The 53456-nt window shown below is 70.2% G+C and carries 58 protein-coding genes (1 of these 58 running past the window's edge); 26 read left to right on the top strand and 32 right to left on the bottom strand.

Going from position 1 to position 53456, the window contains the following annotated elements; translation table 11 throughout:
• A protein-coding gene (gene osmF / locus ACXJKQ_RS17020; RefSeq protein WP_457106914.1) for a glycine betaine ABC transporter substrate-binding protein OsmF crosses the window boundary here: on the bottom strand, window positions 1–915 show its 5' portion. It extends 6 nt beyond the left edge of the window; only the first 915 of its 921 coding nucleotides appear in the window; it begins with the start codon at window positions 913–915; its stop codon lies off the left edge, out of view.
• 226 nt (window positions 916–1141) lie between these two features.
• Between osmF and ACXJKQ_RS17015 the strand changes: the two genes are divergently transcribed.
• Entirely contained in the window at window positions 1142–1357 is a 216-nt protein-coding gene (locus tag ACXJKQ_RS17015) for a hypothetical protein (RefSeq protein WP_457106913.1), read from the top strand.
• A gap of 16 nt (window positions 1358–1373) precedes the next feature.
• Here ACXJKQ_RS17015 and ACXJKQ_RS17010 read toward each other — a convergent pair whose 3' ends face one another.
• The 5 genes from ACXJKQ_RS17010 to ACXJKQ_RS16990 all read right to left on the bottom strand — a co-directional run bounded on the left by ACXJKQ_RS17010 (window position 1374) and on the right by ACXJKQ_RS16990 (window position 5270).
• Entirely contained in the window at window positions 1374–2849 is a 1476-nt protein-coding gene (locus tag ACXJKQ_RS17010; RefSeq protein WP_457106912.1) for a protein adenylyltransferase SelO, read from the bottom strand.
• A gap of 166 nt (window positions 2850–3015) precedes the next feature.
• On the bottom strand, window positions 3016–3276 hold the full coding sequence (locus ACXJKQ_RS17005; RefSeq protein ID WP_457106911.1) for a hypothetical protein: 261 nt from the start codon (window positions 3274–3276) through the stop codon (window positions 3016–3018).
• Between the two features lie 197 nt (window positions 3277–3473).
• Window positions 3474–4007: a MucR family transcriptional regulator gene (locus ACXJKQ_RS17000; RefSeq protein WP_457106910.1), complete on the bottom strand. Its 534-nt coding sequence runs from the start codon at window positions 4005–4007 to the stop codon at window positions 3474–3476.
• A 358-nt stretch (window positions 4008–4365) separates the two neighbouring features.
• Window positions 4366–4668, bottom strand: a complete 303-nt coding sequence (locus ACXJKQ_RS16995; RefSeq protein ID WP_457106909.1) for a hypothetical protein — start codon at window positions 4666–4668, stop codon at window positions 4366–4368.
• Window positions 4669–4889: 221 nt separating this feature from the next.
• On the bottom strand, window positions 4890–5270 hold the full coding sequence (locus ACXJKQ_RS16990) for a hypothetical protein (RefSeq protein WP_457106908.1): 381 nt from the start codon (window positions 5268–5270) through the stop codon (window positions 4890–4892).
• 96 nt (window positions 5271–5366) lie between these two features.
• Between ACXJKQ_RS16990 and ACXJKQ_RS16985 the strand changes: the two genes are divergently transcribed.
• The 3 genes from ACXJKQ_RS16985 to ACXJKQ_RS16975 all read left to right on the top strand — a co-directional run bounded on the left by ACXJKQ_RS16985 (window position 5367) and on the right by ACXJKQ_RS16975 (window position 6916).
• The gene (locus ACXJKQ_RS16985; protein WP_457106907.1) at window positions 5367–6125 is read left to right on the top strand and encodes a CDP-diacylglycerol diphosphatase; all 759 of its coding nucleotides are present in this window, start codon (window positions 5367–5369) and stop codon (window positions 6123–6125) included.
• A gap of 79 nt (window positions 6126–6204) precedes the next feature.
• Window positions 6205–6540 carry a hypothetical protein gene (locus ACXJKQ_RS16980; RefSeq protein WP_457106906.1) on the top strand — a complete coding sequence of 112 codons (336 nt, stop codon included), beginning with the start codon at window positions 6205–6207 and terminating at the stop codon, window positions 6538–6540.
• 130 nt (window positions 6541–6670) lie between these two features.
• Window positions 6671–6916, top strand: coding sequence for a hypothetical protein (locus ACXJKQ_RS16975; RefSeq protein ID WP_457106905.1), 246 nt, complete (start codon window positions 6671–6673; stop codon window positions 6914–6916).
• Between the two features lie 17 nt (window positions 6917–6933).
• Here the strand turns inward: ACXJKQ_RS16975 and ACXJKQ_RS16970 are convergent, their stop codons facing one another.
• A complete protein-coding gene (locus tag ACXJKQ_RS16970) occupies window positions 6934–7122 on the bottom strand; it encodes a hypothetical protein (protein WP_457106904.1) in 189 nt (62 codons plus the stop codon).
• Window positions 7123–7291: 169 nt separating this feature from the next.
• Window positions 7292–7555 carry a hypothetical protein gene (locus tag ACXJKQ_RS16965; RefSeq protein WP_457106903.1) on the bottom strand — a complete coding sequence of 88 codons (264 nt, stop codon included), beginning with the start codon at window positions 7553–7555 and terminating at the stop codon, window positions 7292–7294.
• Between the two features lie 234 nt (window positions 7556–7789).
• Here ACXJKQ_RS16965 and ACXJKQ_RS16960 point away from each other — a divergent pair, with 234 nt between their 5' ends.
• From ACXJKQ_RS16960 to ACXJKQ_RS16945, 4 genes are all read left to right on the top strand, one after another.
• Window positions 7790–8176, top strand: coding sequence for a hypothetical protein (locus ACXJKQ_RS16960; RefSeq protein ID WP_457106902.1), 387 nt, complete (start codon window positions 7790–7792; stop codon window positions 8174–8176).
• Between the two features lie 15 nt (window positions 8177–8191).
• The gene (locus tag ACXJKQ_RS16955) at window positions 8192–8395 is read left to right on the top strand and encodes a hypothetical protein (RefSeq protein WP_457106901.1); all 204 of its coding nucleotides are present in this window, start codon (window positions 8192–8194) and stop codon (window positions 8393–8395) included.
• Between the two features lie 65 nt (window positions 8396–8460).
• On the top strand, window positions 8461–8724 hold the full coding sequence (locus ACXJKQ_RS16950) for a hypothetical protein (protein ID WP_457106900.1): 264 nt from the start codon (window positions 8461–8463) through the stop codon (window positions 8722–8724).
• A gap of 259 nt (window positions 8725–8983) precedes the next feature.
• Window positions 8984–9223 (top strand): hypothetical protein, encoded by a 240-nt coding sequence (locus ACXJKQ_RS16945; RefSeq protein WP_457106899.1) that lies wholly within the window; start codon window positions 8984–8986, stop codon window positions 9221–9223.
• 11 nt (window positions 9224–9234) lie between these two features.
• Here ACXJKQ_RS16945 and ACXJKQ_RS16940 read toward each other — a convergent pair whose 3' ends face one another.
• Window positions 9235–9975, bottom strand: coding sequence for a DUF4336 domain-containing protein (locus ACXJKQ_RS16940; protein ID WP_457106898.1), 741 nt, complete (start codon window positions 9973–9975; stop codon window positions 9235–9237).
• A 125-nt stretch (window positions 9976–10100) separates the two neighbouring features.
• A complete protein-coding gene (locus tag ACXJKQ_RS16935) occupies window positions 10101–10325 on the bottom strand; it encodes a hypothetical protein (RefSeq protein ID WP_457106897.1) in 225 nt (74 codons plus the stop codon).
• Between the two features lie 310 nt (window positions 10326–10635).
• On the opposite strand from ACXJKQ_RS16935, the gene ACXJKQ_RS16930 reads away from it, so the two are divergent.
• The gene (locus ACXJKQ_RS16930; protein WP_457106896.1) at window positions 10636–11364 is read left to right on the top strand and encodes an SDR family oxidoreductase; all 729 of its coding nucleotides are present in this window, start codon (window positions 10636–10638) and stop codon (window positions 11362–11364) included.
• Between the two features lie 43 nt (window positions 11365–11407).
• Here ACXJKQ_RS16930 and ACXJKQ_RS16925 read toward each other — a convergent pair whose 3' ends face one another.
• The 3 genes from ACXJKQ_RS16925 to ACXJKQ_RS16915 form a co-directional block, all read right to left on the bottom strand.
• On the bottom strand, window positions 11408–12169 hold the full coding sequence (locus tag ACXJKQ_RS16925; protein ID WP_457106895.1) for an amino acid ABC transporter ATP-binding protein: 762 nt from the start codon (window positions 12167–12169) through the stop codon (window positions 11408–11410).
• Window positions 12166–12846: an amino acid ABC transporter permease gene (locus tag ACXJKQ_RS16920; protein WP_457106894.1), complete on the bottom strand. Its 681-nt coding sequence runs from the start codon at window positions 12844–12846 to the stop codon at window positions 12166–12168. Before ACXJKQ_RS16920 ends, ACXJKQ_RS16925 begins: the two co-directional genes overlap by 4 nt.
• 123 nt (window positions 12847–12969) lie before the next feature.
• Window positions 12970–13743 (bottom strand): amino acid ABC transporter substrate-binding protein, encoded by a 774-nt coding sequence (locus ACXJKQ_RS16915; protein ID WP_457106893.1) that lies wholly within the window; start codon window positions 13741–13743, stop codon window positions 12970–12972.
• 266 nt (window positions 13744–14009) lie between these two features.
• On the opposite strand from ACXJKQ_RS16915, the gene ACXJKQ_RS16910 reads away from it, so the two are divergent.
• Entirely contained in the window at window positions 14010–14936 is a 927-nt protein-coding gene (locus ACXJKQ_RS16910; protein WP_457106892.1) for a dihydrodipicolinate synthase family protein, read from the top strand.
• 42 nt (window positions 14937–14978) lie between these two features.
• Here the strand turns inward: ACXJKQ_RS16910 and ACXJKQ_RS16905 are convergent, their stop codons facing one another.
• Window positions 14979–16193 (bottom strand): pyridoxal phosphate-dependent aminotransferase, encoded by a 1215-nt coding sequence (locus ACXJKQ_RS16905; protein WP_457106891.1) that lies wholly within the window; start codon window positions 16191–16193, stop codon window positions 14979–14981.
• A 257-nt stretch (window positions 16194–16450) separates the two neighbouring features.
• On the opposite strand from ACXJKQ_RS16905, the gene ACXJKQ_RS16900 reads away from it, so the two are divergent.
• The 4 genes from ACXJKQ_RS16900 to ACXJKQ_RS16885 are packed head-to-tail and all read left to right on the top strand — an operon-like array spanning window position 16451 to window position 19633.
• The gene (locus ACXJKQ_RS16900; RefSeq protein WP_457106890.1) at window positions 16451–17869 is read left to right on the top strand and encodes a cytochrome ubiquinol oxidase subunit I; all 1419 of its coding nucleotides are present in this window, start codon (window positions 16451–16453) and stop codon (window positions 17867–17869) included.
• 7 nt (window positions 17870–17876) lie between these two features.
• Window positions 17877–18884, top strand: a complete 1008-nt coding sequence (gene cydB / locus ACXJKQ_RS16895; protein ID WP_457106889.1) for a cytochrome d ubiquinol oxidase subunit II — start codon at window positions 17877–17879, stop codon at window positions 18882–18884.
• Window positions 18884–19006: a DUF2474 family protein gene (locus ACXJKQ_RS16890; protein WP_331294531.1), complete on the top strand. Its 123-nt coding sequence runs from the start codon at window positions 18884–18886 to the stop codon at window positions 19004–19006. The genes cydB and ACXJKQ_RS16890 overlap by 1 nt, the downstream gene beginning before the upstream one ends.
• A 48-nt stretch (window positions 19007–19054) precedes the next feature.
• Window positions 19055–19633 (top strand): GbsR/MarR family transcriptional regulator, encoded by a 579-nt coding sequence (locus ACXJKQ_RS16885; protein WP_457106888.1) that lies wholly within the window; start codon window positions 19055–19057, stop codon window positions 19631–19633.
• A gap of 49 nt (window positions 19634–19682) precedes the next feature.
• Here the strand turns inward: ACXJKQ_RS16885 and ACXJKQ_RS16880 are convergent, their stop codons facing one another.
• Both ACXJKQ_RS16880 and ACXJKQ_RS16875 read right to left on the bottom strand, forming a co-directional pair.
• Window positions 19683–20378, bottom strand: a complete 696-nt coding sequence (locus ACXJKQ_RS16880; protein ID WP_457106887.1) for a GntR family transcriptional regulator — start codon at window positions 20376–20378, stop codon at window positions 19683–19685.
• Between the two features lie 286 nt (window positions 20379–20664).
• Window positions 20665–21603 carry a LysR family transcriptional regulator gene (locus tag ACXJKQ_RS16875; protein WP_457106886.1) on the bottom strand — a complete coding sequence of 313 codons (939 nt, stop codon included), beginning with the start codon at window positions 21601–21603 and terminating at the stop codon, window positions 20665–20667.
• Window positions 21604–21723: 120 nt separating this feature from the next.
• On the opposite strand from ACXJKQ_RS16875, the gene ACXJKQ_RS16870 reads away from it, so the two are divergent.
• The 4 genes from ACXJKQ_RS16870 to ACXJKQ_RS16855 all read left to right on the top strand — a co-directional run bounded on the left by ACXJKQ_RS16870 (window position 21724) and on the right by ACXJKQ_RS16855 (window position 25037).
• Window positions 21724–22647 carry a ring-cleaving dioxygenase gene (locus ACXJKQ_RS16870; protein ID WP_457106885.1) on the top strand — a complete coding sequence of 308 codons (924 nt, stop codon included), beginning with the start codon at window positions 21724–21726 and terminating at the stop codon, window positions 22645–22647.
• Between the two features lie 71 nt (window positions 22648–22718).
• Window positions 22719–23351 (top strand): alpha/beta hydrolase, encoded by a 633-nt coding sequence (locus ACXJKQ_RS16865; RefSeq protein WP_457106884.1) that lies wholly within the window; start codon window positions 22719–22721, stop codon window positions 23349–23351.
• Window positions 23352–23383: 32 nt separating this feature from the next.
• Window positions 23384–23794, top strand: coding sequence for a DoxX family protein (locus tag ACXJKQ_RS16860; RefSeq protein WP_457106883.1), 411 nt, complete (start codon window positions 23384–23386; stop codon window positions 23792–23794).
• 265 nt (window positions 23795–24059) lie between these two features.
• Window positions 24060–25037, top strand: a complete 978-nt coding sequence (locus tag ACXJKQ_RS16855) for a Gfo/Idh/MocA family protein (RefSeq protein WP_457106882.1) — start codon at window positions 24060–24062, stop codon at window positions 25035–25037.
• 6 nt (window positions 25038–25043) lie between these two features.
• Here ACXJKQ_RS16855 and ACXJKQ_RS16850 read toward each other — a convergent pair whose 3' ends face one another.
• From ACXJKQ_RS16850 to argJ, 3 genes are read right to left on the bottom strand one after another with little or no spacing between them, the layout of a single operon-like run.
• Window positions 25044–25472, bottom strand: coding sequence for a (deoxy)nucleoside triphosphate pyrophosphohydrolase (locus ACXJKQ_RS16850; RefSeq protein WP_457106881.1), 429 nt, complete (start codon window positions 25470–25472; stop codon window positions 25044–25046).
• Entirely contained in the window at window positions 25469–26185 is a 717-nt protein-coding gene (locus tag ACXJKQ_RS16845) for an SIMPL domain-containing protein (protein WP_457106880.1), read from the bottom strand. The genes ACXJKQ_RS16850 and ACXJKQ_RS16845 overlap by 4 nt, the downstream gene beginning before the upstream one ends.
• Window positions 26182–27432 (bottom strand): bifunctional glutamate N-acetyltransferase/amino-acid acetyltransferase ArgJ, encoded by a 1251-nt coding sequence (argJ, locus tag ACXJKQ_RS16840; protein WP_457106879.1) that lies wholly within the window; start codon window positions 27430–27432, stop codon window positions 26182–26184. Before argJ ends, ACXJKQ_RS16845 begins: the two co-directional genes overlap by 4 nt.
• Window positions 27433–27662: 230 nt before the next feature.
• On the opposite strand from argJ, the gene ACXJKQ_RS16835 reads away from it, so the two are divergent.
• Both ACXJKQ_RS16835 and ACXJKQ_RS16830 read left to right on the top strand, forming a co-directional pair.
• Window positions 27663–28097, top strand: coding sequence for a histidine kinase (locus ACXJKQ_RS16835; RefSeq protein ID WP_457106878.1), 435 nt, complete (start codon window positions 27663–27665; stop codon window positions 28095–28097).
• A 489-nt stretch (window positions 28098–28586) separates the two neighbouring features.
• Complete coding sequence (locus tag ACXJKQ_RS16830; RefSeq protein WP_457106877.1) at window positions 28587–30650, top strand: methyl-accepting chemotaxis protein; 2064 nt, start codon at window positions 28587–28589, stop codon at window positions 30648–30650.
• Between the two features lie 68 nt (window positions 30651–30718).
• Here the strand turns inward: ACXJKQ_RS16830 and ACXJKQ_RS16825 are convergent, their stop codons facing one another.
• The 9 genes from ACXJKQ_RS16825 to ACXJKQ_RS16785 all read right to left on the bottom strand — a co-directional run bounded on the left by ACXJKQ_RS16825 (window position 30719) and on the right by ACXJKQ_RS16785 (window position 40097).
• Window positions 30719–31540, bottom strand: coding sequence for a TetR/AcrR family transcriptional regulator (locus tag ACXJKQ_RS16825; RefSeq protein ID WP_457106876.1), 822 nt, complete (start codon window positions 31538–31540; stop codon window positions 30719–30721).
• Window positions 31541–31644: 104 nt separating this feature from the next.
• Window positions 31645–32448, bottom strand: a complete 804-nt coding sequence (gene proC / locus ACXJKQ_RS16820; protein WP_457106920.1) for a pyrroline-5-carboxylate reductase — start codon at window positions 32446–32448, stop codon at window positions 31645–31647.
• A gap of 14 nt (window positions 32449–32462) precedes the next feature.
• Complete coding sequence (locus ACXJKQ_RS16815; protein ID WP_457106875.1) at window positions 32463–32972, bottom strand: YbjN domain-containing protein; 510 nt, start codon at window positions 32970–32972, stop codon at window positions 32463–32465.
• Window positions 32973–33262: 290 nt separating this feature from the next.
• On the bottom strand, window positions 33263–33547 hold the full coding sequence (locus ACXJKQ_RS16810) for an accessory factor UbiK family protein (protein WP_457106874.1): 285 nt from the start codon (window positions 33545–33547) through the stop codon (window positions 33263–33265).
• A gap of 141 nt (window positions 33548–33688) precedes the next feature.
• On the bottom strand, window positions 33689–33925 hold the full coding sequence (locus ACXJKQ_RS16805; RefSeq protein WP_457106873.1) for a hypothetical protein: 237 nt from the start codon (window positions 33923–33925) through the stop codon (window positions 33689–33691).
• A gap of 133 nt (window positions 33926–34058) precedes the next feature.
• Window positions 34059–34775 carry a PhoH family protein gene (locus ACXJKQ_RS16800; protein WP_012321860.1) on the bottom strand — a complete coding sequence of 239 codons (717 nt, stop codon included), beginning with the start codon at window positions 34773–34775 and terminating at the stop codon, window positions 34059–34061.
• A 418-nt stretch (window positions 34776–35193) separates the two neighbouring features.
• Window positions 35194–37569, bottom strand: coding sequence for an ATP-dependent helicase (locus ACXJKQ_RS16795; protein ID WP_457106872.1), 2376 nt, complete (start codon window positions 37567–37569; stop codon window positions 35194–35196).
• Window positions 37570–37961: 392 nt separating this feature from the next.
• A complete protein-coding gene (locus ACXJKQ_RS16790) occupies window positions 37962–38186 on the bottom strand; it encodes a hypothetical protein (RefSeq protein WP_457106871.1) in 225 nt (74 codons plus the stop codon).
• 450 nt (window positions 38187–38636) lie between these two features.
• Window positions 38637–40097 carry a methyl-accepting chemotaxis protein gene (locus tag ACXJKQ_RS16785; protein ID WP_457106870.1) on the bottom strand — a complete coding sequence of 487 codons (1461 nt, stop codon included), beginning with the start codon at window positions 40095–40097 and terminating at the stop codon, window positions 38637–38639.
• 610 nt (window positions 40098–40707) lie between these two features.
• Here ACXJKQ_RS16785 and ACXJKQ_RS16780 point away from each other — a divergent pair.
• Window positions 40708–44133 (top strand): AsmA protein, encoded by a 3426-nt coding sequence (locus ACXJKQ_RS16780; protein WP_457106869.1) that lies wholly within the window; start codon window positions 40708–40710, stop codon window positions 44131–44133.
• 114 nt (window positions 44134–44247) lie between these two features.
• Here ACXJKQ_RS16780 and ACXJKQ_RS16775 read toward each other — a convergent pair whose 3' ends face one another.
• A complete protein-coding gene (locus ACXJKQ_RS16775; RefSeq protein WP_457106868.1) occupies window positions 44248–46383 on the bottom strand; it encodes a S9 family peptidase in 2136 nt (711 codons plus the stop codon).
• A gap of 218 nt (window positions 46384–46601) precedes the next feature.
• On the opposite strand from ACXJKQ_RS16775, the gene ACXJKQ_RS16770 reads away from it, so the two are divergent.
• Window positions 46602–46811: a hypothetical protein gene (locus ACXJKQ_RS16770; protein ID WP_457106867.1), complete on the top strand. Its 210-nt coding sequence runs from the start codon at window positions 46602–46604 to the stop codon at window positions 46809–46811.
• 108 nt (window positions 46812–46919) lie between these two features.
• Window positions 46920–47774, top strand: a complete 855-nt coding sequence (locus ACXJKQ_RS16765; RefSeq protein ID WP_457106866.1) for a DUF6456 domain-containing protein — start codon at window positions 46920–46922, stop codon at window positions 47772–47774.
• Window positions 47775–47956: 182 nt separating this feature from the next.
• On the opposite strand, the gene ACXJKQ_RS16760 is transcribed toward ACXJKQ_RS16765, so the two are convergent.
• Window positions 47957–48385, bottom strand: a complete 429-nt coding sequence (locus tag ACXJKQ_RS16760; RefSeq protein WP_457106865.1) for a SufE family protein — start codon at window positions 48383–48385, stop codon at window positions 47957–47959.
• A gap of 141 nt (window positions 48386–48526) precedes the next feature.
• Window positions 48527–49624 carry a sensor histidine kinase gene (locus ACXJKQ_RS16755; RefSeq protein ID WP_457106864.1) on the bottom strand — a complete coding sequence of 366 codons (1098 nt, stop codon included), beginning with the start codon at window positions 49622–49624 and terminating at the stop codon, window positions 48527–48529.
• A gap of 316 nt (window positions 49625–49940) precedes the next feature.
• Between ACXJKQ_RS16755 and ACXJKQ_RS16750 the strand changes: the two genes are divergently transcribed.
• From ACXJKQ_RS16750 to ACXJKQ_RS16740, 3 genes are all read left to right on the top strand, one after another.
• The gene (locus ACXJKQ_RS16750) at window positions 49941–50342 is read left to right on the top strand and encodes a DUF3761 domain-containing protein (protein WP_457106863.1); all 402 of its coding nucleotides are present in this window, start codon (window positions 49941–49943) and stop codon (window positions 50340–50342) included.
• Window positions 50343–50463: 121 nt separating this feature from the next.
• Window positions 50464–51123, top strand: a complete 660-nt coding sequence (locus tag ACXJKQ_RS16745; protein WP_457106862.1) for a hypothetical protein — start codon at window positions 50464–50466, stop codon at window positions 51121–51123.
• Window positions 51089–52396, top strand: coding sequence for a DNA-packaging protein (locus tag ACXJKQ_RS16740; protein WP_457106861.1), 1308 nt, complete (start codon window positions 51089–51091; stop codon window positions 52394–52396). Before ACXJKQ_RS16745 ends, ACXJKQ_RS16740 begins: the two co-directional genes overlap by 35 nt.
• Window positions 52397–52813: 417 nt before the next feature.
• Here ACXJKQ_RS16740 and ACXJKQ_RS16735 read toward each other — a convergent pair.
• Window positions 52814–53456: hypothetical protein (locus tag ACXJKQ_RS16735; RefSeq protein WP_457106860.1), on the bottom strand; the 643-nt coding region annotated here is incomplete at its 5' end.

The following is a 53456-nucleotide window of genomic DNA, read 5'->3' as shown; positions in this document are numbered from 1 at the left end:
CACGAAGCCGTTCCGGCTGAGGAAATCCGCTGCGACGGCGGAGGCCGGTTCGCCGCCGATCTGAACGCGGCCGTTGAGGTCTCGGAGCGTGGCCAGATCGAGCCTGCGGAAGATCGGGTCCAGCACGGTGGCGATCTCGGGATGGGCCTTGAGGACGGCCCCGCGGACGACCGGCGCCGGCTGATAGACGGGTTGGACGCCCTTGTCGTCCGCCATCACCGTGAGGCGCGCGACGGCGAGACCACCGTCGGTACCGAACACCATGGCCGCGTTGGTTCCGGAGGTGCCGCGCGCCGCCGCGGCGATCGTGGCGGCGGTATCCCCACCCGCCAGGATGATGAGCTGCTCCGGCCTGAGGGCGAAGCCGTAGGTCCTGCCGAAGGCCGGGAGCGCGGCCGGGGCGGTCACGAATTCCGACGAGGCGGCGAGCTTGATCGCGCCGCCGCCGGCCACGTAGCGGCCAAAATCGCTCATCGTCTTCAGGTCGGCAGCCTGCGCGACGTCCTGGCGCACCGCGATCGCCCAGGTGTTGTTGGCCGAGGCCGGCGTCAGCCAGATGAGGTCGTTGGCCGCGCGGTCCAGGCTCCGGGCCGTCTGGTAGGCGGCGTCCGGGTCCTTCCAGACCGGCAGATCCGCTTTCCCGAAGAAGAACGCCGCGTTGCCGGTATATTCCGGGTAGATGTCGACCTGACCCTCGATCAGGGCTTGGCGCACGATCGACGTGGCGCCGAGCTGGATCCTGTCGACAGTCGGGAGGCCCTTGGACTTCAAAGCCTGCAGGATGATGTTCCCGAGGACCCCGCCCTCCGTGTCGAGCTTGGAGGCGACGACGATCCCGGCCGCCCGTGCGTCGGGCAGGGCGACGAGCAGCGCGAGGGCCGTGGCCGCGAACCGCGCGAGGTTCCGCTTCACCATGGCCTTCGGGTCCCTCGTCCGCCTCGCCGGGCGCCGGCGCGTCATCATCCCGGATCGGCGTGGGCGACGACCTGGGATGGTCCAGCTGGAACATCGCGGATAATGATCAATCAAATCAATGACATTCGGTTAAGATTGCTTAACCTTTACACAAGGCTTCCATGAACATTCCTGGAGTTGAAGATATAATTTTGCGTAGACTGTTTTGGTCGAAAGGAGGGGAGATATGTCGTATTCGATTCTCGTCCGCGATCTTGCCCGCGTGGATGGCGGCGCCCCGCAGCTTCTGGCCTACGACATCCATGATCGGTCGGCAGCGGAAACCCTCGTCTCTGTGATCGCCCACTCGTACCGAAATCACGGGTTCAATCCAGAAACCCGTGTCCACTGGTTTCTGCACCACGGAAACGTGCACGAGATCTTCACGTGGCCGAAGCAGTGACCGGCTGCGCCTCGTCTCAGGTGCCACAGAAGGTGCGATAGCCCACGCCCCCGCCCTCCGGCGCCTCCGCGAAGGCGGCGTCGCCCGGCTGCTCCGTGTAGGGACGGGACAAGACGGCCAGGAGTGCCTCGAACGGCGCGAAATCGCCCCGTTCCACGGCCGCCTCGATCATCGCCTCGACGCGGTGGTTGCGCGGGATGAAGGCCGGGTTGACCGCCCGCATCGCGGCGGCGGTCTCGGCCGGCTCACGCGCCTCCTGCGCCAGCCGCGCGCGCCAGCCCACCGCCCAGGCATCGTATGCGGTGGGATCGACGAACAGGTCGCGCACCGCCGCGTCGGCTTCCGGCCGCTCCGCGGCGGCACAGAGGGTGCGGAACGTCAGGGTGAAGTCGGCTTGGTTCGCGGCCATCCGCTCGAGCAGGTCGCTCGCCAGGGCGGAGTCGCCGTCCCGGACCTCGGCGAGGCCGAGCTTGCGGCCGAGGCCGCTGCGATAGGCAGCTTCGAAGCGCGGCGCAAAGCCGCCGAGGGCCGCCTCCGCCTCGGCAACCGCCTGCGTCTCGTCCGCGGCGAGCAGAGGCAGCAGGGTCTCGGCGAGCCGCGTCAGGTTCCAGAGCGCGATGCGCGGCTGCTGCCCGTAGGCGTATCGCCCGTTCCGATCGATGGAGCTGTAGACCGTCCGGGGATCGTAGGCATCGAGGAACGCGCAAGGGCCGTAATCGATCGTCTCGCCGGCGACCGACATGTTGTCGGTGTTCATCACCCCGTGGACGAAGCCGACGTGCAGCCACCGGGCGACGAGGTCGGCCTGACGGCCGACGACGCCCTCTAAGAGCGCCCGATAGGGATTCGTGGCTGCAGCGGCCTCTGGATAGTGCCGGGCGACCACGTGGTCGGCGAGCATCCGAACGCCTTCTGCGTCGCCCCGCGTCGCGAAGAACTGGAACGTGCCGACCCGGATGTGGCTGGCGGCCACGCGGGTGAGCACCGCGCCGGGCAGGAGCGTCTCGCGCACCACGGTCTCGCCCGTCGCCACGGCCGCGAGCGCCCGGGTGGTCGGGATGCCGAGCGCCGCCATGGCCTCGCTGACGAGATACTCCCTCAGGACCGGGCCGAGGGCTGCCCGCCCGTCGCCCCGGCGGGAGAACGGCGTCGGGCCGGCGCCCTTGAGCTGGATGTCGCGGCGTTGCCCGTCCCGATCGATCACCTCGCCGAGAAGGATCGCGCGGCCGTCGCCGAGCTGTGGCACGAACTGGCCGAACTGGTGCCCGGCATAGGCGGCGGCGATCGGCTCGGCGCCAGCCGGGACGGCGTTCCCGGCGAGGGCCGCGACGCCTTCGGGCTCGGCGAGCCGTTCCGGATCGAGGCCGAGCGTCTCGGCGAGCCCCCGGTTCAAGCGGATCAGGCGCGGGGCCGCCACCGGAGTCGGCGGCCGGTGTGCATAGAAGCGCGCCGGCAGGCGGGCATAGCTGTTGTCGAAGGGGAAGACCGTCATCGTCGGGATCTATGAGAGGCCGGACCGGCGGACAAGCGCTGCCCGTCGCAGCGGCACGGGCGAGGACGGGAAGCGTCTCGGGCAACCCGCACCGCGCGGCGATCCCGGTCGTGCGGGCGCGTCGCGATGGAAGGGTGGCTGCGTGGCACTGCGCTCCGCCGGAAGGTCAGCGCCCCGTCGTCGAAGGCGTCCCGGTGGAGGGCGGCTTGCCGGTGCCGACCTCGCCCTCCGTCGGGGGCACAGCGGAGGGATGGGTGACGGCCTCAGTGGCGGTCTTGCCCGGGTCCTTCGTGTCGGCCGCCGGCCTCGGCGCCGTCTCGGCCCGCGGAGTCGGTCCGGTTCCGTTCTGCTCCTGCGCGCCGGCCGCGGCCGGGTGGCCGGTCACGATCGCCAGGGCGAGGAGAAGGGCGGGGATCCGTCGGGTCAAGCTTGGCTCCGTCACAGGCGGTCGGGCGTTCCAGGGGCCAACGGTTGGCCGTACGCGGCGTTCCGAAGCCGATGGACGGCGCCTGCCTGTGCCCGGCGGTCCCGGGCCTGGCCGGCGCATGCGACCGGACGGGACCGCCCCCGGTCCCGCATTCCCGCGGGGGGAGGATCGGGCGCACCAGCGCCCGGTCGGTGCGCTCACGCCTCCGCGTTGGACTTCCTGGACTTCCGGCCCTTGGCCGCCTTTGCCCCGCTGCCCCCGTCCGGCGCCGCGACGGCGTCCGCGGGCTCGCTGCGCTTCGGGACCGCGCCGCGGCGCTTGTGGCCCAGCCCGGCATTGCGGGCGAACTCGGCGCGCATCGCCGAATAGTTGGATGACGTTGTCGGATAGTCCGGCGGCAGCCCGAAGCGCTGCCGATACTGCTCGATCGTCATGCCGTTGCCGGTGAGATGCCGCTTCAACGTCTTGTACGGCTTGCCGTCGATGAAGCTGATCAGGGCGTCGGGGGTGATCGACTTCTTGATCTGCGCGGGTGTCGCCTTCCTGAGTTCCGGCTCAGCCGAGGTCGTCGCCTGACCCAGGCCGGCCAGTGCTGCATGAACGCCGGACAGAAGCAACGGGAGGTCGGGGACCGGAACCGAGTTGTTGGCCACGTAAGCCGAGACGATATCGGCGGTCAGCTCAACGAAATCGATCGGGTCCTGATGCGATACAGGATTGCTGTCTTCCATAGGCGCCTCTCACGTCGGTGCGCCCCATGAACGTGGATTCGCTTCTCGACAGTCAAGTCCTTATTCGCATGAAGATAAATTATAATGCCTGTTATCTACCGAATGAACAAACCAATACCAACATAGATCAATGACGCTTCTCGCGCCCGGTTATCGCTCTGCACGCGGTCCCGACGGCTCTCGGCCCGGTGGCGGGGCTATCGGGGGGGCGCGCCGGACCAGCGGCTTCAGAAAGCGTTAACCCCGTTCATGGTCTCTGGCGGGGTCGCTCCGGCTTTGGGGGTAAGAAGCCGAACGACAGGCGGGCCGAGCCCTGCCCCTTCAATGCTCGGCCCGCGCCTTCGCGCTCCGACGGCGCTCAAGTGTTCGCGGCAGATCCGACCGGCGTCGTGATCGCGCCGCGCGTCCCGGGCGGGACGACCGCTTGCAGCACCCGAGCCGGACCAGTCGCGTAATCCGCGCGATAGCTCCGCTCGAGGGTCATCAGCGTCCGCATCGGCGCCTCGGCCAAGTCGAGGAGGCGGGCATCGCGCCAGCGCAGCTTGGTGAGGCCGCCGCGGCCGAACCACCGCGGCTTCTCTTCTTCGACAAGCAGGACCAGCTTGCCCGTCCATGTCTTGCGGAACCAGAACCGTCCCGTGAGCTTGGCCGTGCCGAACATGCAGCACCTCGCGTCAGAGTTCCCCTGAGCCAACGCGGGTCAAGCTCGGCGGTTTCCGCCGCGGCCCCCTGCGCAGCGCCGGGCCGGCGCCGCAGACATGCACCGTTTACATGCGCGTGGTGTTTGTCCCCGTTCCGAATCCCGCACGCCCATCCGGGCGGCGACCGCCCCCTCTCAGGCCTGACGGTGATCCCGTGCCCGCGATCCGGCCCAATCCGGGCTCATCCGTTCACTCGGTCGATCAGGCGCCGGCCGACCATGGACGCGAGCACGCGGCCCGCCACCGCACCGGCCAGGGCGGCGGCGGCCTTCACGAGAAAGTCGTCGAACCGGCCGTGCCGGGTTCCGGTGAGGGTCTGCCCCGCCTCCAGGCCGCCCGCCATGATGACGCTGCCGACCAAGATCCAGAGCCAGTGCCGGGGATATGCCGCGGCCATCAGAAGCCCGGCCGCCGCGTAGGCGGCGATCCGTTCGAGGCTGGGATCGGTCGTGACGACGGGGCGCAGACCGATCGGCACGAGGGTTACGGCGACGATCAGGGCCACCAGGATCCAGGCCGCGATCTGCATCGGGCCGGGCCACTGCGTGTTCGATTTCAGCATCGCGGACTCGTAACCTCACGTCGACGGCCCTGGCCTACAATGATGGCGGGCCATCGCCTGTAGCATAACAATGGGCGGAGACCGGGAAGCCTGATCATGCGTTGTAGTCTGGTCGTCGCGACACTGCTCGCCTTCACGGCGATGCCGCCCGCCATTGCGGCCAACCCGGTGCGGGACGTGCTCTGGGTGGCGCTGCAGGGCTGCGTGCTCGCCAAGAAGGCCGCGGGCCGGAGCTTTCCCTGCCTGGCCGTCGATCTCGGCGACGGTGCGCGCCCCGGCACGGCCGTGCTGCGCGCCCCGGGCCATCTCACCCACACGGTCGTAATGCCCACCGACAGCGTCTCGGGAATCGAGGCGCCCGTGCTCCAGGGGCCGCGCGGCGCCGCCTACTGGCGCGCGGCGCTCGCGGCGCGGCACTACGTGTCGGACGTGCTGCAGGGCCGTCTTCCGGTTTCGGCCGTGGGCCTGGAGGTGAACTCGGTGGACGGCCGCAGCCAGGATCAGCTGCACATCCACCTCGACTGCATGCACCGGAGCGTGATGGCCGCCCTCAAGGCTCATGGCGGCGGCGTCGGAGAGACCTGGGTGCCGTTCCCCATGCCGCTGGAGGAGGAGCACTACCTCGCCCGGCGGGTTCCGGCGGACGCCGTGGCGGACTTTAACCCGTTCGCGGCGTTGTCCGACGTGCCCGGCTGGCGAGGACATCTGCACGACGCGACCTTCGCGGCCGTGGAGGCCGATCCGGCGGATCCGCGCGGCGGCATGATCCTCTTGGCCTATCGAGAGCCGGAGGCCAGTGCCGAGGACCTGATGGATCACGGCTGCCGGATCGCCAGCCCGCGCCGGGCCGGCTGAGCGGCCGGCACGCTGCGGTCCGGAAGGTGTTGCCGCTACGTTCTATCCCGCGGGCGCACGAATCAGGCATAGAACGGTCATGCGCACGCCGCTGCTCAGCTTGTCCGCAATGCTCGTCCTGTCCGCCGGCCCGTCGGTCGCGGCGCCGGCTGCCGGTGCGGCCGATCCGGCTGCCCTGGAGCGGGCTTGGCACCGCTGCCTGCGTGAGGCCTCCGGGCATCAGCCGACGGGCCAGAGCCGCGCCGGCGACGAGCGCAACGCCCTCGATGAATGCAAGCCCCGCGAGGATGCCCTGGTGGCGGCCCTGATGACCGCTCCGCGCCCGGATGATGGCCGTACCGCCACCGTGTGGTCGCGGACCTGGGCCGCGTTCGTGGAGCCGCTGACCGCGTGGTTCGGGGCCTTGCGGCGCTGACGCCGTCGTGATCGACGAGTGAGGGCCTGCGTCGGCAGCTGACCGCCGGAGTGGAACGGGACTCGTTTCCGCGGCGTCCCACCGCGCCCGCCGGGCCGAACCGCCCGCATCCGCGGATCGTTGGGCTTCCATGAGCGAGCAGACCCCGAAATCCCATCCGGACCCCGTCACCGAGGCGCGCCGTCGCGAGATCGCGACGGAGCACCTGTTGTTCGGGACGATCCGGTTCCTGGCGCAGCGTCACCCGGAACTGCTGGACGATCTGGAGGGCAGCCTCCCCCACCTGTGGGATTCGGTCGAGGGCGAGGCGCGGGACGACGAGGCCGTGCGTACGGTCGCGCGCCGCATCCTCAAGAGCCTCCGGGCCGAGCTGTAAGCCGGCCCGTTCCGGCCCTAACGCTGGGCGGCGTCGTTGAGCTTGATGGAGGGGATCATCGCGACGGCCTTCGCGGTCACGCGATCGAAGGCGTCGCCGGCGAGGCCGCGTTCCGACGCGAGCTTCCGGATCCGTTCCGCGTGCTGCGAGAGGCTGAGGCCGTAATAGGTCTTCTCTGCCGCCTGTTCGACAGATTCGTTCGCCACGCTTCGACTCCTGCTTCATGGTTGCGGTGGAGGTCGATGATCTGGGCCAAGCCGCGGAATGCTTCAAGCCCGGCCTGCAACCGGTGCGCCCCGGCCATGAACGTCTTTCATGCCGCTCTCGTATACCCGCCCGGCCCAAGAGGGTCCGTTTCGGGCGGGTGACGGTATTCTAGCGACTGCAGCCGATGCAGATGCCGCGGGTGATCGCGTCGTTGCGCTCTTCCACGGCATCCCGCCGCTCAATGCTGCCGGTCTCGTTGGGACTGAGGACACTCGGGTTCGGGACCGTCTGGCCGGTCGCGGTGGTATGGGGGGCCTTGGCTGCCGTGCCGGGACCACCGCCTGTCCCCGTCTGGCTCACGGGCTCGGCCCAGGCCGGGACGGAAGCCAGGATCAGGGCGGCCGCCAGGGTGAATGTCGCGGATCTGCGCATGTGGAACTCCCATCAATGCGTGTCGGTCTGCGTGAAACCGACGCATGCGCGGGCGAGAAGTTCCCGCCGGCGCGACGCGTCGGCCGCCGAGACCGGCATTCCGCGGCGGATGCGGACGCCACGACCCCGAATCCTGGTCGTTCACCCTCAGGCGTAACGGCTAAGCCATTTTGACAACTGTCTTCGAGGGCCGGTCTGCAGATCGTGGTGATGTAACCTTCGGAGACTTGCGTCATGAACCCGACCGTCAAAGCTGTGCTGCTGAACGAGCGGGACGCCGTGCTGTCAGCCATCGCGGCGCGGAGGGACACCGTCTCCGACCTTCTGGTTCAGATCATCGGCGTCGAGAACGACATCGGGCGATTGCGCCACCGACTCATCGACTTGGAGGCCTACCTGTTCGGACATCGCGTCGCGTTGTCGAGCAACGGCGAGGACGCGGGTCAGGGATCGAACGCCAGCGCCGACGCTCCTTGCGCGCCGGCGCTGCAGGTCGGTCCGCTGCCGGGCGAGGCGATCGGCCTCCCGCCCTGCAAGCCGCTCGCCGACTTCGTCCGCCCGAAGACCGGGGCACGGCGGGCGCTGGCGGCTAACGCCGCCCGACAGATCGAAACCGCCTGAGGCCGCGGAGAAATCATGTCCAGGCCGCGCAAGCGCAAGCCGACGCGCACGACGCGCGTCCCGCACGCGCCGGTTCTTCCCGAGAGCCTGACACGCCTCACCACCGAGCCGGTTCCGGAACCGGGGTGGATCGCCGCTCCGTTGCGCGACATCGCCGCGGCGCTGCTGGCCGGCGTCATCGTCGCGCTGATCGGCGGCCAGATCCTCCTGGCTTGGTAACCGGTCCTGACGCCATCCCGCCCATGGCCTATGAGGATCGGTGAGGCTCCGGACGGGAGGGACGGATGAGCGACGCCAGCGGCGCGCCGAGCGCGAAGATCGCGGAGGTCCAGCGCCTCGCCACGGCGCTCGCCGCCCGGATGCGCTACGCGCAACTCGTCGGTCGGCCGGTCTACGAGGCGCAGATCGCTGCGCTGGTCGGTGCCGCGCGCCTCATGGACGAGGAGAAGGTGCCGTGGCCACCGATGGTGGAAGAGGTGCTGACCGAACTCGCCCGCACGATCGAGGGTGGCGGCCCGGCCGCGGGGGACGTGTCGGAGGCGTTCTGAAGACGTCACTCCTCGCTGTGATCGGGTCCGAGGGTCACTGGTGGAGGGCACGGTCTCACCCTCGGCGCTGCCGTCGCCATACGATCGGGCCGGTCCTCCCAAGCCTTCCCGGCCGAGCCCGCCGGTCCGACGCGGCCGCATTCCGGGCCGGAACTTCGACGCCGAGGGCCGATTGATCAGGTTGACTGGCCCGCGGCGCGCGCCCGTCGCACGACGGTTTTTTCCGGCTGAAGTGTTCCGTCATGAAGTCGATGGCCGCATGATCCTGAGCCTGCAGTCCGCGCAGGTCGCGACCAGCAGCGACGATGTGGAAAGTCAGCTTGTTTTCGCCGACGGCTTCCTGGTCGCGATCCTGGTTCGACTCTCGGCGCAGCACGACGACGATGCGGGGAAGTGGTTCCTGGAGGCGGGCTTCGGTCCGATCGAACCAGTCGCTCCACCGCTCTTCGTAGATCTTGCCGCAGCGCGGGTCTGGATCATGCGGCAACTCGCGGTCTGAGCCTTAGGCGATCAGGAATACGGCCCGAGCCAGCGCAGGGCGTGCCGCACCCGTGCTGCGCCATCCCCCGCGAACCAGAGACCGTGCGCGAAGACGACCCGCTCAGGAGCCAGGGCGATCAGCTCCGCCGCAGCGCGCGCCGCGTCGCGCCGGCGCAGCTTGATGGCGAGGCGGAGATAGGGCGGCGGCTGTCCGTGCGGCGGCGTCATGCGCGCGAGGCGCAGGAAAGGACGCAGGAGCGGGGGCATCTTCGCCGGCTCTAGATTGAGGACGAGATCGGTCAGGATCAGGGTTCGGGTCGCGCCGTGGAAGAACGCGACCTCCCGGAATCCCAAGCCACCCGGGACGACGACCTGGCGCAGGTCCGCCTCCCAAGCGGCCGGCGCCGTCTCCCCCAACTCACGGTCGATGCGCACGCCGGCGCGGCGGACCTGGATGCGCCGGCGCAGGTTCGGCGCGGCCCAGGTCAGCGCCTGTGGGCAATGGCTCTGCCAATCCTTCAGAAAGAGCCAATGGGCGATGTTCGGAGCGACCAGATGCCGAATCGGTCCCAGCGTCGCGATGTCCCGGTGAAGGCGCGCGTCGTAGCGGGTCGGCGTATGCAGCCAGATCGTTCCGTCTTGGAGCCGGACGACGGTCATCCGGACGGGCAAGGGAATGCCGAAGGCGTGCAGCGGGCCGCTGTCGACGATCCAGAGACCGTCGGCGACAGGCTTGAGCACGTCGAGCGGAGGGTAGGTGGCCTCGGGCAAAAACCGGTCGCTCCCTGGAAGGCGCGGCGTGATACGGACGCGCTCCCTGGAACGCCGCGGGCGGCAAGTGCGATCCCGGCCGCTCCTATTCGAAGGCGGAGGCGCTCCGAGCCGCCCGGCCGAACCTACACGACCTCGATCGGCGCGTGCTTGCCGTCATGCGCCGTGGCCGATCCCATGCTGTGCGTCTCGGGCGCGCGCTGCTGATCCCGCGACGGCGGCGGATTGTCCGTCAGCGTACGCCAGGGCGCGGCCGGTACGCCGAGGCGAGCACCGGACGGGCGCATTGAGAGCCAGATCGCGACGGCCATCCAGGGGACGACGAAAAAGACGAAGGCTGCAAGTCCCACGGCGATCCTCCACCAAACGATACTGACGAAAGAACGCCGGAACGGCTGCTGTGGATCCGCAGCTGCGCGGCGATGGCCGGACGGGCACGATTCCCTTCCCTCACCTGCGCAGTGTGCGGAGGGCGATCGATCATGTCGGCGACGAGGCCGCGCTACCGACCGGGCCGGGCTTGGAACACGGCCCGGTCGGAACCTACAACGTCTGGCCGCTCGGCCCGAGGCCCCGGATCTGATCGGCGGCCCTGCCGGGCGCGACAGGCGTATCCGCTTGGACGCCGCGCACCGACACCCAGCCTGCGAGGAGCGAGAAATGGCAGATCTCTCCGGGAAGACGGTCCTGATCACGGCAGCGGCGCAGGGGATCGGGCGCGCCAGCGCGCTCGCCTTCGCGCGGGCCGGGGCGCGGGTTTACGCCACCGACGTGAACGCCGACACCCTGGCCGAGCTGAAGGGTGACGCTCTCAGCACCGCCGTCCTCGACGTGTTGGACCCGAGCGCGGTCACCGCCCTGGTCGAGCGCATCGGTCCCGTCGACGTGTTGTTCAACTGCGCCGGGGTGGTCCATGTCGGGACCATCCTCGAGATGGACGACGCCGACCTCGATTTCGCCCTCGACCTCAACGTCAAGGCCATGATCCGCACGATCCGGGCGGTGCTGCCCGGCATGCTGGAGCGCCACGACGGTGCCATCGTCAACATGGCCTCCGTCGCCTCCTCGGTGAAGGGGGTGCCCAACCGCTTCGCATACGGCGTCACCAAGGCGGCGGTGATCGGCCTGACCAAGGCGGTGGCCGCCGACTATGTCGGCCACAACATCCGCTGCAACGCGATTTGCCCGGGCACGGTGGAGAGCCCGTCTCTGCAGGAGCGGATCCGCGCGCAGGGCGATTACGAGCAGACCCGGGCCGCCTTCATCGCGAGGCAGCCGATCGGGCGGCTGGGCCGCCCGGAGGAGATCGCCGACCTCGCCGTCTACCTGGCGGGCGCGACCTACACCACCGGCCAGGCCGTGACGATCGACGGCGGATGGACGATCTGACCGCGCCGCCGGCCCGGCCGCCCTTGGGCGCGGCGACGTTGTCTCAGGTCCCCTCCGCCGCCTCGCCGAGCAGCGTCCGGACGAAGCGGCGGGTGCGCGGATCGGTCGGCCGGCCGAACAGAGCGGCGGCCGGTCCCTGCTCGACGATCGTGCCGCCCTCCAGGAACACCACACGGTCCGCGACACGCCGCGCGAGCCGCAGGTCGTGCGTGGCCATCAGCATGGTCATGCCCTCGCCCGCGAGCCCGGCGAGCACGTCCACCACCTCGGCGGCGAGTTCCGGGTCCAGGGCAGAGGTCGGCTCGTCGCACAGGAGCAGGCGCGGTGAGGGGGCGAGCGCGCGGGCAATGGCGACACGCTGCTGCTGGCCGCCCGACAGGCTGGCTGGCCAGGCTGCGGCCTTGTGGGCGAGGCCGACGCGTTCCAGCAGTTCCAGAGCGCGCCCCTTGGCCTTGGCCTGAGGCCAACCGGCGACGGTGACGAGGCCCTCCGTGACGTTCTCGATCACGGTGCGGTGGGGGAAGAGCTGGAAGTTCTGAAACACCATACCGGTCTGGCGGCGCACCGCGAGGACTTCCCGCCGGCCGGGCGGCTTTCCCGGCCGGAAGGTGAGGTGGAGGTCGCCCAGGGTGAGCGTGCCGGCCTGCGGGATCTCCAGGAGATTCACGCAGCGCAGGAGCGTCGACTTGCCCGAGCCCGATGGGCCGATCAGCGCCGTGACCTGTCCCTCCGGGATGTCGAGGTCGACGCCCCGCAGGACCGGGTTGCCGCCGAAGCTCTTCTCGATGGCCGACAGGGCGATCACGCGCGCGCCTCCAGATAGCCGCCGTAGCGTCCGAGGCGCCGCTCCAGGAGCGATTGCAGCCAGGACAGGAGCGTGCACAGGACGAGGTAGATCAGCGCCACCTCGATGTAGAGGATCAGCGGCTCGTAGGTGACGGCGACGATGCGCTGGGCCGCCTGGAAGAGCTCCGGCACGGTGATCGCAGCGGCGAGCGAGGTGTCCTTGACCAGCGCGATGAAGGAATTGGCCAGCGACGGCACCGCCACCCGCGCGGCCTGGGGCAGGATCGTGCGGCGCAGGGCCTGGACCGGGTTCATGCCGGTGGCGTAGGCGGCCTCCCACTGCCCCTTCGGGATGGAGGCGATGGCGGCGCGGATGACCTCGGACGTGTAGGCGCCGACATTGAGCGTGAAACCGATCACGGCGGCCGGGAAGGCGTCGATCAGGATCCCTGCGCTTGGTAGGCCGTAGAAGATGACGAAGAGCTGCACGAGTAGCGGCGTGCCCCGGAAGACCCACACGTAGAGCCAGGCGAGGGCCGCCAGCGGTCGGGGCGCGAACAGGCGCACGAGGGCGGTTCCGAGCCCCAGCCCGAGTCCCAGCGCGAAGGCGATGAGCGTCAGCGGGACGGTGAAGCGCAGGCCGGCCGCGAGCAGCGGCCCGAGCGACTGGAGCATGAGGTCGAGCCAGTGCGGCACGGGGCGGCGTCTCCTATCGGGCGGAACGAGCGACGGGCTGTCGAGAATCGGCGGCCGGGCGTGGCCTCTCCGCGGCGGGCGCGCCTCGGTGGCGCGCCCTGAACAGTCTTTCCGGCGGACGGTCTACTTCGAGACGTCGGCGCCGAAATACTTCTGGGCGATCGCCGCGTAGCTGCCGTCGGCCTTGATCGTCTCGAGCGCCTTGTCGATGGCGGCCTTCAGCGCGGGGTTGTCCTTGCGCATGATGATGCCGGAGGCATCCGCGTCGGCCTGCTCGGCGGCGATCTTCAGCGGGGCGTTCGGCTTCTGCTTGTGGAAGTCCAAGAACGACAAGCTGTCGTTGACGGTTGCGTCGGCGCGCCCTGTGAGGACGAGCTGGACCGACTGGTCGAAGCCATCCGTCCCGACGAGCTCGGCCCCGGACTGCTCGGCGAGGCGCGCAAAGTTGCTGCTGAGACTCTGCGCGGCCTTCTTGCCCTTCAGGTCGGCGAAGGACTTGACGTCCGACCGGTCCGCCCGGGTGATCAGCACGGCCCGCGACCGGATGTAGGGTTCGGAGAAGTCGAACTTCGCCTGCCGTTCCTTGGTGATGCCGACTTGGTTGATCACCACGTCGTAGCGCTTGCCGTCGAGCCCGGCGATCAGCCCATCCCATTTGCCTTCGAGAAATTGCGGCGTGACGCCCAATTGCTCGGCGACCTTGCGGCCGATCTCCACGTCGAAGCCGACGAGCGCCCCGGAGGCGTCGTGGAACGTGAAGGGCGCGTAGGTGCCCTCCGTCCCGATGCGCAGTGTCTTCGCGGTACGGATGGCGTCGAGGTCGTCGGCCCGGGCGGGTACGCCAAGGAGTGTAGCGGCGACGAGGGCCGCAACGCGGCTGACGAAGAAGAATCGCATTACAATAGACTCCGAATGGAGAGCACTGTTCTCGTGCGGTCGCCGCGCGTGATCTCGGCTATCGATGGACAAAACAAAGAAGAGCTTGGCCGTACAGGAAAGGCGGTGGGCTTGTCGACAGCTTGGTTTGCTCAATCCCGGCCGCGCGCTCAACGATCCGGGCGCGCCGCTCCGTTCGGCGCAGCGTCGCCTCGTGCTAAGACGCGGCCGGGTCCCGCCCCAGGACACGATTCGTCCGCCGGGACGTGCGATCCGAAGGACCGCGCATGACCTCGCCTGCTCACGCCTATCGGGGCGTCTTCCCGGTGGCCCCCACGGTCTTCGACGCCTCGGGCGCGCTCGATCTCGACGGGCAGCGCCGGGCGATCGACTTCATGATCGATGCCGGCAGCGAGGGCCTGTGCATCCTGGCCAACTTCTCAGAGCAGTTCGTCCTCACCGACGACGAGCGCGAACGGGTGATGCACGCTGTCCTGGAGCATGTGGCCGGCCGCGTCCCGGTGATCGTGACGACCACCCACTTCGCCACGCAGGTCTGTGCGGAGCGCTCGCGTCAGGCGCAAGCCGCCGGGGCCGCCATGGTGATGGTCATGCCGCCCTATCACGGCGCCACGATCCGCGTGCCGGAACTCGGCGTCGTCGATTTCTTTCGCGCGGTCTCGGACGCGATCGCGATCCCGATCATGATCCAGGACGCGCCGGTGGCCGGCACGCCGCTGTCGGCGCCGCTCCTGGCGCGCATGGCCCGGGAGATCGCGAACGTCGCCTACTTCAAGATCGAGACCGCCGGCGCCGCGTCCAAGCTCCGCGAGCTGATCGCGCTGGGCGGCGACGCGGTCGCGGGTCCCTGGGACGGCGAAGAGGCGATCACCCTGATGGCCGACCTCGACGCCGGCGCCACCGGGGCGATGACCGGCGGCGGCTACCCAGACGGCATCCGCCAGATCACCGACGCCTACGCGGCGGGCCGCCGGGAGGCGGCGATGGACGCCTACGCGCGCTGGCTGCCGCTGATCAACTACGAGAACCGGCAGTGCGGCCTGCTCGCCTGCAAGGCGCTGATGGCCGAGGGCGGCGTGATCGCGAGCGAGACCGCGCGGCTGCCGATCCAGCCCCTGCACCCGGCGACGCGAGCCGGCCTGATCGAGCTCGCCCGGCGCAACGACGCGCTGGTCCTGCGCTGGGGCCGCTGAGACGGGGGATACGGGTCCCGGTCGCGCGGCCCGCGCCGGATCTCAGTGCGCGGCCGGCGCCCGGGTCCCGAGCACGCCCGCGAGCCGGCGCACCGCCTCCCGGGCCAGATCCGGGCTGATGGCGAAGCACATCCGCACGAGGCCCTCGCCCTCCGGCCCGAAGGCGGTGCCCGGCGCCACGCCGACCTTGGCCTCCCGCAGCAGGCGCAGCGCCAGGTCGAGGCTCGGCTCGTCGCCGCCCATCCGGGCCATGAGGTAGAAGGCCCCGTCCGGCGGCGCGACCGTGACGCCCGGCAGGCGCGACAGCCCCTCCACCAGGATCGCCCGGGCCTCGGCGCAGCGGTCCACCATCGTGCGGATGAAGCCGTCGCCCTCCTCGAGGGCCGCGATGCAGGCGTGCTGGACGAAGGTCGGGATCGAGGTGGTGCTGTACTGCCCGAGCTTGGAGAAGGTGGGCGCGAGGCCGCGGGGATAGATCACCCAGCCGGCCCGCCAGCCGGTCATCGCCCAGTTCTTCGAGAAGGTGTTGGTCACGATCAGCCGGTCGTCCTCCGTGCAGATCTGCAGGAAGGACGGCGCGATCCGGTTGCCGTAGGTGAAGTGCGCGTAGACCTCGTCCGAGAGGATCCAGAGGCCGCGGTCCCGGGCGAGGTCGCGCAGGGCCTTCATCTCCGGAAGCGGCATGGTCCAGCCCGTCGGGTTCGAGGGCGAGTTCACCATGATCACCCGGGTGCGCGGCGTGATCGCCGCCGCGATGTCGGCGAGCGGCAGCGCGAAGCGGCCGTCCGGCAGGCGGCGGTAAGGCACCGTCACGGGCACGCCGCCGGCGATGCGCACCGCCTCGGCGAGATTGGGCCAGGCCGGGGAGGGGATGATCATCTCGTCGCCCGGCTCCAGCAGCACCTGGGCCGCCTGCATGATCGCGTTCATGCCGCCCGCCGTGACGCCGAACCGGTCCGGCGGGATCTCCACGGCCCAGTGGCGGGCGTGGTAGGCCCCGAGCGCCGCGCGCAGCGCCGGCAGGCCAAGCGACGTCGTGTAGCGGGTATGTCCGGCCAGCATCGCCCGGTGCGCGGCCTCGACGATGAAGGGCGGCGTCGGCAGATCGCCCTCGCCGATCCACAGCTTCACCACCTCCGGGTCGTCCCGCCCGCGATCCGCGACGAGGCCGATCTGGCTCGTGCCGATGCCGCGGATGCGCGCCGAGAGCGCGGCGGCGAGATCGACGGGCGCGGCGGATACGAGGGTGTCGGCCATGCGGCGCGTGCTCTCCTTGCGTCGGGACGCGGCGTGCCGGTGCGCGGCATGCACCGATGCGCCTGCAGGGTCCCGGCCTGTGGGGAAGAGCGCGACCCTGCCGCGTTCGGCCACGGACGTCCAGACCCGCGCGGTATCCGGATGGGCTTCGCAGGCCGGCGCGGCCTATCTCGAAGCGTAGCACATTGACGTTCTGACTTTTCAGACATTTCTGAAAATGCTACACGCCGGGTCACGCTCAGAGCCGGAGGCCCGACGTGCTCGCCAACCTCGATCCCCTGATCCTCGCCCGCATGCAGTTCGGGTTCACGGTCGCCTTCCACATCGTGTTCCCGGCCTTCTCGATCGGCCTCGCGAGCTTCCTCGCCGTCCTGGAGGGGCTCTGGCTCGTTACCGGCCGCCCGGTCTTCCTGGATCTGTTCAAGTACTGGATTAAGATCTTCGCCATCGCCTTCGCGATGGGCGTCGTGTCCGGGCTGGTGATGTCCTACCAGTTCGGCACGAACTGGTCGGTCTTCTCCGACAAGACCGGCCCAGTGCTCGGTCCGATGATGGCCTACGAGGTGCTGTCGGCCTTCTTCCTGGAGGCGGGCTTCCTCGGCGTGATGCTGTTCGGCATGCGCAAGGTCGGGCCGCGGCTGCACTTCGCGGCGACGCTGATGGTGGCGTTCGGGACCTTCTTCTCGGCGTTCTGGATCCTGGCGGTGAACTCGTGGATGCAGACGCCGGCGGGCTACGGCACGAACGCCGAGGGCCAGTTCGTGCCGCTGGACTGGTGGGCGATCGTGTTCAACCCGTCCTTCCCGTTCCGCCTCGTGCACATGGTCCTCGCCGCCTACCTGACGACGGCCCTTGTGGTGGGTGCGGTCGGCGCGTGGCACCTGCTGCGCGACCGGGCCAACCCGGCCGCCAGGACGATGTTCTCGATGGCGATGTGGATGGCCGCCCTGGTCGCGCCGGTCCAGATCCTCGCGGGCGACGCGCACGGCCTCAACACCCTTGAGCACCAGCCCGCCAAGGTCATGGCCATGGAGGGGCACTTCCAGAGCCACCCGGACGGCGCGCCGCTGGTGCTGTTCGGCCTGCCCGACCAAAAGGCCGGGACCGTGCGCTACGCGGTCGAGATCCCGAAGCTGTCCTCGCTGGTGCTGAAGCACGCCCTCGACGCGCCCCTGAAGGGGCTCGACAGCCTGCCGCGGGCGGAGTGGCCGCCGGTGCCGATCGTGTTCTGGTCGTTCCGCATCATGGTCGGCCTCGGGATGCTGATGCTGCTGCTCGGCGCCTTGAGCCTCCTCGCCCGTTGGCGCGGCACCCTCTACGCGTGGCGCCCGCTGCACCGCTTCGCGGTGGCCATGGGTCCGGCGGGCTTCGTGGCGGTGCTGGCCGGCTGGATCACCACCGAGGTCGGGCGCCAGCCCTACACGGTCTACGGCCTGCTGCGCACGGCGCAGTCGGCCTCGCCGCTGCACGCGCCGGCGGTGGCGGCCTCGCTCACCGCCTTCGTGGTGGTCTACTTCGCGGTCTTCGCCATGGGCACCGGCTACATGCTGCGCCTGATGGGCCAGCCCCCGCATGCCGGCGAGAGCGGGATCGAGCCCGGCGCGCCGATCCGGACGGCGGGCATCACGCCCGCCCCGGCGATCGATCCCGACCGCCACCTCCAGCCGGCCGAGTGAGAGACCCATGGCCTACAGCTTCGACCTCACGGTGATCTGGGCGTTCGTGATCGCCTTCGCGGTCTTCGCCTACATCGTCATGGACGGCTTCGATCTCGGGATCGGCCTCCTGTTCCCGGTCCTCCGGCCGGGCGCGGACCGCGACACCGCCATGAACTCGGTCGCCCCGGTCTGGGACGGCAACGAGACCTGGCTGGTGCTGGGCGGCGGCGGCCTGTTCGCCGTCTTCCCCCTGGCCTACGCGGTGATCCTGCCGGCGCTCTACGCGCCGATCATCGCGATGCTGCTCGGGCTGATCTTCCGCGGCGTCGCCTTCGAGTTCCGCTGGCGCGATCCCCGCCACCGCGCCGCCTGGGACGTCACCTTCGCGGGCGGCTCGCTGGTGGCGGCCCTGGCCCAGGGGATCACGCTGGGCGCCCTCCTGCAGGGCATCGCGGTCGAGGGACGGGCCTATGCTGGCGGCTGGTGGGACTGGCTCACGCCCTTCAGCCTCCTCGTCGGCGCGAGCTTGGTCGTCGCCTACGCGCTGCTCGGGGCGACGTGGCTGGTGATGCGCACCGAGGGCCTGCTCCAGCTGCAGGCCCGGCGCTACGCCCTGCGCCTCACCGTGGCGACGGTCGCAGCCATCGCCCTCGTCAGCGCGGTGACGCCGTTCCTGCAGGGCCGCTACTACGAGCGCTGGCTGGCGATGCCGAACGTGCTCGTCACCGCGCAGGTGCCGCTGCTCGTGGCGCTCGCGGCCTACGCCCTGTGGCGCAGCCTGCGGGGCGGCGCCGAGCGGGCGCCCTTCCTGATCGCGCTGGGGCTGTTCGCCCTGACCTTCCTGGGGCTCGGCATCAGCATCTTCCCCGACATCGTGCCGGGCCGGATCACGATCTGGCAGGCGGCCGCCCCCGAGGCGAGCCAGATCTTCCTGCTCGCCGGCGCGTCGGTTTTGATCCCGATCATACTGTCCTACACGGCCTACTCGTACTGGGTCTTCCGCGGCAAGGTCGACGCGCACGGATATCACTGATGGCACCCGCAGCAGCACAGCCCCTCTGGAAGCGCCTCGCGTGGTTCGTGGGGCTCTGGGCCTCCAGCATCGTCGGCCTCGGCTTCGTCGCGACAGTCCTCCGGTATTGGCTCAAGAGCTGATAGACCGGGGGGCGCCCTCCTGACCCTTGCCCGCGTGGGATCCTTGCCGTGCAGCTGCCCCCGCTCGTCCAGACCTTCGTGCTGCATTTCGGCGAGATGGGTTCGCGCTGGGGCATCAACCGGACCGTGGGGCAGATCTACGCCCTGCTGTTCGTGGCCGAGCGGCCGCTCAACGCCGATGAGATCGTGGAGCGGCTCGGCGTGTCGCGCTCCAACGTCAGCATGGGCCTGAAGGAATTGCAGGCCTGGAATCTCGTCCGTCTCCAGCACAGACCGGGGGACAGACGCGACTACTTCACGACGCCCGAGGACATCTGGCAGATCGTCCGGACCCTGGTCGAAGAGCGCAAGAAGCGGGAGGTCGATCCGACGCTGACCCTCCTGCGCGAACTTCTCATGCAGGAAGCCGGCACCGAGGAGGAGCGGCATGCCCAGGCGCGCCTCACCGAGATGCACGATCTCTTCGAACTGTTCGCCGGCTGGTACGCCGACGTGCGCCGCCTCGATACCGAGCGCCTCGTCCAGCTCCTCAGCCTCGGCGCGAAGGTCCAGAAGGTCCTGGAGATGAAGGACCGCCTGACCCGCCTGCCGGCGCGGATCGGCGGTCGGGCGCCCAAGTCGGACTGACGGGGCCTCCTCCGGGCTCGCGCCGCCGAGCGGGGCGTGCTGACGGTGATCAGGCGTTGGCCAGCGCCCCTCGGTAGAGGGTGGTGAGGGTGTCGGCGATATGCTCGATGTGGTGGCGCAGGGACGCTGCTGCCTCCTCGCCCTTGCGCGCTGCGCACAGAGCCAGGATCTCCGCGTGCTCGCGGACGGCGCGGGTCGCGTCTTCGGAGGTGCCGATCTGCAGGCGCGTCGGGCGCTCGCAATCCTGCAGCAATCCGGACACGATGCTCAGCGAGCGCGGGCGATCGGCGTGGCGAAGCAGGTCGAGGTGGAAACGGCGGTTCAGGTCGCCCCACCGAAGGACCTGTCCGGTCTCCAGCGCCGTGCCGTACTCCTTCGAGACGACGTCGAGGTTCCGGAGGTCGTCGGGCGTCAGGTGCGGTGCCGAGAGCAGCAGCAATTGCGGCTCCAGCTGGACGCGCAGCTGGAAGATATCCTCGACCTCCAACAGCGACAGTCCTGTCACCACTGCGCCGCGGTGCGGCATGATCTTCACGAGATTGGTGGCTTCCAGCTGCAGCAGGGCCTCGCGGACCGGGATCCGGCTGATCCCGAACGCCTCGGCCAGGGCGTCCTGGCGGAGCTGCGCGCCGGCCGGCAGGTCCCCGTTCAGAATTTGCTGACGCAGCGAGTCTGCGACAGCCGCAGCCACGGTCTTGTGCCGCAGCCGGTCGGGCGCAGGCAGTTCCGGGACCCCAGGGGACATCAGCGCCTCAGCGGGAAGGTATACATTCATACGCGGCGTTGGCATGCCCTGGAATTGCGCGCGTGTCCAATGCCAGATTGCCTTGCACAACCTGAGGTTCAATGGCGCCGCGACCATTCTGTCACGCCACGCGCCATGCTCGATGCCCAACCGCGCGACCGGCGTCGCGACCTCGAATCACGCCGGGCGCCGATAGTACACGTATTCGCGGACGACACTGTCATAGGTTGGGAAAGAAGCCGGGTCTGTAGAGTGGGCACTGTCGTGCCGGTCTCTGATTAGCACTCTATCCCGTTGGCGGAGTTTGCCGATCGTGCGGATCGGCCCAGGGCGCTCGGGCGAGTGTCTGCCCGAGATACGCGATCAGCGCCGTCACCCGCGCCGGCCGCGGATCGCCCGGTGGCATGACGAGATGCAGCGCGATGGGCGGCAGCGACCAGGCCGGCAGGACCCTTTCAAGCCGCCCGGCCTCAAGGTCGTCCCAGATCATGAAATCGGGTTGCAGGGCGAGGCCCAGGCCCGCCCGCAGGGCCGGCGCCAGCGCCTCCGCGTTGTTCGCCCGGAGCGGCCCCGCCGGCACCACGACGGCGTCCGAACCGTCGCCATCCGCGAATCGCCAGCGATCGGGCGTCGGCAGGTAGGCATAGCCGAGGCAGGCATGGCGGGCGAGGTCGTCCGGATGCTCAGGGCGGCCATGCCGATCGAGGTAGGCGGGCGTGGCTACCAGCGAGCGGCGGATCGCGCAGAGCCGCCGCGCCCGCAGCGACGAATCGGGCAGCGCCGCGATGCGCAGCCCGATATCGAATCCGCCGCCGACGAGGTCGACGACCGCGTCGGACAGATGCAGGTCCACCGACACCGACGGATAAAGCCGCAGGAAAGCCGGGAGGATCGGCGCCACGTGCATCACGCCGAAGGTCATCGGCGCGGCGAGCCGCACCAGACCGCGGGGCTCCGAGGCGCCCGCCGTGGCGAGCGCCTCGGCCGCCTCGCCCTCCGCCAGGATGCGCGCCGCGCTGTCCTTGGCGGCTTGACCGGCCTCGGTGAGCGCGAGCTTCCGGGACGTGCGGTTGAATAGCCGCGCGCCGATCCGGACCTCCAGCCGGCTGACAGCCTTCGACACCGTGGCCTTCGACAGGCCGAGTTCCTCGGCGGCCCGGCCGAAGGAGCCGGTCTCCACCACCTTGGCGAACACCGCCCAGGCCTCGAAATCGGGTAGCCGCATCGATCAAATCCGGAAACGATAGGTTTCCATCGTTTCTATTTTCGCGAAACTTGGCAAGGGGCACATTCCCGGCATCGGACACGCGCTGCCCGTCGCAGCGGTCTTCAGGGAGACATCGCCATGGTTCAGACTGGCCTCCACCACGTCACAGCCTTCTCCGGCCCGGCCCTGCGCAACCTCGACTTCCACACCCGCGTCCTCGGGTTGCGGCTGGTCAAGAAGACGGTCAATTTCGACGATCCGGGCACCTACCACCTGTACTACGGTGACGCCGCGGGTCAGCCCGGCACGATCCTGACCTTCTTCCCCATCGAGCACGCCGCGCCCGGTCGCGTCGGGATCGGCGAGACCCAGGAAACCGCCTTCCGGGTGCCCCGCGCCTCGATCGGCTGGTGGACCCACCGCCTGATCGAGAAGGGAGTCGCACACGAGCCGCTGGTCCAGGTCTTCGGCGAGCCGACCCTGCGTTTCCGCGATCCGGACGGCATGATGCTCGCCCTGGTGGGCGTCGATGTCGGCGACGCGGAGGGCTGGGCCTCGAGCGAAGTGCCGGCCGAGCACGCGATCCGCGGCCTGCACGGGGTGACGCTGCTCCTCGAAAGGGCCGAGCCTACGGCCGCGATCCTGACGGAGGTGCTGGGGCTGCAGGAGGTCGGCCGCGAGGGCAACCTGGTCCGCTTCGCCGGCAGCGCCGCGCTCGGCGGCCTCGTCACCCTGCGGGCCGTCGGCGGGTTCCTGCCCGGTCGGCCGGGGGCGGGCTCGGTTCACCACATCGCGTTCCGGGCAGCCGACGATGCCGCGCAGGCCGCGATGGGCCGGGCGCTGGCGGCGCGGGGTCTCCACGTCACCGAGCAGCGCGACCGGCAGTATTTCCGCTCGATCTACTTCCGCGAGCCCGGCGGGGTGCTGTTCGAGATCGCCACGGACGCGCCCGGCTTCGCGGTCGACGAGCCGATCGAGGAACTCGGGCAGGCCCTGAAACTCCCTGCCGGGCTTGAGCCGCACCGGGCCGAGATCGAGGCCGTACTCCCCGAGGTCGCCTGAACCCGGACGATCATCCCGCCCGCCCCGCGTAGAGCGGGGCGGGATCCGCACCGATCACCAGCGAGGTCGCCATGACCCAGGACACCCTCGGCTTCATCCACCGCTTCGAGCCCGGAGCGGACACCGTGCACCCGCTTCTGCTGCTCCATGGGACCGGCGGAGACGAGTCCGATCTCCTGCCCCTCGGCCGGTCGGTCGCGCCGGAGGCTGCGCTGCTGTCCCCGCGCGGCCCGGTGAGCGAGAACGGGATGCCGCGGTTCTTCCGCCGGCTGGCGGAAGGCGTCTTCGATGAGGCGGATCTGCGTCGGCGCACCGGCGACCTCGCCGCCTTCGTGATGGCCTCCCGGGCGCGGTACGGCCTCCGGGCACCTCTCGCGCTGGGCTTCTCGAACGGTGCCAACATCGCCGCGTCGCTGCTGATGCTCCGGCCGGAGAGTTTGGCGGGCGCCGTGCTGATCCGCCCGATGGTCCCGTTCGCCGAGCCCCCGGCGGCGGATCTCGCCGGAAAGCCGGTCCTGATCCTGTCCGGGTCCATGGATCCGATCGTCCCGGCAGAGAATGCCGCTCGTCTCGCGCAGCAACTCGCCGCCTCCGGGGCGCGGGTCGAGCACCGGATCCTGCCTAGTGGCCACGGCCTGTCGCAGGTCGATGTCAGTCTGGCGCGAGGCTGGCTCCACAGCCTCGCTCTCCCCGAAGCGGCCTGATTCTCAGACAGAAGCCAGAACGGATGACCACCATGACTTCCTCGACCCTGTCCGGCCCGACGGCCCTGCTGCCGGTCACCGGCCGGATCCTGATGAGCGCGATCTTCCTCGTGAGCGGCGCCGGCAAGCTCGCCGCGCCCGCCGCGACGCTCGCGACCATCGAGGCCGCCCACCTGCCGCTGCCGCCGGTCGCCTACGCGGCAGCGACCACCGTGGAAGTCGTCGGGGGCCTGCTGCTCGTCGCCGGCTATCGCACCCGGCTCGTCGCCCTGGCCCTCGCCCTCTTCGCGGTGGCCACCGCGGTGACCTTCCACGCGGCCCTCGGCGACCAGAACCAGATGTTCCACTTCCTCAAGAACCTGGCCATGGCGGGCGGCCTGCTCCAGGTTGCGGCCTTCGGGGCTGGCCCGATCAGCTTCGACGCCCGACGGGGCCGGGCCTGACCGGTGTCCCGACCCTCGGCAGACCAGCCTGCCGATCCTAGGTGCAGGCTGGCGCGTCGATCGATGTCGAGGATGGGTCACCGGGCAGCCGGAGGACTTCAGCCCCCGCTGCCCCCTCGACGGCGGCGCCTGGAACGAGCGGAGGCTCGCCTTCATCGGGGGTTGAAGGGTCGGGCGGCCTTTCCCGCGTCGGTCCGTGCCCCTAAAGCCTCTCCGAGGGGCCACCGGCGCGGCCCGTCAGACGCAAACCTTCACGGATCCCTTCATGCCTGCCTCCGACGCCCCCCTCGCCCTCGGGATCATCGGCGCGGGGATCATGGGCGAGCGCCTGCTCGGCGCCATCCACGGGGCGGCGGATTCCCCGGTTCGCGTCGCGGCGATCTGGGATCCGGCGCCGGACGCCCTGGCCCGGATCGGCGCCGCCTTCCCGGCGGTACCCCGCGTCGCCGATGCCGCCGCCGTCGTCTCGGCGAGCGATTGCGTTTACGTCGCCTCGCCGCCCGCTTCGCATCTGGGCTACGCCCGCGCCGCCCTGGCCGCCGGCCGGAGCGTGTTCTGCGAGAAGCCGCTGGCCATCGACCGCGCCGATGCCCGCGCCTTCGTGGCGGAAGCCGGGGGCGCCGGGGCGGTCAATTTTCCGTTCGCCTCGTCGCCCGGCGTGACGACGATCGAGGGCTGGATCGCCGCAGGCGCGATCGGCACGCCACGGACGCTCACCATCGCGGTGGCGTTCGCGCGGTGGCCCCGACCCTGGCAGGCCGATGCCGCGCGCTGGCTCGACGCCCGGGCCGAAGGCGGGTTCACCCGTGAGGTGGTCTCGCATTTCCTGTTCCTGGCCCGCCGGCAGCTCGGCCCGCTCCAGGGGTTGGCCGGCCGGATCGACTTCCCGGAGCCGGGCCGGTCCGAGCGGGCGGTCGACGTGACGCTCACGGCCGGCGGGATCCCCGTGACCCTGACCGGACGGGTCGGGGGCGTCGAGGCTGACGATCACAACACCTGGACGCTGGAGGGCGATGCCGGGGCCGTCCGGCTGCGCGACTGGGCCATCGCCGAGCGTCGGGGTGCCGACGGGCGCTTCGAGCCGGAGCCCGGCGCGATTCCCAACGAACGGCTCCGGCCGATCACCCTCCGGCGCCAGCTGGAAGGCGTCGTCCGGATGGCACGCGGCGAGCCCCACCACCTCGCCACGTTCGCGGAGGCGCTCGACGTGCAGGAAGTCGTGGAGGGCATCCTGGCCCTGTGACCGGGATCAGACCTCCAGCAGGTCGATCAGGAACGGGATCAGCGGCGCGTCGGCGGGCGGCATCGCGAGGTCGCGCAGCGCCCTGGGCCGGACCCATCTGAGCGCTTGCCCCTCCATCGACCGCGGTGTCCCCGTCCAGCGCCGGCAGACGTAGAGCGGCATCAGAAGGTGGAAATCCGGATAGGCGTGGCTGGCGAAGGTCAGCGGTGCGAGGCAGGGCTCCTCGACCGCGATGCCGAGTTCCTCCGCGAGCTCCCGGATCAGGGTCTGCTCCGGGCGCTCGCCGGGCTCGACCTTGCCGCCGGGAAACTCCCACAGGCCGGCGAGCTGCTTGCCCGCCGGGCGCTCGCTCACCAGCACGCGGCCGTCGACGTCGACGAGGGCCACCGCGACCACCAGGAGGAGGCGCAGGGGAGCGGTTCCGGGCGCGCTCATGGCGCCACCGCGAAGGTGGCCGAGACCTCGGCGGACATCGGGATCGTGCCCGCCTCGATCGGGACCCGGCGGCCCTTGGCCGTCATCGGGGCCGCGCGGGCCATCTCCAGCGCCGGGCGGTACGCGGCTGCGCCCGTGGTGCTCAGGGTGCAGAGCGGGCCGAGCTTGGCACCGAGCGCCTCTGCGAGCGCCTCGGCCCGCGCGCGCGCGTCCCGAGTCGCAGCGACTTGGAGGGCGGACTCGATCTTGTCCGGATCGCGCATCCCGAAGCTCACACCGTCGATCCGGTTCGCTCCGGCATCGAGAGCCTGCCGGAGCAGGTCGCCCAGCCGGTCCATGTCGGCGAGCCGGACGCTGACCAGGTTGCTGGCGCGGTAGCCGTCGGGCTCCTCGGTGACGGCGCCGCCCGGCCGGGCGACGGAGCGTGTGGCGGTCTRCAGGCTGACGGCGGCCGTGCCGATATCGGCCGGCGGGACCCCGAGGGTGCGGGCCTGTGCCGAGACCCCGGTCACCGCCTTCGAAGCTGCGTCGAGGGCGGCGGCCGCGGTCGCGCCCCGTGCCTCGATACCCAGGGTCACCTCGGCGAAGTCCGGCGTCCGGGCCTCCGCGGCCCGCCCGACGACGCTGATGTGGCGCTTGCACGCCGCGTCATCGGCCCGCGCCGGGGTCGCCAGGGCCGTGACGAGGAGAGCGCCGACGAAGGCCGCCTTCACGAGCGGTAATCCCCGTTGATCTCGATGTAGGCCTTGGTCAGGTCGCAGGTCCAGACGCGGGCCGAGCCCTCGCCGAGGCCGAGATCGACCCGGATCCCGATCTCGGCCTCGCGCATCACGGCGCTCGCCGTCGCCTCGCTGTAAGTCGGATCGCGGGCACCCTGGACGGCGACGCGCACGTCGCCGAACCAGATCGCCAGCCGGTCCCGGTCGGCGGGCTCGCCGGCCTTGCCCACGGCCATCACGACCCGGCCCCAATTGGCGTCCTCGCCCGCCACCGCGGTCTTCACCAGCGGCGAGTTTGCGATGGACATCGCGATGCGGTGGGCGGAGGCGTCGCTCTCGGCGCCCGTGACCCGCACGGTGACGAACTTGCGCGCGCCCTCGCCATCCTTGGCGACGAGCTGGGCCAGCTCCACCAGCAGGCCGTCCAGCGCCTCCCGGAAGCCGGCGAGGCGCGGGTCGGCGGGGTCGCCGATCGCCGGATTTCCGGCCTTGGCGGTGGCGAACAGCATGAGCGTGTCGGAGGTGGAGGTGTCGCCGTCCACGGTCACACAGTTGAAGCTCGTCTTCGTTCCCGCCGACAGGAGCGCCTGGAGCACGTCCTGCGGCAGCGCCGCATCGGTGAAGACGAAGGACAGCATCGTAGCCATGTCGGGGGCGATCATGCCGGCGCCCTTGGCGATGCCGTTGATCGTCACGCGCACGCTGTCGATCTCGGCGGAGCGCGTGGCGAGCTTCGGGAAGGTGTCGGTGGTCATGATTGCGCGGGCCGCCGCGGCCCAGGCGGCCGCCCCGTCCTCGGCCCGGGCCGCGCAGTCCGCCAGCACGCCCTCGAATCGCTCCGCCGGAAGCGGCTCGCCGATCACTCCGGTCGAGGCGACGTAGACCTCGCGCGTGGCGCATCCCGCCGCCTGCGCGGCGATCTCGACGGTACGTGCCACCGCATCGCGGCCGAGACGGCCCGTGAAGGCGTTGGCGTTGCCGGAATTGACCACGAGGGCTCGCGCGGACCCGTCCGCCAGGGCTTCCCGACACCAATCTACCGGCGCCGAAGGGCATTTCGAGCGGGTGAACACTCCCGCCGCCCGGGTCCCGGGTTCCAGGGAGACGTAGAGCACGTCGGTGCGGCCGCTGTAGCGGATCCCCGCCTGGGCGGTGGCGATTCGCACCCCCGGCAGGGGGGGCAGCTCGGGAATCGAGGTGGGCGCCAGCGGGGAGACGGGAGGGGCTTTCGCGGACGACATCGGCTCGGGCTCCGGCAGCGCGCGGCTCAGGTTCCGCGGCGTGCCGGTGTTGCCCACGCGAACCCCGGGGCGTCAACTCCGTGCCCAGCCTATGGTCAGGCTGCGCAGGTGCATCGGCTTTGTGCAACGGCGGCGCCGAATGCGGCGCCATCACGGCGGCGGGCTTGCGCGTGGATTGCTTCCCAGCTTAGCATGCTGCATCGCAATGCCAGCGCGAAGTCGAGTGCGGAATGCCCCCAGCCGACGTCGAGACTGCCTCCAGCACGCGTCCCAAGGGCGGCTGCTACCGGATCCAGGTTCTGGTGGTCGGCCGGAACAAGCGCTGGCGCGACGAGGTCTCGGCGCAGGTCCGGATGCTGGGGTATCAGGTCACGGCCTGTGATCGGGGCGTGGACGCGATGACGGTGCTCGCCCTCGGCCTGCCCGTGGACGTGATCGTGGTGGATACGGCGCTGCAGGGCGGCCTCTGCTGCGCGCAGCTCGCCGTCGAGGCCCGTGCGTTGCGACCGGCGCTGCGCATCATCCTCGCCAGCGATCCGGTCGAGGCTGTGGGGCCGGAAGCTTCTGCGCGGATCCCCGACGCGCTGCTCGTTCCGCGCGACCAGCTCCAGAACGGGATGGTCGCCACGATGATGCGCGAGGCGCTCGCGAACCGCGCCGCCTGAGGCGCTCCCTCTCGGTCCTGAAGCCGCCGCTCCGCCTGCCATCAGGACGGACAGCCAGCCGTGCGGTGCGCACGCGAGCTATCGAGGGAATCGGCAGGAGCTCGGCTCGATGCCCAGCCGCGCCTAGCCGTTCGCGCATCACGAGGGTCGGACAGGACCGCGTCACGCGAAGTTTCGCAAGCTATCCCGAAAGCACGATTGGATGAGCGGAGTTTCAGTTCCGCGAGGATACGTCTTCGCCCAAGGACTTGATTAGTCATGGCTCCCGCTTCGCTGGCCTAACGCATTGGCACGTTGAGATTGAAACGCTTCGGGCCAAGCGTTTGCCCGATCATCGTGTCTTGGTCGCCGGCCGGATGTGTTCGAGCGACAACACCAATCTTTCAGCACCTGTGACGCGACGATCATTGGAGCGTTCATAAAAATATGCCTTCTTTTGATTTGCTCTAAAACAAGACCTGAAATTGTTTTATCTGGAACGACACAGTAATGTCACAATATCTTGACTTTGTTGAAGTTGGTAATTTGGCAGCGTGCTCTTTGGGAGCATCTAAAATGTACATTGGGATACGATCGCGATTATACGCTGGATTCGTTCTGCTTGTAATGACGGCGGCAATCATCGGTGCGTACGCGATTTATCAACAGGATCGACTGGATGACAGCTACGAGGTCCGCAGCCGCCTCTACAGGACTGCGCAGACGATCCTCGCGGTCGATGGTCTCGCCGCGCGACTCAGGGGCTTCGCCGAGACGTATCGGCTCATGCCGCAGCCCGAGCGGATTCCCGCCATGGAACAGGCGCGCCGCACGATCGAAGAGAGTTCTGAGAAGGGCACGGCCAGCGCCATAACGGATCTCGGGCGCATGCTCTTCGCCAGGATTGGCGACGATGCCCGAGCCCTGAAGCCCGAACTCGAGCACCTCACGGCCACGGGTGCGGCGCTCGTCGAGGCCAGGACGCGCATGTTCGAGGCCGGCAACAGCCTCGCCCACCTCACGAAGACGCTGGTTGCGGACGTCCGTGCACGCAACGAAGAGAGGATGTTCAGTCGGGCTGCAGGCGTCGAGACCGTCGTTCTCGAAGCGCGTCTGGCAGCCGCGCGCTACGCCATCAAATCCGATCCGCGTGACTTCGAGGCCTACATCCGCTCCATGGACGAAGCACGCGCCGCCGTCGAGGCGTTCAAGGCGACCCCGGGGGGCGCTCCGTTCAGCCCGCAGGCCGCGGCTCTGCGGGCTGCGCTCGACGCCGCCTTCGGCAGCTTTCAAAGCTTCGATCAGGCGGCGAAGGCTGCCCGCGCAGCATTCGAAACCGGGATCAAGCCGCATGTCGAGGCCATCGACGAGGTCGGCACGGATCTGCGCGGCAGGATCCTGGCTGGCATCAACCGGATGGACGCGGAGGCCAGCGAGGCCGTCAAGACTGTCAGGCGGGTGGAGATCGTCCTGATCGTCCTGGCGCTGGTCCTCGGCGGCATCCTGGCCTTCCTGCTCGCGCGCAGCGTCGGCCGGCCGATCGCCGTTATGACCGGGGCGATGACCCGATTGGCCGACGGCGACATGAAGGTCACGGTGCCCTACCGCAGCGCCACCGACGAGATGGGGGCCATGGCCCGGGCGATCGACATCTTCCGCCACAACGCCGTGGCCCGGGCCGAACTGGAGGCGGCGCAGGCCGCCGAGCAGGAGGCCCGCCAGCACCGGGTCGAACGGGTGGACGAACTGGTCCATGCCTTCCATCGTAAGATCGCGGGCTCGCTCGACATCGTAACGGCGGCCACGAGCGAACTCGATGCCACCGCGCGGGCCATGACCCGGGTGGCTGATGATACCAATAGCCAGGCGGTGACATCGAGTTCGGCCGCCGAACAGACCTCGGCCAACGTTCAGACCGTGGCGGCGGCCGCCGAGGAGATGGTCTCCTCCCTCCAGGAGATCGAGCGGCAGGTGCTGCGCTCCAACGAGGTGGCCGGACTTGCGGCCCACGAGGCGGAGGCGACCAACGCCGCCATGGTGAGTCTGCGTACCGCCGCCGAGCAGATCGGCGCGGCCGTGAGCATGATCTCGGGGATCGCGAGCCAGACCAACCTGCTGGCGCTCAACGCCACCATCGAGGCTGCGCGTGCCGGTGAGTCGGGGCGCGGCTTTGCCGTTGTCGCGTCAGAGGTGAAGGAATTGGCGGGTCAGACGGCGCGGGCCACCGAGGAGATCGGCGGGCAGATCGCCGCGATCCAGATGGCCTCCGGGCAGGCCGCGGAGGCGATGCAGCAGATTGCCCGGACGATCGCCACCGTCAACGAGATCAGCGGCGCCATCGCCGCGACCGTGGTGCAGCAGACGGCGGCCACGGCCGAGATCTCGCGCAACGCCGGCGAGGCGGCACGGGGCACGGAAGACGTCTCGGCCAACGTCTCGCGGGTGCTGGCCGCGGCCCGAGAGACCGGCAATGCCGCCGGGCAGGTCCAGAGCGTGGCCTCCGAGCTGGCCACGCAATCTCAGACGGTCAAGCGAGAGGTCGACAGCTTCCTCAGCGATATTCAGGCCGCGTGACATGGGGACGTGCAAGCTCGCCTCGCCACGGCCCCGGCTGGTCGGAGAACCCCGTCCGTGAAACCGGCTCAGATCGCGGCCGCGGGATCGGTCTCGTCGCCGTCGTCGCCCCGGCGCGTGCGTGGGCGACGATCCAGGAAGGAGCGCCCGAGCGCACGCAGCGGCGCCGTCAACCGGCGGACATCCTCGGCCCGCTCCATGATGCGCTCGCCGTTGCGGATCTCCTTGTCGAGCCGCGACATCGTCCGGGCCAGCGCCGGATCGTCGTCGTCGAGCCAGACCTGAGTCACGCGGGCGAAGGCAATGACCACGCCCTGGAGCTTGAGCTGGCCGAGCGGACCCTCGGTATCGATCCCGGCCGCGGCCAGCATGTAACGGTGGGAGTTCAGCATGACGCCGTTCAGCGCCAGCATCGAGAGCGGCTCGCCGCGCAGGGCATAGGCGATGCGGCGCAGGGCCGGCTTGTAGGGCTCCATCGCGTCGAGGCGGCGCATCAGCACGTCGAACAGGCGCTCGCGGGTCGGCTCCTCCTCGAGGCCCGCCAGATCACCTTCCAGGACCTTGCGGTCGATGATGCGTGTCAGGCCGCCGAGGACGGCGCCCTTCGACGGGAAGAGGTCGCGCAACTCGGCAAGCGTCAGGCCTGCCTCGCGGGCAATATCGCTGACCTCGATGTCGTTCCAGGGCTGCTCGGCGGCGAGCCGCATCAGGGCTTCGACGGCGGCCTCACGGGGAGATAGCTTCGACGCGCCGGCGGCCGGCGCTGCGCTGTCCTGAGCGGAGGCAGCCTGTGCAACGCTCTCCTGCCCGACACGCTCGTGGGTGCCGGTTCCCTTGGACGGGGTCGCGGCCTTGCGGGGGCGCTTTGCGGAGACTTTGCTTTCGGTCATGGATCGATCGCCCGGATCTGTCGGTCGTGTCGCCTCATGTAGGCGGCCGTTCGGCGAAGGGCAGGGCCGTCGCGCGGCCATGCCGCACGGAGGTCGCCGCCGCGTCAGCCGGACAGCTCACCCGCCCGGCGACGCGCTGCCGCCACCGCGTCGCGCATCAGAGCCCCGAGCCCGTCCGGGCGCATCAGCACGTCCAGCGCCGCCGCCGTGGTGCCGCCGGGTGACGTGACGTTGCGGCGCAGCTCCGCCGCCTCGGTCGGGCTCGCATCGAGGAGCGCGCCGGCCCCCGCCACCGTCGCCCGGGCGAGGCGGTGGGCTATGGCGGGCTCCAGACCGGCCGCGATGCCCGCCTCGGCCAGGGTTTCGGCGAGCAGGAAGACGTAGGCTGGACCGGACCCAGAGACCGCCGTCACCGCGTCGATCTGCGACTCGTCCGCAAGCCACTCGACCGTGCCGTTCGCCGCGAACAGCGCTTCGGCGGCCGCGCGCTGATCGGCCGAGACCTCGGAATTCGCGCAGGCCCCGGTGGCGCCCCGGCCGATGCTCGCCGGCAGATTCGGCATCGCCCGAACCACGGCGCGCGCCCGCGGCAGCCGGGCGCGCAGGTCGGCTACGGACTTGCCCGCCAGGATCGAGACGAGGAGCGTTTCACGTCCGATCAGCCGATCGAGACTGGGTGCGGCGGAGTCCAGGCCCTGCGGCTTGATCCCGAGGACCAGCACGGCGCCGGGCGCAGCGACCGGCGGGTTCAGGGCGATACCCCGCGCAGCGCAGAGTTCCGCGATCTCGCGCATCGGCACGGGGTCGATGATCGTCGTGTGGTGCGGGTCGAGGCCCGCATCCAGCCAGCCCACCAGCATCGCGCCGCCCATCTTGCCGGCCCCGGCGAGGACCAGGGAGGCGGGCATCCGCATGGGGCCGGTCACGCCTCGCCTTCGGTCTCGAACAGCACGGCGTCCAGCGCCTCTCGGGCGCTCTTGCCGGCCCAGAGTACGAACTGGAACGCCTGGAAGTAACGCTCGCAGGCGGTCACCGCGGTCTTCATCATGGTGGCGCATTGCGGATGGGTCGGAACCGCGCCGCCCGTCAGCAGGAGCGCGTGGCGGAACATCACTACGCTATCGGTCGTCCAGAGGTCGAAATGGCCGACCCAGAGCTGCTCGTTGATCAGCGCGATCAGGCGCATCACTTCGGTGCGTTGCCGCTCCGGAACCTTCAGGTCGAAGGCGCAGGCCACATGGAGGGCCTCGACGTCCTCGATCCACGTGAAGGCCACGTTATAGTCGGTCCAACGGCCGGGGCTCGTGACCGACATCTCGTCGGTCTCTGCCCGGTCGAAGATCCAGTCGCGCAGGGACGCCAAACGCTCGACGACGTCGAGCGGATGCTCGTTCCGGTCCGGGTCGTGAAAGTCGACGTTGAGAAGCGGCATGACGATCCAAAAGGACGGCCCGGATGAGATCCGGCCCGACGTGACGGTGACGCGAATCCGGAGCGCGAGAACACTCCGAGAACTGGAACGGCCGGCAGATTTGCGCCGGAGGTGAAGCGATCGACTGTCAAAGCGCTGCTGACATCGCCCTGCAGGCCCCGAATCACCCTATGCCTGACTATAGACCGCCCGTGACTCGCGACACAAAGTGCAGGTCACATTCAGTGAACAGGAAACGGGATCGTCGACGCCGCTTCCTGTGTAAAAGCCCCCGGCGTTGCCGCGGGGACTCAGACGGCCTCACTCAGGCCCGCCGCCCCGGCTGCCGCGGCACCGGATTTCGCCTCCAAGGCCGTCACGCGGGCCGTCAGAGCGTCGTTCTGGGCCTGAAGATGGGTGACCAGATCGCGCAGGACATCGAGCTCCTCGCGGGAGGCGACGTCGAGATCGCGGATCACGCGTTCGAGCTGCGCCTTGACCACGGTCTCAGCCTCGCGGCGCACACCCTGCGCGGCGCCGGCGGCGTCCGTCATCAGGCGGGCAAGATCGTCGAACAGTCGATTGGAGGGGGGCATCCTGGTCTCCCGGATCGGCCGGCTGCCGCGACGGCCGCCTGACTGCGCGATGCGAGCCGAGGAGATAGGAATCTTCGAGCCGGGGAGCAACGTCAGAACGGGCGGAACGGGGCCGGTCTGACCCCGCCCCGCCGTAGAACGTCACATACGGTGATGCATGCGGCGGTGCATCATCCGGCGGTGCATGCGATGATGCATCATCCGGTGATGCATGCGGCGGTGCATCATCCGGTGTTCCCTCGGAGTCATCCGAACGTGCGTCACGGCGTCGGTGGTCGTGACGGCACCGGGCATGGCGGGGGCGGCCGAAGCCGGCTGGACGAGGGCGGCACCGCCGAGGGAGGCCAGAACGGCGAAGGCGAAGGTCAGTTTCCTCACGAGGAGACTCCAGTTCTCTGATGGCCGGGTATGGTACCCGGTTCATCCTCCCGGACGGGAGGAGCGGAGAGTCGTCTCGTGCCGGGGGACGGCACGGCGGGTCGTCGAGGACCCGCCGCCATCAACTTTTGGATTAGAGATTTGTTTCCTCGAACGCCTTCACCCATTCAGCGCAGATGCCCGAGCGCACGATATCGTTGCGGGTGAACTCCACCACGGGGATCGGCATCATCCGGCTCTTGACCATGTGCATCACCGTGCGCAGGCCCGAGGTCTCGCGCAGGTCGGTCTGCGAGACGTCGCCGTTGATGATGACCTGGCAATCGTCGCCGATGCGGGTCAGGAACATCTTGATCTCGTTGATCGTGGTGTTCTGGGCCTCGTCGAGGATCACGAGGCAATTCTTGAAGGTCCGACCACGCATCACTTCGAAGGGGACGATCTCGATGTCGCCGGTCTTGAGGGCGATCTCGAAGGCGGCGGCGCCCATGCGCTCCTTCATGGCCTCGGTCAGCGGGGCGACCCAGGGGGCGATCTTCTCTTCGAGGGTGCCGGGGAAGTAGCCGAGGGACCGGCCGGACGGGACGTTCGGGCGAGTGATCACCACCTTGGCGATCCGGCGCTGACGGAGCTGGTCGGCCGCGCGGGTACCGGCGATGAAGGTCTTGCCGGTGCCGGCCGGCCCGAGGACGATGACCTGCGGGGAGCGGGCGAGGGCGTCGAGATACTCGGCTTGGCGTTCGGTGAGCGGTTGGATCGGGGCGAGGTTGCGTTCTTCGTCGAAGCGCGTGCGGTGAATGCGGGACGTGCGGTCTTCAACCAGTTCAAGTCGTGCGCGGCGTCTCTTCATGGATGTACACTCCAACGGGACTTGCCAACCTGGATCTGTCGCTGAACTGCCGTTTACCTGCTTGCTCCCGGATCTACTTGTTTGCGGACCTAATACCGGCCCCGTGCCGAAGGTTCCGCGCCGCGTGCGTCCGCCTGTGGAGAGCGTCACGACGTGCCGCGCACGGCCGAATACGCGATGCAACTGCCGCACCACCGCGATTCGCCCCCGACGATTGCGCGTCGGGTGTGACTAAGGGGTGACGTTCAGGGTGGTCGCCGGGAAAAAGCCGCCCGGCTGGCACCGATGCATCAGATCCAGGATGGAGGAGACGCGATGACGCGGCATCCGGCACGACCTCGATCCTCCCCGCCCGCCCGGGCGAAGCCGGCCGATCCTGCTGCCCTGGAAAGTCCGGGCTTGATCGACGGGACGTGCCTCATCCCGCCTGGATGAAGCTGTCGAGCACCATCTTCTGGCCGGCTTTATCGAAGTCAACCGTCAGCTTGTTGCCGTCGACGCCCGCGACTGTTCCGGGGCCGAACTTGGTGTGGAAGACCCGCTGTCCAGCCTGGAACGCCGAGGGCGCGCCGGTCGACTTGGCGATCAGCTCGCCTTCGATCTGACGCGGTCCGCCGGCTCGCCCGCCGGGCGCCGACCCGAAGCTGCGACCGGCCCGGTCGCCGCCCCGGGAGCCGGTCTGGGCGGTGTTGGCCTGCGCCCGCTGCCAGCCCGGCGTGCCGTAGCTCGACCCGAACGGGGCCGGGTTGCGGTCGAACCGCGAGGCCCCGGCCGAGAAGTGGGCGGGCGCCTCGACCACGTCGACGGCCGATTCCGGCAACTCGTCGATGAACCGGGACGGGATGGTCGATGACCACAGGCCATGGATCCGCCGGTTGACCGCGAAGGAGAGCTTCGCCCGCTTCCGCGCCCGGGTCAGGCCGACATGGGCGAGGCGCCGCTCCTCCTCGAGACCCGCCCGCCCGCTCTCGTCCAGTGCGCGCTGGCTGGGGAACAGGCCGTCCTCCCAACCGGGCAGGAACACGGTGTCGAATTCGAGTCCCTTGGCGGCGTGGAGCGTCATCAGCGAGACCCGGTCGGCGCCCTCGGTCTCGGAGGCCTCCATCACCAGGGAGACGTGCTCCAGGAAGGCCGCCATGTCGGGGAATTCCTCCATGGACCGGACGAATTCCTTCAGGTTCTCGAGACGCCCGGCGGCATCCGCCGAGCGGTCCTTCTGCCACATCTCGGTATACCCGGATTCCTCCAGGACGATCTGGGCGACCTCGCTGTGCGGCTGCGATTCGACCAGCCGAGCCCACCGCGAGAAACTCTGGGTGAGCGCCCGCAGGGTGGAGCGGACCCGGGGCTTCAGCTCGTCGGTCTCGCACAGGCGCTCGGCGGCGATCCGCAGGGGCAGCCGGTTGGCCCGGCCATAGGTGTGGAGCTGCTGGAGGGTCGCGTCGCCGAGGCCGCGCTTGGGCGTGTTGACGATCCGCTCGAAGGCGAGGTCGTCGCTGACGTTCACGGTGGCCCGGAGATAAGCCAGCGCGTCGCGGATCTCGGCGCGCTCGTAGAAGCGCGGGCCGCCGATCACCCGATAGGGGAGCCCGAGCTGGACGAACCGGTCCTCGATCTCGCGCATCTGCGCGGAGATCCGCACCAGCACGGCGATCTCCGAGAGGGGATGCTGCTTCGCCTGGAGGGATTCGATCGACTCGGCGAGCATCCGAGCCTCCTCCTCGGAATCCCAGGCGCCCGTCACGGTGACGCGCTCGCCCGGCTCGTCGTCGGTGCGCAGGGTCTTGCCGAGGCGGCTCTCGTTCCTGGCGATCAGCCCCGAGGCGGCGGCCAGGATGTGTCCCGTGGAGCGGTAGTTGCGCTCCAGCCGCACCACCACGGCGCCGGGGAAGTCGTGCTCGAAGCGCAGGATGTTGTCGACCTCAGCACCGCGCCAGCCATAGATCGATTGGTCGTCGTCGCCCACGCAGGCGATGTTCTTGCGGTTCTGGGCGAGGAGGCGCAGCCACAGGTACTGGGCGACGTTGGTGTCCTGATACTCGTCGACCAGGATGTACCGGAACCGGTCTTGGTAGTTGGCGAGCACATCGGGATTGTCCCGCCAGAGCTTGAGGCACAGGAGCAAAAGGTCGCCGAAATCGACGGCGTTCAGCGTCGCCAGTCGGGCCTGGTAGGCGCTGTAGAGCGTGCCGCCCTTGCCGAACGCGAACGAGGCGGCCTCGCCGGGCGGCACCTGCTCGGGCGCGAGGCCGCGGTTCTTCCAGCCATCGATGGCGTGGGACAGGGCGCGGGCCGGCCAGCGCTTCTCGTCGACGTTCTGATCGGCGATGACCTGCTTCATCAGCCGGAGCTGGTCGTCGGTGCCGAGGATGGTGAAGTCGGATTTCAGGCCGACAAGTTCGGCGTGGCGGCGCAGGATCTTGGTGCCGATGGCGTGGAACGTACCGAGCCAGGGCATGCCCTCGCCGGCGGGACCGATCAGCGCGCCGATCCGGAGCTTCATCTCCCGAGCGGCCTTGTTGGTGAAGGTAACCGCCAGGATGTCGAAGGGGCGCGCGCGGTTCGTGGCGATCAGGTGGGCGATGCGGGTGGTGAGCACCCGGGTCTTGCCGGTGCCGGCGCCTGCCAGCACGAGCACCGGTCCCTCCGTGGTCTCGACGGCGCGGCGCTGCTCGGGGTTGAGCCCCTCGAGGTAGGCGGCGGCGTCGCGGCGGAGCGCACCCATGGCGCGGGCGGCGATGGATGAGGCGGGAGCGCCGTCCCCGGCGGGCTGCGCGTGCGGGCGGTTCTGCATCCCGCTTCCCTGGACCAAATCGCGAACGGCGTCGAGGTGGTTCGGGCAGGATGCGACCGGAGCGTGTGTTGCGGGACGATACGCCTCGCCTGTCGACGACCGCTCGGCGGCGCGAACTGGGCCGGGACCCGGACCCTGCAGTGCGGCTGTTCGAGCGGCTGCCTCCGACCCCTCTCGGTCACGCCCTCAGCGATCGGTATTTCCCGAACGCGGCCGTTCCTGGCCCATCGAGCGACTCTGGCTTGGGGTGGAACTCTGACGTCGGATCGATGCGCCGGTGGCCGAACGTCGATCCCATGCCTGCGAGGGTCCGAGGGCCGGCCTCCTCTTCATCGCCGGAGCTGATGGTGGACCCGTGCGGGACGCTCGTCCAAGACGCATCGCTTCACGCTTCAACTCGGGCCTGGAGCGGATTTGATTTCCAGAAGAGCAGCCAGACCGGCATCGGTGATGCCCCACTCGATGACGGAATGCCCACCCAGGCGATGCGAGCGGACATCTCCGATGCGCTCGATGAGGCCCAGACGCTCCAACAGGAGATTTCTGGCGTCGTCAGCCGCCATGGAACGGTTGCGCGTGCCAATCAGGCTGAGGCGTTCGCCCTGCGTCTTCTTCAAGATCGCGCTCACGGGCTGGCCCGTGCGCCTGCGGAAGCACCCCAGTTCTGGGTGGTGATCAAGGCCGACACACGATCGCCGCACCGCCCGAGACGTCGACCTCTCCAATAGCCCCTCGACGGCTTGCGCCGCACGGCGGGTGATCATTTTCTCGCCGTCGACCGTTGCGATGGGCGGGATCGCTGACCTGGATGTCACGGGGCTGAAGCCCGTTCCTCAGAGTGAAGCATCGAGCCGCCCTGTCACGAAAAGGCCCGGGCCGCTCCCATAACGGCAACGGCCAGGATTAATACCTCGCTCTTCGACTCATGAACTTGGCCGTACGCACCGCTTGCGTACCGTGCGGCAGCCCTTGCTGACGCTTCGACGCGGCACCAACCGGGCAACGTCCCTCAGAGCGTCCGGGAGCCCGTTGGCGTGTCGTCCGACGGGCTCGTCTGACACACGCCATCAGCCGGCCTTGAGGTACCTGTCCATGCTGGCACCGAGCCCAGCGGAATGCGCTTCGAGCGTGTCGGAGATCTGCCGGACCATCTCGGCGAGTTGCCCGGTCTCGCCGGCCGCCGTCGAGACACCGGCGATGTTGGATGACATCTCCTGGGTCGAGGCGGCCTGCTCCTCGACTGCGCTCGCCATGGCCAGCGTCAGCTTCGAGAGTTCGGCGACTTCGTCCGTGATCAGGCGGATTGCTGTGACGGCTTCGCCGGTCGCCTTCTGGATGTCATGCACCTTGTGGGTGATCTCGCCGGTCGCCTTCGCCGTCTGGCCGGCGAGCTCCTTGACCTCCGTGGCCACGACCGCGAAGCCGCGCCCGGCCGCCCCGGCGCGCGCCGCCTCGATCGTGGCGTTGAGGGCGAGCAGGTTGGTCTTGTCGGCGATGGACTTGATCATGCCCACCACCGCGTCGACCTCGCCCGCGTTGGTGGCGAGATTACGCACGGTCGCGTCCGTCGCCGTCGCCTGGTTGGCGATCTGCTGAGTGCGCTCGGAGACCCGCCCGACCTGTCCCGAGATCTCATGGATCGAACTCGTCATCTCCTCTGAACCGGCCGCGACGGAATTGGCGCGCTCGCTCGCGGCGTCGGCCGAGCGGTTCAAGCCTTGCGCCGAGTCTTTCATCTCGCCGATGGCGGTCCCGAGCGCCTCGACCACGCCGGCGACCTCCTCGGCCATGGCGAGTTGCGCCGTGATGACCGACCAGGTCAGCATCGGACCGACGTAGGCGCCGTCCGCGTCGGTGATCGCCGAGACCTGCAGGTCCAGCGTCTCGGGACCGACCTTGATCTTGGTCCGGTGCGGCAGCCGGCTCGCATCGGCCAGCATGTTGCGCTGGTGGTGCGGGTTCTTGTGGAAGACGTCGAACGATCGACCCATCATCTCCGACGCCTTGATCGGTAGGTATCTCTCGATCGCCTCGAGGGTCTTGCGCGACGTGTTGTTGAGGTAGTTGATCTTGAAGTCGTTCTTCGGATCGGCAGTCATGACGGCGACCGGCATCTCATCGATCATCCGAAGAAGCCGGCTGGTTTCATTCTTCTTGGCCGTGATTTCGCTGGCGAATTTGACGACCTTGAACGGCCTGCCGTCGGGACCGAAGATCGGGTTGTAGGTCGCCTCGAGCCAAACCTTCGCGCCCGACCTCGCTCTCCGGAGAAACTCACCGGATACGAACTCACCGGCCCGAAGCTTTGCCCAGAACTCGGCATAGTTCGAGCTATCGGCAACCTCGTTGCCGACGAAGACGCGGTGATGCTTTCCTTGCAATGAGGCGAGGTCGTAGTCCACGACCGACAGGAAGTTCGGGTTGGCGCGCAGGATGGTACCATCCATGCCGAACTCGATGATCGCCAGCGATCGTGTGAGGGCATCGAGCGTAGCCTGGGTCTCACTGTAGGCGGGCTTGCGGAACATTGGACAACTCTCAGTAGACGCAGCATCGTCTCACCAGAGCCTCTAAGTGTCCGTTTTTATGAGTGCAGAACTATGCGGGTCCGGTGACAGGTTATATTTCATTCCGAGATATTTTTAATCGGCGATAAAAATCGCCGAAATCAATGAAATGAAAGATTTCAATTCGAGTGATGGGCAAATATGGTGGACACGATCTAATAAGGCGATCGGCTGGCCTTTTCACCATAACAACGCGTGTCGCTGTCAAATCGACCGTATGGGTTCGTCAGATGCTTCCAACTCTCGCTCCAGAACAGGCAGTCTCAGAGCCGCACGAAGCGGCTCTTCGCAGGCTCGAGCGTATCGGCTTCCGACCTTCGATCCGGGCTCGCACGCCGCCTTCGTGGATGCATCCGGGCGAGGAGGCCGGTGCAACCGCGATCCCGTCCGGGACCGCTGGCGCGCCGTGCGATTGACCTGAACAGCCCGCAAATCGCGGCGTCTCGCCCGGAGGCGCAACGCTGGCGCCCTCGGCCCCTTATCGTGCTATGGCCCTGGCAACTGAATCGCGGGGGCACGCGGGGCACGGCGATGTCGCGTCCTCGCGGAGAGATGGTGCGGAACGGGACCATTGCGTGATCTTCTGACCGCGCTGGCGGGCGCCGTCATCCTGGTTCTCGTGGCGGCGCTCGCCGTCCCACCCTTCGTCGACTGGCAGGCCCAGCGCGCCCTCGTCGACCGGGCGCTTGCCCGGTCCCTCGGCGTCCCGGTCCGGACCGACGGAAGGATCGAGGTGCGCCTTCTGCCGTCACCGCGGCTGCGCGTGGACCGCCTGCATCTCGGTCGCGATCCGGACCGCCCGAGTCTCGATGCCCGGTTCGTCAAGGCCGAGATCGCCCTCGCGCCCCTGCTGAAGGGCGAGGTCCGCTTCACCGAGACCCGAATCGGCCGGGCCGAGATCAAGCTGCCCGTCGCCGGCCCGGATGCCCTGAAGCTGCCGCCGGATTTCGGCGGCGCCCTGCGCGACCGCGACCTCGCGATCGAGAACCTCCAGATCCAGCAGTTCCTGGTCACCACCCAGGTGCCGGCCACCGGGCGCACCGACCAGCTCTACGTCCAGGACCTGCACCTGCAGGCCCCGACCCTGGTCGGACCCTGGCGGCTCGAGGGTACGACCGGCGGCGTTCCATTCCGGGCGGTCAGCGGTACGCCGGGTCCCGATGGGCGGCTCGCGGCCAAGATCTCCGGGGGTGGCGACGCGCATCCGCGCTTCGAGGCGGATGCCCGCTTCGGCCTCGTGCCGGCCGAGTCCGGCGGGTCGCAGGTGGAGGCCGAGGGCTCGGCGCGACTCGTCGTTGGGCCGCCGACCCAGGCGGCCGGCGCCTACCTGCCGTTCTCCCTCGCCGGAACCTTCAAAGCCCGGGGCACGCAGGTCCGGTTCGAGGGCGTGGACGTGGCCATCGATCCCGGCGGCCGAGCGCTACGGCTCGGCGGCACCGGCCGGCTCGACCTACGCCAGTGGCGCGCTGGCCTGACCCTAGAGGCGCGCCGCCTCGATCTCGACGCCTTCCTCGCCTCGCCTGAGGGCCAGAACCTGATCGGCCGCGGCCTGCCGCGCTCGGCCGGTGGCCTACCCGCCATGCTCGACCTCGACCTCGCAGTGGGCAGCACCGTGATCGGCGGCGAGGACTGGTCGAACCTCGCCCTCACCGGCACCCTGGAGCGCGTCGGCGGCCTGCTCCTGCGCCGATTCTCTGTGGTGGGTCCGGCCGACTCGACCTTGAGCGCGAGCGGGCAGGTCGAGACGGCACCCCTGCGCTTCACCGGCCCGGTGGCCCTCGCAGCTCCGGATTCGGAGGCGCTCGGCCGCTACCTGCGCCGCCTCGGCGCCGAGGGGCCCCTCGTCGCGCTCCTCGACGGGCGCCGGGTCGAGGCCGCCGCCGACCTGTCGGCCGCCACGACCGGCCTGTCCCTGCGCAACTTGCGCCTCGCCCTCGGGACGGCGCGGATCACCGGCAACGCCCGCTACATGGCGGCCGAGGGCCAGGAGCGCGGACGGTTCGACGCACAGATCCGCGCGAGCGGTCTCGATATCGCCGGGTTGCCGCCCGTGGGGACGGCGCTCGGCGGGCTGCGGGACACCGACCTTGCCCTGACCCTGGAGGCCAGGGATGTCCGCTTCGGCGCGACGGGCACCGGCACCGGCACGATCGCGGCGCGGATCCAATCGGACGGCGCCGGTCTCACGGTCGACAGCCTCGACGTCACCGACCTCGCCGGCGCAAGCGCCCGGTTGTCCGGCCAGATCGGCGCGGACGGGACCGGCCGCGTCTCCGGCCGATTGAAGGCGCCGTCGGCGGCGCCGTTGCTGGGCCTTCTGGAGCGGGTCTGGGTCGGGGAGATCCGCCTGCTGCCCACCTTCCTGCGGGACGCACCCCTCGACCTCGCCGTCACCCTGGACCGGGAGGGCGGCGTGGCCGCGGCCCTGCGAACCCAGGCCCGGGGCAGCGCCGGCGGCGGCACCCTCGACCTGACCCTGGCCAGCCGCGGGACGCAAATCGAAGGCGGTACAGCCACGCTCACTGCGCCCCGAGCAGGGGCCTGGTTCGGCCGCGCCGACATCGCCGGCCTCCAGCAGCCCGGCACCTTGAACCTGACCGCCGAACGGCCGGATGCGCAGGCCCTCTCTCTGACGGTCAACGGCACGGTCGCGGGCCTGCGGCTGGCCACGGGCCGCCCGATCCTGGTCGGACCCGACCTCGTCCCCACCGGTGGCGAGATCTGCGCCGACACAGGCGATCTGGCGCCCTTCCTGACGCTGGCCGGCGCCGCGGTCCTGGCTCCCGGCGCGTGGCCGGCCGACCTGACCGTCACGCTCACCCGGCAGCAGGGCGAGGCCGCTGCCGCTCTTGCTGGCACGATCGCGGGAGCGGGGGTGAACGGGACGGTGCTGCGGGCGGCGGGGGGCGCCCTGCACGGCCGCCTCGCCCTCGACCGTCTGTCGGTCCCGCAGCTGGCCGCCGCCCTGGTGATTCCGCCGGGGGTGAACGGCAGCTTCGGGCCGGCGAGCGCCCATCCGGCCCTCTCCCTCGACGCGCGGGTCGCCAGCCTGGATCTCGGTCGCGGTCTCGTCGCCACGGATGCGACCGCCGCCCTCGGGCTTGCCGACGCCACCCTGACCCTGCGCGACCTGACCGCCAAGCTCGCTGGCGGGCGGCTCGCGGGATCGGTCACGATCGCCCGGCTCGGAGGCGGCGCCTCGGTCTCCGGCGCGGGCAGCCTCGACGGCGCGGCGCTTCCGATGCTGGCCGGCGGCCCGCTCGGTGGCCGCCTGAGTGCCGACCTGCGCTTCGCGGCAACGGCCGAGACCCTGCCGGGCCTCGCCGAAAGCCTCTCGGGCAGCGGCGCGCTCGCGCTGACGGATCTGAGCCTGCCCGAGGCCGATCCGGCTGCCCTGGGCCGAGCCCTCGCCCGGGCGGCGGAGATAGACGACCCGTTGCGGGACGGCCGCCTCCAAGCCTTGGTCACCGAGGAGCTCGCCCGAGGCGGCGCCCAGGCGCGGGGGACCGCCCGGGCCGCCGTCACCCTCGTGGGTGGCGTGGTGCGGGCCGGGCCGGTCGACCTCGATCTCGGGCCGGCGCGCTGGACCGGCATGATCGGCTACGACCTGCGGGCCGGGCGCCTCGACGCCCGCGGGACGCTGGCCGGCGGCCCGGTCCCCCGGGGCTGGAATGCCGGGCCGCCGGCGGTGCAGTTCGGCCTGAACGGACCGCTCGCCGCGCCCGAACGGGTCCTCGACGTCGCCACCCTGTCGAACGGTCTGGCCACCTTCGTGCTCCAGCGCGAGCTGGAGACGATCGAGCTCACCGAGGCGGATCAGGTCGAGCGGCAGCGCCGCCGTGCCCGGATCGAGATGGACAGGGTCCGCGCTGCGGCACTGAAGGCCGCCGCCGACAAAGCCAGCGCCGACAAGGCCGCGGCGGAGGAGGCGGCCCGCCGGGCGCGGGCGCAGGAAGGGGCGGCCCAGCCGCCCGCGCCCGCCGAGGTCCGCCCGTGATCGGGCGGCCCTGATGCAGCGATCCAAACGAACGCGTCAGCGAAGTTTTGAAAATTGATGCTTCAACAAAGACTTAGGGCTCATGCGCGTGACCGCGGTGACTGCGTCTGAGCCCTAGGACTTCCCCACCGCCATCAGCGCGAAGGCGTAGATCAGCCCGACCTCCTCCAGCCGGTCGAACCGGCCGGCGGCACCGCCGTGGCCGGCCTCCATGTTGATCCGCAGCAGCACCGGCCCGCCCCCCGTCATGGTGGCGCGCAGCCGCGCCACCCATTTCGCCGGTTCCCAATAGGTCACCCGCGGGTCGGTGAGGCCCCCGAGAGCCAGGATCGCCGGGTAGTGTTTGGCGGAGACGTTGTCGTAGGGCGAGTACGACAGGATCGTCCGGAAAGCGGCCTCGCTCTCGGCCGGATTGCCCCATTCGGGCCATTCCGGCGGGGTCAGCGGCAGCTCCGCGTCGAGCATGGTGTTGAGCACGTCCACGAAGGGCACGTCGGCCACGATCCCGGCGAACAGTTCCGGCGCGAGGTTCGCCACCGCCCCCATCAACATCCCGCCCGCCGATCCGCCATGGGCGACGATCCGCCTCTCGGTCGTGTAGCCGGCCGCGATCAGCGCGCGGGCACAGGCGATGAAGTCCGTGAAGGTATTGGGCTTCTTCTCGCGCTTACCGTCGAGATACCAGCGCCAGCCTTTCTCGGTGCCGCCGCGGATATGCGCGATGGCGTAGACGAAGCCCCGGTCGACAAGGCTGAGCAGGTTGGTGCGGAACGCCGCCGGCATCAGCGTCCCGTAGGAGCCGTAGCCGTAGAGCAGCAGCGGCGCGCTGCCGTCGAGGGGCAGCCCCCGCCGGTGCAGCAGCGAGATCGGCACCTGCTCGCCGTCGGGCGCGGTGGCGAAGAGCCGCCGGGTCACGTAGGCGGCCGGATCGTGCCCGCTCGGCACCGCCTGCCGCTTGCGCAGGGCGCGGGTGCGGCTGCCGCACGCGTAGTCCCAGGTCTCGGACGGCGTCGTCATCGACGAATAGACGAAGCGGATCGTATCCGTGTCGAAGGCGAGCCCGGCGCGCAGGCCGAGGGAATAGGCCTCCTCCTCGAAGGCGACCGTGTGCTCGGCGCCGTCGGCGAGGTCGCGCACGACGATCCGCGGCCGCGCGTTCTCGATCTCGAGCCGGACGAGATGGCCGGTGAGCAGGTGCAGGTGGCGGATCATCACCCCGGGCCGGTGGGGCACGAGGTCGGTCCAGTTGGCGCGCCCCGGGTCGTCGACCGGGGCGGTGACGATCTTGAAGTCCTCGGCCCCGTCCGCGTTGGTGCGGATGAACAGCCGGTCGCCGCGGTGCTCCACTCCGTAGATCAGCAGAGGGGTGCGCGGCTCGACGAGGCGCAATTTCGCCGACTCCGCGTGCCGGTCGAGCAGCCGGACCTCGGACGTCTCGTGGTCGCTCGCCGTGATGTCGAGGAACGCGCCGGACTGCGTCTTGCCGATATGGACGAAGTAGCCGGCATCGCCTTCCGTGTAGATCGTCTCGTCCGCGCTCTGCGGGGTACCGAGGCGGTGGCGCATGACCTTGGCAGGCCGATGGTTGGCATCGACCGCCACGTACCAGAAGCTCTCGCCGTCCGCCGCCCAGACCGCCTCGCCGGAGGTCGCCTCGATCCGGTCGTCCCGGTCGAGGCCGGTGGCGATGTCGCGCACGCGGACCGTGTAGAGTTCCGATCCCTTGGTGTCAGCGCTCCAGGCGAGCCGCGTGTGGTCGTCCGAATGAACCGCGGCCGCGATCTCGAAGAACGGCAGGCCCTCGCCCTCCCGATCGCCGTCGATGAGGATCGTCTCGTCCGGGTCCGGGCCGGCCGCGGGCACGTCCGGCACGGTCGACGGGCGCCGGCAGATCAGCGGGTGCTGCCCGCCCTCGCGGTGGCGCGTGTAGTAGGCGAAGGGTCCGTCCGGCTCGGGGACGCCGCTCTCGTCCTCCTGGATCCGCCCGCGCATCTCGGCGACCAGACGCTGGCGCAGGTCCGCGGTCCCCGCCAGGGCCGTCTCCGCGTAGGCGTTTTCGGCCTTGAGATAGGCGGCGATGTCGTCCGGCAGCGCGGCGGGATCCTTCAGGACCGTCTGCCAGTTCTCGGCCTTCAGCCACGCGTAGGGATCGGCGATCTCGTGCCCGTGGACGCTGAAGCGTCGCGGCCGGGCGTCCGCGACCGGCGCAGCGTCAGGGTGAGCGAGCAATCCGTGGCCAATCTCGGTCATCGTGTCTCCCGTCGGGTCCCGTCACGTCCGGGTGAGGGCATGTGTCCCGCCGGGCGCCGCGATGCAAGCGGTCGGGGCCGAGGGGGCCGCGCGCCGCCGTGGCCTTCGCCTCGCGCGACGCCCGCGGTCCCGGGCGCGGGAGCCCGATTCCGGATCGCGCGTTGAACCGCTGGCCGTGGCGTCGATCACGGTCTCTGCATCGACGCCGAGGTGCCGACATGGCCGCGATTCCCGATCCGCAGGACAAGCAGAACGAGCCGGACCTCGCGCGGATGAACAATGTGCTCGCGGACTGGGCGGCGCGGTCCGCTGCCTCCAGCGCGACGCTGATCGATCGTTTCGAGGCGATGGGCTACGAGGTGCGCGGAAAGTCCGAGACCGAGATCGCCGACATCCTCCATCGGCCGCCGACCCGGGCGGCACGCTAAGCCGCCGCAGGATAGCTGTGGGTTGTAGGCAAAAAAACCTTGATCATCTGAAATTTCCTGACATGATGAGGGTTCGGCGCACTCGGCTCGGAACATATGGAACAAAACATGAACAAAACTGCCGCGAGCGGGCGGAGCGGCGCTTCCGGGGCGAAGCACGACCGTGCAGCGTCGAGCGACCTGCCGGCGGAGGCGGTCCGCCTCTTGGCGCGGCTCGGCGAAGCGGGCGCGTACGCGCGGCCCGATCCCCTCGTCGAGAATGCACTGGTGACCCGGCGGGGCGGCGACGGGATCTCGGTGGGAGGCGGACGCTTCGCGGCCGCCTCCGGTCGCGCCCTCACCGCGGCCGATCTTGCAGCGTGGGACGCCGCCGGGACGCGGCTGACGATCAGCGCGGCCGGTCGGGCGCGCCTGCGGCGGCAGGCTTCGTCCGGCGACATGCCCTTCGCCGCGCAACACCGCGAACTGACGGTCGTGGCGGGGGATGCGGGTGCGGGGCCGACGTTGCGCAACGCCGCCGAGAATCCCCTCGCCTGGATGGTGCGCCGGCGTGACCGGGACGGCGCGCCGCTGATCGACGCGGCCTCGTTCGAGGCTGGGGAGCGTCTGCGGCGGGACATCAACGCCGCCGCCCTGCTGCCGCGGATGGGCTCGGATTTCGGCGCCCCCCGGGTCGATGGCGGCGGTCCCCGGGACCCGGCCTCCGCCGCCGACCACGTGATCGCGGCCCGGCAGCGCGTACGCGGCGCCCTCGACGCGGTCGGGAGCGACCTGTCGGGGCTGCTGATCGACCTCTGCGGGTTCCTCAAGGGTCTGGAGCGGATCGAGGCCGAGCGCCGCTGGCCGGCCCGGTCGGCGAAGGTCGTGGCGCGGATCGCTCTGGGCCGGCTGGCCGAGCATTACGGGCTGGAGCGGGAGGCCATCGGGCCGGAACGCGGGCGCCTGCGCCTGTGGCGGGGCTGAGGGGAACCTCAGTTCAGGCCGGTCCCGATGCCGCGCATGGGATCGAGCCGACGGGCGGGCACGGCACGGCGCCGATGCCCGCGCAGGCCACCGGCTTCACGCTTCGGGAGGAGTGGGCGCCGTGCCGGCGGGACGAGCTGACACTCTCGCGGTCCCCGGCGCGACGGCGCCGGCCTCGATCCTCAGGCCTCCGCCGCGAGCCGGACCGCGTCATGGTGGATCCGCTCGGCCATGGCCCGCACCCCGTTGGAGCGCTTCGAGGTCACATGGGAGCCGAAGCGCAGCTGCCGGAACAGCTCCAGGCCGTCGGTCTCGGCAGCCTCCTTCGGGGTCTTGCCGGTGTAGAGCGCCACCATCAGCGCCACGAAGCCGCGGACGATGAACGAGTCGCTGAAGCCATGCAGGACGAGGCGCGGCACCCCACCCGACCGATCCACGCCCGTGTCGATCCAGACCTGGCTCTCGCAGCCATGAACGCGGTTCGCCTCGGTCCGCTCCGCGTCGGGCATCGACGGCAGGGCACGGCCGAGTTCAATCAGGTACTCAAGCCGCATGTCGTCGTCTTCGACGATCTCGAAATTGTCGATGATGGTTTCGATCGGGGGAAGCATGCTCAGCCGGGTCCGGGATACACTGCGCTCGGTCTGGTGGCGGCAAGGCCGGGATCCGAAAGCCGGCGGCCATCTTTCGGGACGCTGCTGTATAGGCCGGCCGAACCGCCGTGGCGACGGGGCTCGGCGCCGCGGGCGCCCTCACTGTTCGGTCGGGTGCGATGGCGGCAGGGTCAGCCACAGGGGGTCGCCCGGGCTGGCATCGCCGGTGACGGCGATCTCCGCCTGGGCCGCGTAGGCGGCGATCAGACGGGGGCCGAGGTTCGGGACGTTGGGACGGCCGGAGGCGGCCATCTCGCTCACGCCGGACACGATCGACAGGCGCGGCGGCCGACCGGCTTGGGCCTCCATGTCGATGGCGATCGAGCAGGCGACGTGCTCGGCCGTGGCGTCGAGACACTCCGCCACGATCTCCGCCACGATCATGCCCAGCGCATTGGCGATGCGGGGCTCCACGAGGCCGTTCCCGGTGCCGCCGACCTGGACGCTGATCCGACCCGCCCGCCGGAGCTGGCCGAGGCCCGAGGCGAGGCGGTGCAGGTAGTCCTTCAGGTCGATCGACGCGATGTGTGGCGCCTCGTGGAGGTGCTGCTGCACCAGCGCGATCGCCCGCACCCGCTGGCCCAGGGCCTCGAAACTGCCGCGGCAGGCGTCGGGCGCCGCCCGGCCGTAGAGACCGATCAGGCTGACCATCACCTGCAGATTGTTGCGGACCCGGTGGTAGACCTCGGCGAGCAGCGCCTCCTTCTCGGCGAGCGCGTGCTCGATGTGCTCCTCGGCGTGCTTGCGGTCGGTGATGTCGAAGCAGGAACCGAGATAACCCTGGAACCGGCCGTCCTCCACGACGGGCCGCGCGGTGTCGAGCAACCAGCGATAGACGCCGTCGTGCCGCCGCAGCCGGAACTCGACGGTGAACGGCGCCCGCGCCGCGAAGGCCTCCGCGACGACCTTGGCGTGGCGGTCGAAATCCTCGGGATGCAGGCCGCTGCGCCAGCCGAGACCGAGTTCCGCCTCAAGCGGGCGCCCGGTGAATTCTAGCCAGCACACGTTGTGGTGGACCGCGTGCCCGGCCTCGTCCGAACGCCACATCATGAGCGGCACGACGTCGGCGAAGCGCCTGAAACTGTCGCTCAGCGCAGCGGCCTCCGTCGTCCCCTGCGCCGGACCCGCACCAGGATCCCGCACGGGGCCTTCGTCCAGCGGCTGAGCCGCTCCGGACTCTGGTGGGTCACCGACCATTCTTTACCCGATTCACTCTGACGAACTGCGTGAAAGGCTTTGCCCGCGTGTGGATAGCGCCGGTCAACGTGTCGAGGTGACGGCCGTTCCGGTCTTCGTCCGCCTTCGGGACCGCCGTTCACAGCGGAAATAGCCGCGATAGCTTTCGAGGCCGTTCCGCGTCCGGTTGCGGGCAGGCCCGCCCGGCCCCGACGGTCGGCGCCCGGGAGGCCGATTCGCAACCTGTAACTGTTCTATGGATAACCGTAGATAGTCCGTGACGCCCTTCTCCGGTTGTGTCTGATGGGATCAGACACAACCTTGAAGAGGCATCCTGGTGCCCATCCCGATCCCGAGCCATCGCGTCCTCCGGCCAATGGCCCGCAGTTTGGTGCCGCTGGTGAGTCTGCCGCCGTGGCGCTGGCCGGGCGCTGCGCGGGGGCGCGGGCTCGGGCTCGCCGGCCTCGTCGTCCTGATCGTCGTCCTGCTCGTCGTCCCCTTCGGCGTGTCCGGGAGCGCCTCCGCCCGGCCGTTCTCCGAGCCGGACGACCGGACACTGGACCGGCACGGCCATTATCGCAGCCGGGACGGGTCGGAGGTCCATCAGCCGGCCAAAAGTCTCGACGGCACCAAGCCCACCGGCGCTACGGCCAGATGCCGGGACGGGACATGGAGCTTCAGCCACACGCATCGCGGAACCTGCTCGCGCCATCGTGGGGTCGCGCAGTGGGCCGGGTGAGATCCGTCCCGGCACTCGGCCAAAAATCCTAGGACCGGCAAAAATAGGAATTTGTGCTTGACATCGTCGCGCTGCCGGGCTATCACTCCAGCACGGTCGAGACGTGTGCGGAGAGCCCCCGATGTGGCCACCCCAGGCTCACGCGGCGGAGCGGCGCGCCGAGGCCCTCCGTCTCCTGCGGGACACCCGCCTCACGGTCGACGAAATCGGCGCCCGCCTCGACATCGGGCCGAAGACGATCCGGACCTGGAATGCCCGGGCCGGCTGGGTGAGGCCGCGGCAGCACGCGCCACGGCTCGCGATGGCCCGCTGGACGGCGGGCCGTCGGGCGTCCCTCGCCCGCCTCCTCGCCACGCCCGGCAACGACCCCGGTGACGTCAGCGAGGCCCTGGGCTTCGGGCGGCCCACTGCGGCGCTGCTGTCGCTGACCCTGGGCGTGGACCTGCCGAACGCGCCCCTCCGGCGCGCCGGACGTGGGATTGCGACCGATCCGGCGATCGATCCGGCGATCCTGCGGGGGCACCTGAGCGCCCACGTGGTCCGGCAGATCGCCGCCTTCGACGCGGCCCTGGGCGGCGGCGACCCGCCCCTGCGCGACTCCGCCCGGGTCCTGCGCGATCTCGGCGGTCTCAAGCGGCTGCTCGACACGCTCGCCGCGGACACGCCGCGCGGCACGACGGGGGAGGGGGGCGATGGCGGCACCGGACCCGACCTGCCCGCCCTGCGCGCGGAGATCGCGCGACGCTATGCTGGCTTTGTCGGCGGCCGGGCGACTGCCTGACTTCCTCGCGACCCTGCCGCCGAACCTGATCCGGATGCTCGCCGGCGACTGGTTGCATCAGGCCCGGCCGGATCAGTTGCCGCCCGCCGACGCCGAGACCTGGACGACCTGGGCGGTGATCGGCGGACGCGGCAGCGGCAAGACCCGCACCGGGGCCGAGTGGGTCGACGCCCTCGCCCGGGGGGACCCGGCCTTCACGGACGCGCCGGTCGCGCGGATCGCGCTGGTGGGGGAGACCCATCTCGATGTCCGCGACGTGATGGTCGAGGGGCCTTCGGGCCTGCTCGGCCTGCCACCGCGGGGGCGCCCCCGGCCGGTCTGGTCGCCCAGCCGCCGGCGCCTCGAATGGAGCAACGGCGCGGTCGCGTTCGCCTTCTCGGCGGAGGAGCCCGACGCCCTGCGCGGCCCGCAATTCGGCGCCGCGTGGTGCGACGAGGCCGCGAAGTGGCGCCGGCCCGAGGCGGCGTTCGACATGCTGCAATTCGGGCTGCGCCTCGGCGCCCGGCCGCGCAACCTCGTGACCACGACGCCTCGGCCGGTGCCGCTGATCCGGCGGCTGCTCGCCGATCCGCGCACGGTGGTGAGCCGTGCCCGGACAGGCGACAACGCCGCCCACCTCGCGCCGGACTTCCTGGAGCAGGTGGTCGGCCGCTACGCCGGCACCCGGCTGGGCCGGCAGGAACTCGACGGCGAACTCATCGCCGACCGGGACGATGCCCTGTGGACCCGCGGCGCCCTGGAGGCGGCCCGGGTCGCGGGGGCGCCCGATCTCGGCCGGATCGTCGTCGCGGTGGATCCCCCCGCGGCCTCGGGGGCGCGCTCGGATGCCTGTGGGATCGTGGCGGCCGGCCGCGCCGGCGGCCACGCCTACGTGCTGGCCGATGCGAGCCTCGCCCGGGCCACCCCGCAGGCCTGGGCGGAGGCGGCCCTGGCGCTCTACCACCGGCTCCGGGCCGATGCCCTGGTGGTCGAGGTCAATCAGGGTGGCGAGATGGCCGCCGCCGTGCTGGCCCAATGCGACCCGGCCGTGCCGGTGACGTCGGTCCATGCGACGCGGGGCAAGTACCTGCGCGCCGAGCCGGTCTCGCTGCTCTATGCCCGCGGGCTGGTCCACCATGTCGGGGCGTTCCCGGCGCTGGAGGACGAGCTGTGCGATTTCGGTCCGGACGGCCTGTCCGGCGGCGGATCGCCCGACCGGCTCGACGCCCTGGTCTGGGCGCTCACGCATCTCATGCTGGAGGCCCGCCCCGAGCCGCGGATCCGGCGGCTGTGAGCGCTGCCGCGGCCCCGAAACAATACGGCGCGCCTCTGCGAGAAGCGCGCCGGAGTCGGTTCGTGGTCTCTGGAACGAACTGCATCCTGTATACACAATGTCGTGCGCCAAAGCTGTGGCGATCCGGCCACGGCGTCGCGCCATGGGCGTTTATTCCCTGTCTCACGCGGATTTCAGGGTCGGCTCTTCCGTCGCGGCCATCACCGCCGGAGCCCAGCTGGCGCAGCGCGGGCGGCAGGAGGCAGCGGAGGCGGGACTCGGGCGCGATGCGGATGATCCCGACCGCGAAGGCGTGCTTCCCGTCTCTCGGACCCTCGATCGCTTCGTCGGTCCGGACCGTCGAACGCCGTTTCCCATCGGGTCGGACGGGATCGACGGTGCCGGGTGCGTCCGTCGGGATCGGCGGCCTCGCGCACGTCAGGGTGGCGCGGTGAGGTTCCGCAGGGCGGCGCGGACGTCGGCGAGTGCGCCGACCAGGGCGTAGCAGGCGAAGTCGTGCGATCCGGCGGTGGCGTTCGCCACGCGGAAGCGGCAGCTCAGGCGGTTCGCCCCGGCCTCGGGCCGCACCGCGAAGCCGGGCCGCGGGGCGTCGGTCTCCTGTGTCGGCGGGCCGGGCGCCCAGATGGCCAGGGCATGCGAGCCTTCGGGGGTCGCCAGGATCACCGGATCCGCCTGAACGCCGGACGCGGGGTCGAGGGGGGCTATCCCGCCGGTGGCCGGGTCAAAACGCCAGGCCTCGGAGAATTCCGCCGGCACGGCGGCGGCCAGCGGTTCGAGCCGGAGCCCTTTGGCGGGCTCGGCCAGGACGAAGCCCGCCTGCACCTCCACGGCGTTGCCCAGGCCCGGAAGGCCGAGGGCGATCCGCTTGTGCAGGATCACCGCCGGAACCGCGCCCATCGAAGGGTCCGCCGGACAATCCGGGTCGGGATCGTCGCTCGGGTCTGCGGGCGGCTCCCAGGCCATGCGGGTCTCGGTCTCCGCCCAACTCCGCCCGGCGCGGAGGGTGCGCAGCCGGCGCGCGGCGGGCGCGCCGCTGCCGTCCTGCGGGGCGCCCGCCTCG

It is taken from the genome of Methylobacterium sp. P5_C11, from assembly GCF_054049775.1.
Note: the sequence above shows the minus strand (reverse complement) of the source record. Positions and strands in the feature narration are given on the sequence as shown.

What these genes read in the sequence shown, in the direction of transcription:
- ACXJKQ_RS17015 (WP_457106913.1), top strand. Translation starts at nt 1,142, where the DNA reads ATGTCGTATTCGATTCTCGTCCGCGATCTTGCCCGCGTGGATGGCGGC.
- ACXJKQ_RS17010 (WP_457106912.1), bottom strand. Translation starts at nt 2,849, where the DNA reads ATGACGGTCTTCCCCTTCGACAACAGCTATGCCCGCCTGCCGGCGCGC.
- ACXJKQ_RS17000 (WP_457106910.1), bottom strand. Translation starts at nt 4,007, where the DNA reads ATGGAAGACAGCAATCCTGTATCGCATCAGGACCCGATCGATTTCGTT.
- ACXJKQ_RS16995 (WP_457106909.1), bottom strand. Translation starts at nt 4,668, where the DNA reads ATGTTCGGCACGGCCAAGCTCACGGGACGGTTCTGGTTCCGCAAGACA.
- ACXJKQ_RS16990 (WP_457106908.1), bottom strand. Translation starts at nt 5,270, where the DNA reads ATGCTGAAATCGAACACGCAGTGGCCCGGCCCGATGCAGATCGCGGCC.
- ACXJKQ_RS16985 (WP_457106907.1), top strand. Translation starts at nt 5,367, where the DNA reads ATGCGTTGTAGTCTGGTCGTCGCGACACTGCTCGCCTTCACGGCGATG.
- ACXJKQ_RS16980 (WP_457106906.1), top strand. Translation starts at nt 6,205, where the DNA reads ATGCGCACGCCGCTGCTCAGCTTGTCCGCAATGCTCGTCCTGTCCGCC.
- ACXJKQ_RS16975 (WP_457106905.1), top strand. Translation starts at nt 6,671, where the DNA reads ATGAGCGAGCAGACCCCGAAATCCCATCCGGACCCCGTCACCGAGGCG.
- ACXJKQ_RS16965 (WP_457106903.1), bottom strand. Translation starts at nt 7,555, where the DNA reads ATGCGCAGATCCGCGACATTCACCCTGGCGGCCGCCCTGATCCTGGCT.
- ACXJKQ_RS16960 (WP_457106902.1), top strand. Translation starts at nt 7,790, where the DNA reads ATGAACCCGACCGTCAAAGCTGTGCTGCTGAACGAGCGGGACGCCGTG.
- ACXJKQ_RS16955 (WP_457106901.1), top strand. Translation starts at nt 8,192, where the DNA reads ATGTCCAGGCCGCGCAAGCGCAAGCCGACGCGCACGACGCGCGTCCCG.
- ACXJKQ_RS16950 (WP_457106900.1), top strand. Translation starts at nt 8,461, where the DNA reads ATGAGCGACGCCAGCGGCGCGCCGAGCGCGAAGATCGCGGAGGTCCAG.
- ACXJKQ_RS16945 (WP_457106899.1), top strand. Translation starts at nt 8,984, where the DNA reads ATGATCCTGAGCCTGCAGTCCGCGCAGGTCGCGACCAGCAGCGACGAT.
- ACXJKQ_RS16930 (WP_457106896.1), top strand. Translation starts at nt 10,636, where the DNA reads ATGGCAGATCTCTCCGGGAAGACGGTCCTGATCACGGCAGCGGCGCAG.
- ACXJKQ_RS16915 (WP_457106893.1), bottom strand. Translation starts at nt 13,743, where the DNA reads ATGCGATTCTTCTTCGTCAGCCGCGTTGCGGCCCTCGTCGCCGCTACA.
- ACXJKQ_RS16910 (WP_457106892.1), top strand. Translation starts at nt 14,010, where the DNA reads ATGACCTCGCCTGCTCACGCCTATCGGGGCGTCTTCCCGGTGGCCCCC.
- ACXJKQ_RS16905 (WP_457106891.1), bottom strand. Translation starts at nt 16,193, where the DNA reads ATGGCCGACACCCTCGTATCCGCCGCGCCCGTCGATCTCGCCGCCGCG.
- cydB (WP_457106889.1), top strand. Translation starts at nt 17,877, where the DNA reads ATGGCCTACAGCTTCGACCTCACGGTGATCTGGGCGTTCGTGATCGCC.
- ACXJKQ_RS16890 (WP_331294531.1), top strand. Translation starts at nt 18,884, where the DNA reads ATGGCACCCGCAGCAGCACAGCCCCTCTGGAAGCGCCTCGCGTGGTTC.
- ACXJKQ_RS16880 (WP_457106887.1), bottom strand. Translation starts at nt 20,378, where the DNA reads ATGTCCCCTGGGGTCCCGGAACTGCCTGCGCCCGACCGGCTGCGGCAC.
- ACXJKQ_RS16875 (WP_457106886.1), bottom strand. Translation starts at nt 21,603, where the DNA reads ATGCGGCTACCCGATTTCGAGGCCTGGGCGGTGTTCGCCAAGGTGGTG.
- ACXJKQ_RS16870 (WP_457106885.1), top strand. Translation starts at nt 21,724, where the DNA reads ATGGTTCAGACTGGCCTCCACCACGTCACAGCCTTCTCCGGCCCGGCC.
- ACXJKQ_RS16865 (WP_457106884.1), top strand. Translation starts at nt 22,719, where the DNA reads ATGACCCAGGACACCCTCGGCTTCATCCACCGCTTCGAGCCCGGAGCG.
- ACXJKQ_RS16860 (WP_457106883.1), top strand. Translation starts at nt 23,384, where the DNA reads ATGACTTCCTCGACCCTGTCCGGCCCGACGGCCCTGCTGCCGGTCACC.
- ACXJKQ_RS16855 (WP_457106882.1), top strand. Translation starts at nt 24,060, where the DNA reads ATGCCTGCCTCCGACGCCCCCCTCGCCCTCGGGATCATCGGCGCGGGG.
- ACXJKQ_RS16850 (WP_457106881.1), bottom strand. Translation starts at nt 25,472, where the DNA reads ATGAGCGCGCCCGGAACCGCTCCCCTGCGCCTCCTCCTGGTGGTCGCG.
- argJ (WP_457106879.1), bottom strand. Translation starts at nt 27,432, where the DNA reads ATGTCGTCCGCGAAAGCCCCTCCCGTCTCCCCGCTGGCGCCCACCTCG.
- ACXJKQ_RS16835 (WP_457106878.1), top strand. Translation starts at nt 27,663, where the DNA reads ATGCCCCCAGCCGACGTCGAGACTGCCTCCAGCACGCGTCCCAAGGGC.
- ACXJKQ_RS16830 (WP_457106877.1), top strand. Translation starts at nt 28,587, where the DNA reads ATGTCACAATATCTTGACTTTGTTGAAGTTGGTAATTTGGCAGCGTGC.
- ACXJKQ_RS16825 (WP_457106876.1), bottom strand. Translation starts at nt 31,540, where the DNA reads ATGACCGAAAGCAAAGTCTCCGCAAAGCGCCCCCGCAAGGCCGCGACC.
- proC (WP_457106920.1), bottom strand. Translation starts at nt 32,448, where the DNA reads ATGCCCGCCTCCCTGGTCCTCGCCGGGGCCGGCAAGATGGGCGGCGCG.
- ACXJKQ_RS16815 (WP_457106875.1), bottom strand. Translation starts at nt 32,972, where the DNA reads ATGCCGCTTCTCAACGTCGACTTTCACGACCCGGACCGGAACGAGCAT.
- ACXJKQ_RS16810 (WP_457106874.1), bottom strand. Translation starts at nt 33,547, where the DNA reads ATGCCCCCCTCCAATCGACTGTTCGACGATCTTGCCCGCCTGATGACG.
- ACXJKQ_RS16800 (WP_012321860.1), bottom strand. Translation starts at nt 34,775, where the DNA reads ATGAAGAGACGCCGCGCACGACTTGAACTGGTTGAAGACCGCACGTCC.
- ACXJKQ_RS16795 (WP_457106872.1), bottom strand. Translation starts at nt 37,569, where the DNA reads ATGCAGAACCGCCCGCACGCGCAGCCCGCCGGGGACGGCGCTCCCGCC.
- ACXJKQ_RS16785 (WP_457106870.1), bottom strand. Translation starts at nt 40,097, where the DNA reads ATGTTCCGCAAGCCCGCCTACAGTGAGACCCAGGCTACGCTCGATGCC.
- ACXJKQ_RS16775 (WP_457106868.1), bottom strand. Translation starts at nt 46,383, where the DNA reads ATGACCGAGATTGGCCACGGATTGCTCGCTCACCCTGACGCTGCGCCG.
- ACXJKQ_RS16770 (WP_457106867.1), top strand. Translation starts at nt 46,602, where the DNA reads ATGGCCGCGATTCCCGATCCGCAGGACAAGCAGAACGAGCCGGACCTC.
- ACXJKQ_RS16765 (WP_457106866.1), top strand. Translation starts at nt 46,920, where the DNA reads ATGAACAAAACTGCCGCGAGCGGGCGGAGCGGCGCTTCCGGGGCGAAG.
- ACXJKQ_RS16760 (WP_457106865.1), bottom strand. Translation starts at nt 48,385, where the DNA reads ATGCTTCCCCCGATCGAAACCATCATCGACAATTTCGAGATCGTCGAA.
- ACXJKQ_RS16755 (WP_457106864.1), bottom strand. Translation starts at nt 49,624, where the DNA reads ATGGTCGGTGACCCACCAGAGTCCGGAGCGGCTCAGCCGCTGGACGAA.
- ACXJKQ_RS16745 (WP_457106862.1), top strand. Translation starts at nt 50,464, where the DNA reads ATGTGGCCACCCCAGGCTCACGCGGCGGAGCGGCGCGCCGAGGCCCTC.
- ACXJKQ_RS16740 (WP_457106861.1), top strand. Translation starts at nt 51,089, where the DNA reads ATGCTGGCTTTGTCGGCGGCCGGGCGACTGCCTGACTTCCTCGCGACC.